General features: G+C 46.5%; 29 protein-coding genes. 10 read left to right on the top strand and 19 right to left on the bottom strand.

Annotated elements, in window-relative coordinates; genetic code table 11:
• Window positions 1-967 precede the first annotated feature (967 nt).
• The 4 genes from ACTQ53_RS11510 to ACTQ53_RS11495 all read left to right on the top strand — a co-directional run bounded on the left by ACTQ53_RS11510 (window position 968) and on the right by ACTQ53_RS11495 (window position 6709).
• Window positions 968-3121: a hypothetical protein gene (locus tag ACTQ53_RS11510; RefSeq protein WP_441933091.1), complete on the top strand. Its 2154-nt coding sequence runs from the start codon at window positions 968-970 to the stop codon at window positions 3119-3121.
• Window positions 3122-3164: 43 nt separating this feature from the next.
• On the top strand, window positions 3165-4301 hold the full coding sequence (locus tag ACTQ53_RS11505) for an OmpA family protein (RefSeq protein ID WP_441933090.1): 1137 nt from the start codon (window positions 3165-3167) through the stop codon (window positions 4299-4301).
• A gap of 107 nt (window positions 4302-4408) precedes the next feature.
• Entirely contained in the window at window positions 4409-5572 is a 1164-nt protein-coding gene (locus ACTQ53_RS11500) for a T9SS type A sorting domain-containing protein (RefSeq protein ID WP_441933089.1), read from the top strand.
• A gap of 81 nt (window positions 5573-5653) precedes the next feature.
• Window positions 5654-6709, top strand: a complete 1056-nt coding sequence (locus tag ACTQ53_RS11495; protein WP_441933088.1) for a hypothetical protein — start codon at window positions 5654-5656, stop codon at window positions 6707-6709.
• A 101-nt stretch (window positions 6710-6810) separates the two neighbouring features.
• Here ACTQ53_RS11495 and ACTQ53_RS11490 read toward each other — a convergent pair whose 3' ends face one another.
• The 4 genes from ACTQ53_RS11490 to asnB all read right to left on the bottom strand — a co-directional run bounded on the left by ACTQ53_RS11490 (window position 6811) and on the right by asnB (window position 16319).
• A complete protein-coding gene (locus ACTQ53_RS11490) occupies window positions 6811-7866 on the bottom strand; it encodes a glycoside hydrolase family 43 protein (protein ID WP_441933087.1) in 1056 nt (351 codons plus the stop codon).
• Between the two features lie 396 nt (window positions 7867-8262).
• Entirely contained in the window at window positions 8263-9606 is a 1344-nt protein-coding gene (locus ACTQ53_RS11485) for a glutamate synthase subunit beta (protein WP_441933086.1), read from the bottom strand.
• A gap of 195 nt (window positions 9607-9801) precedes the next feature.
• Window positions 9802-14325 carry a glutamate synthase large subunit gene (gene gltB / locus ACTQ53_RS11480; RefSeq protein ID WP_441933085.1) on the bottom strand — a complete coding sequence of 1508 codons (4524 nt, stop codon included), beginning with the start codon at window positions 14323-14325 and terminating at the stop codon, window positions 9802-9804.
• 203 nt (window positions 14326-14528) lie between these two features.
• The gene (gene asnB, locus ACTQ53_RS11475; RefSeq protein ID WP_441933084.1) at window positions 14529-16319 is read right to left on the bottom strand and encodes an asparagine synthase B; all 1791 of its coding nucleotides are present in this window, start codon (window positions 16317-16319) and stop codon (window positions 14529-14531) included.
• Window positions 16320-16789: 470 nt separating this feature from the next.
• On the opposite strand from asnB, the gene ACTQ53_RS11470 reads away from it, so the two are divergent.
• Both ACTQ53_RS11470 and ACTQ53_RS11465 read left to right on the top strand, forming a co-directional pair.
• Entirely contained in the window at window positions 16790-18967 is a 2178-nt protein-coding gene (locus tag ACTQ53_RS11470) for a GH92 family glycosyl hydrolase (protein ID WP_295345992.1), read from the top strand.
• Between the two features lie 28 nt (window positions 18968-18995).
• Window positions 18996-20480, top strand: a complete 1485-nt coding sequence (locus ACTQ53_RS11465) for a glycoside hydrolase family 125 protein (protein WP_441933083.1) — start codon at window positions 18996-18998, stop codon at window positions 20478-20480.
• Between the two features lie 647 nt (window positions 20481-21127).
• On the opposite strand, the gene ACTQ53_RS11460 is transcribed toward ACTQ53_RS11465, so the two are convergent.
• The 13 genes from ACTQ53_RS11460 to ACTQ53_RS11400 form a co-directional block, all read right to left on the bottom strand.
• On the bottom strand, window positions 21128-21844 hold the full coding sequence (locus ACTQ53_RS11460; RefSeq protein ID WP_294969481.1) for a hypothetical protein: 717 nt from the start codon (window positions 21842-21844) through the stop codon (window positions 21128-21130).
• Between the two features lie 121 nt (window positions 21845-21965).
• Window positions 21966-23228 carry an ammonium transporter gene (locus ACTQ53_RS11455; protein ID WP_441933082.1) on the bottom strand — a complete coding sequence of 421 codons (1263 nt, stop codon included), beginning with the start codon at window positions 23226-23228 and terminating at the stop codon, window positions 21966-21968.
• Window positions 23229-23372: 144 nt separating this feature from the next.
• On the bottom strand, window positions 23373-23729 hold the full coding sequence (locus ACTQ53_RS11450; protein WP_006848366.1) for a P-II family nitrogen regulator: 357 nt from the start codon (window positions 23727-23729) through the stop codon (window positions 23373-23375).
• 270 nt (window positions 23730-23999) lie between these two features.
• On the bottom strand, window positions 24000-25070 hold the full coding sequence (locus ACTQ53_RS11445) for a cyclically-permuted mutarotase family protein (RefSeq protein ID WP_441933081.1): 1071 nt from the start codon (window positions 25068-25070) through the stop codon (window positions 24000-24002).
• A gap of 97 nt (window positions 25071-25167) precedes the next feature.
• Entirely contained in the window at window positions 25168-27225 is a 2058-nt protein-coding gene (locus ACTQ53_RS11440; RefSeq protein WP_441933093.1) for a GDSL-type esterase/lipase family protein, read from the bottom strand.
• 73 nt (window positions 27226-27298) lie between these two features.
• Window positions 27299-29164, bottom strand: coding sequence for a family 20 glycosylhydrolase (locus tag ACTQ53_RS11435; protein WP_441933080.1), 1866 nt, complete (start codon window positions 29162-29164; stop codon window positions 27299-27301).
• Window positions 29165-29318: 154 nt separating this feature from the next.
• Window positions 29319-30881 (bottom strand): SusD family outer membrane lipoprotein NanU, encoded by a 1563-nt coding sequence (gene nanU, locus ACTQ53_RS11430; protein ID WP_441933079.1) that lies wholly within the window; start codon window positions 30879-30881, stop codon window positions 29319-29321.
• Between the two features lie 13 nt (window positions 30882-30894).
• On the bottom strand, window positions 30895-34194 hold the full coding sequence (locus ACTQ53_RS11425; protein WP_441933092.1) for a SusC/RagA family TonB-linked outer membrane protein: 3300 nt from the start codon (window positions 34192-34194) through the stop codon (window positions 30895-30897).
• A gap of 77 nt (window positions 34195-34271) precedes the next feature.
• On the bottom strand, window positions 34272-35552 hold the full coding sequence (locus ACTQ53_RS11420; protein ID WP_441933078.1) for a sialidase family protein: 1281 nt from the start codon (window positions 35550-35552) through the stop codon (window positions 34272-34274).
• 33 nt (window positions 35553-35585) lie between these two features.
• Window positions 35586-36353 (bottom strand): creatininase family protein, encoded by a 768-nt coding sequence (locus ACTQ53_RS11415; RefSeq protein ID WP_294969463.1) that lies wholly within the window; start codon window positions 36351-36353, stop codon window positions 35586-35588.
• A gap of 4 nt (window positions 36354-36357) precedes the next feature.
• Entirely contained in the window at window positions 36358-37542 is a 1185-nt protein-coding gene (locus ACTQ53_RS11410; RefSeq protein WP_441933077.1) for an AGE family epimerase/isomerase, read from the bottom strand.
• 29 nt (window positions 37543-37571) lie between these two features.
• On the bottom strand, window positions 37572-38489 hold the full coding sequence (locus ACTQ53_RS11405) for a dihydrodipicolinate synthase family protein (protein ID WP_294969457.1): 918 nt from the start codon (window positions 38487-38489) through the stop codon (window positions 37572-37574).
• Window positions 38490-38570: 81 nt separating this feature from the next.
• Window positions 38571-39806, bottom strand: coding sequence for an MFS transporter (locus ACTQ53_RS11400; RefSeq protein ID WP_441933076.1), 1236 nt, complete (start codon window positions 39804-39806; stop codon window positions 38571-38573).
• 358 nt (window positions 39807-40164) lie between these two features.
• Here ACTQ53_RS11400 and ACTQ53_RS11395 point away from each other — a divergent pair, with 358 nt between their 5' ends.
• From ACTQ53_RS11395 to ACTQ53_RS11380, 4 genes are all read left to right on the top strand, one after another.
• The gene (locus ACTQ53_RS11395) at window positions 40165-41367 is read left to right on the top strand and encodes an ROK family transcriptional regulator (protein ID WP_295345982.1); all 1203 of its coding nucleotides are present in this window, start codon (window positions 40165-40167) and stop codon (window positions 41365-41367) included.
• Window positions 41368-41419: 52 nt separating this feature from the next.
• The gene (locus ACTQ53_RS11390) at window positions 41420-42391 is read left to right on the top strand and encodes an ROK family protein (RefSeq protein ID WP_420377616.1); all 972 of its coding nucleotides are present in this window, start codon (window positions 41420-41422) and stop codon (window positions 42389-42391) included.
• A 41-nt stretch (window positions 42392-42432) separates the two neighbouring features.
• Window positions 42433-43224 (top strand): glucosamine-6-phosphate deaminase, encoded by a 792-nt coding sequence (nagB, locus tag ACTQ53_RS11385; RefSeq protein ID WP_153122475.1) that lies wholly within the window; start codon window positions 42433-42435, stop codon window positions 43222-43224.
• A 202-nt stretch (window positions 43225-43426) separates the two neighbouring features.
• Window positions 43427-44587: a dicarboxylate/amino acid:cation symporter gene (locus tag ACTQ53_RS11380; RefSeq protein WP_441933075.1), complete on the top strand. Its 1161-nt coding sequence runs from the start codon at window positions 43427-43429 to the stop codon at window positions 44585-44587.
• A 61-nt stretch (window positions 44588-44648) separates the two neighbouring features.
• Here ACTQ53_RS11380 and ACTQ53_RS11375 read toward each other — a convergent pair whose 3' ends face one another.
• Both ACTQ53_RS11375 and ACTQ53_RS11370 read right to left on the bottom strand, forming a co-directional pair.
• Window positions 44649-45788 carry a DUF418 domain-containing protein gene (locus tag ACTQ53_RS11375; protein WP_295345978.1) on the bottom strand — a complete coding sequence of 380 codons (1140 nt, stop codon included), beginning with the start codon at window positions 45786-45788 and terminating at the stop codon, window positions 44649-44651.
• Between the two features lie 222 nt (window positions 45789-46010).
• The gene (locus ACTQ53_RS11370) at window positions 46011-46622 is read right to left on the bottom strand and encodes an HAD family hydrolase (RefSeq protein ID WP_441933074.1); all 612 of its coding nucleotides are present in this window, start codon (window positions 46620-46622) and stop codon (window positions 46011-46013) included.
• Between the last annotated feature and the right edge of the window lie 260 nt (window positions 46623-46882).

Genomic DNA, 46882 nt, shown 5'->3' with positions numbered 1-46882 from the left:
GACGCCCATCAAAAGCAAGCTTTCGATGTCGTTTCCCCTCGACTTGCATGTGTTAAGCCTGTAGCTAGCGTTCATCCTGAGCCAGGATCAAACTCTCCATTGTAAAATATCTTTTTTACTTCTTGCCTCATTGCTGAAGCAATCGGTGTTTGTTGTCTGTACTTAGGACGAATATCCTTTTCGTTTATTGAAGCTTAGTAAACCTGACTTGTCAATTGCTTGACGGTTCGTTTCTTTTTACCCAGTCAACTTTCTTATTTCTAAGAAGTTAACCGCTTCTTGTACTACTTGTCTGTTTATGTAAAATCTTTCAAAGAACTCTTTCTTTATATTGCTTCGAGTAATGCTTGATTTCTCAAAAGCGAGTGCAAAAGTACTAACTATTTTCCATTCCACCAAATTCTTCGACAAAAAAGTTCGATAAACATATATGTTTTAACACTCGTAAACACTTAAAACATTCCTTATCCGTATTACACCTCTTTTTATATTACGCAAAACATGTGCTTGTACACACCGTATTTGAAAAGGGGAATGAAGCCACCAAGAATAACTTCATTATACACCTATACTTTAACACGTATATTTTTATAATAGGTATATAGACAAATTGATTTAAATGATGCCAGGATACGAATTGAACTAAATCAACTATTCTAAAACATAATTTTACCTAATTAACAGGCAACTCGCCATAAAATAGCAGACATGGGCGGCTTGAATGCTTAAAAAATATAAAAAATAGCACATTTTCCGCAATTAAGTGCTTGAAAATCTTTCCAATTGAAAAAAACTATAACTTTGCAGCGGTATATATACAATTTAATAAGAAAAAATAACGAGCTAAGAATGTAATGTCAAAGCGTGACCTAAAACAACAAAGCAACTAAATGCTATTGTATAAGAGGGTCATGAACGACATATTTAGAGTTAGACAACATAAGTTTAATTAAATTTTTAATAAAAAATGAAAAGACAATTAACTAGTATTTTGCTCTTCTCTGCCCTCTTGATGGGTGGAGCTAGCACTTTTGTGTCTTGTACAGACCACGAAAGCGACAATGCTTATAACGCTAGCATTTCTATTGCAGATGCAGTTGCAAAGCAGCTTGACGCTTTGAAGTTGGCAAACCAGCAGTTGCAGGCAAACATCGACGACCTGAAGAGCGATGTTGCAACCAACAAGGACAAGATTGATGCACTTGAAGCACAGGTTGCTGCAAATAAGGCTGCTATCGAGAACTTGAACGGAACTTGGACTGAGAAGTTCCAAAAACTCAACACACAACTTAATGAATCAATTGGTGCGCTTGGAGATAGAGCTACAGCATTGGAGGAAGCAGTTAACAAAATTAACGGTCAGCTTCCTACTGAACTTGCAAAGTTGAACCAGTCTATTCAGGATATCGCTGAGCTCAAGACTAAATCTAAAGAGGTTGATGAGTTGCAGAAAAAGCTTGATGAACTCAACGAAAAGCTCTATGGCAAATTGGCTGGTGAGGGCGACATCAACACTTTGAATGATGCCATAAAAATTATCAATGGTCAGTTGAAGACCATGAGTGAACAGCTTGATGCTATCTATGCTATCTTGAATAACAACGTTTCAGGCATCGTAATCCAGGCAACAGATTGCCCTGTTACAGGTTACGAGAATGCCGCATTCCTGGGTTCACAGGCTAATATCCTTTCTGCATACTGGGGCGTTCCAGCTTTAGGTGATGAGGATTTTGAGGTAAAAGGCGGCAAGCTTATCAAGTCTGACGCAGGCAACATCTACATCAATATCAACCCAGCAAACGTAGACCCATCTAATATCACATTCAGATTGGTTGACAGTCAGGGCAACGACGCTCCAGGCTTCAAGTTGGGCGCACCAGTTGTTACAGACAAGGTGCTGAAGTATGGTATCACCCGTGCTACATCTGCTAATGGCTTCTATGCAATCCCTGTTGAGTGCACAGATCCTCAGAACGACGGTTTGGATATGAACAAGGGTCAGTTGAAGGAAGCTGCAAAGAATGTACTTGCTAAGTTGCAGGATCCTAAGTCAACAAGCTTGAACCTCTCTGGTCTTGCTTCTGCTTTGTATAGCAACCTCAACAACCAGTTGACAGCATACGGTGTCCAGGCTTCTTGGAAGCAGAAGGATCAGAATGGCAATGAAGTAGAGAAGGTTGTTACATCTGAGATCAAACTGGCTGCATTTGCTGTTAAGCCATTGAGTTTAGATTTCTTGGCAAACAACAGCAAGCTCGACAACCTCAGCCTCGACCGTTTCATGTTGCCAACTAATTTGTCAGAGAAGCTGAAAGGTATCAGTGGTCTTGACTTCAATAACATTATCGACCCATCAACAGGTAAGACAATCGAGGTTGCTACAGTAGTAGCTGTACCTGGTGTAAAGATTGTTGCTAATGGCACAGATCTCGACATCATCCAGATTTCTGACGGCAAGAAGCTTAACACCATCAAGAACGCTTATATCGTAAGCTGGGAAAAAGTTAGCAAGGACATCTCAATTGAAGTTAACGGTGAGGCTGGTAGCGCATCTGGCAGCACAACTTTGGATACATACATCTATCAGATCAAGGTGAAGGATGATACCATGAAGGATCTTATCGCAGACCTCAACAAAAACTTGTCAACAACATTGGGTCCTGTGAAGACAGCTCTCGATTGGGCTAACACATTAGCAGGTAAGTATGACCAGAATGTTGCTACGGTAAACAACTTGATCAAGAAGGTAGAGGGTGTTATCAAGAACGTCAACAAGTACTTGCAGCCAGCCATCATGTTCAAGGCTGATAATGGTTCATGGAACTTCGTCAGCACAGGTAGTCACTTCGCAACAAGTTTCGTAGGTGTTGGTGCAACTCCATTGGTTGCTACTTCTTACACTGCTGAACTTTTGGCTCCTGCTTACAAGAAGCAGTTGTACGTTAAGGAGGCTGGTGCTGAGATTCTGGTAAACGGTAAGGCAACAAAGTCTGCTTTCAACGGTCAGATCCAGAAGGTAGTATTCAATGCTTCTAAGGCAGGTAACTATACCATCGTTTACAAGGCTATCGATTACTCTGGTAAGGTAGTAGAGAAGAACTTCTACGTTACAGTTAAGTAATAAAACATTCGATAATAGGCAATTAAATTAATAAGAAAAGATTATGAAAATCAAGAATATATTACTGTCAGGTGTAGTAGCTATGGGTTGCATCAGTGCATCAGCCCAGGAAGCTGATAAGACTGTAAATGTCTTCAATCCACACTGGTATGTACAGGCACAGGTTGGTGGTCAGTACACTTTGGGTGAGATTTCTTTCGATAAATTGTTGTCACCAAATGCTCAGCTTGGTTTAGGTTACAACTTCAACAAGGTTGTAGGTGCCCGTCTTTCTCTCAACACATGGCAGAGCAAGGCTGGTCAGAAGGTTCAGAACACTACCTACAAGTGGAAGTGGAACTATGTAGCTCCTATGGTTGACGCTACATTCAACCTTTCTAACCTCTTCTGTGGTTTCGACCCTAACCGAGTAATAGATTTCGGTGTATTCGGAGGTATCGGTGCCAACATCGCTTGGGGTAACGACGAGGCAGCAGACGCTCAGAAGGCTATCCTTGCTAACAAGACTGTCAGCTACGCTACATCAGTTGGCGTACATGCTCCATTGGAGTATCTCTGGGATGGTTCAAAAGCTCATTTCGCTGCACGTTTGGGTGCTAACGTAGATTTCCGCGTAAGCGAAAAAGTAAAGATTGGTGTTGAACTTTCAGCCAACACATTGAGCGACCGTTTCAACTCAAAGAAGGCTGGTAACCCAGACTGGTATTTCAACGCATTGGTAGGTGCTAAGATTGCTCTCGGCAAGACCTATACTACTAAGGTAGTTCCTGCTCCAAAGCCAGTAGAGAAGATTATCGAGCGCATCATCGAGAAGCCAGTTGTTGCTCCTGTTAAGGAAGAGGTTAAGGAGGTTGCAGAAGAGAACTTCCGTCGTGATATTTTCTTCACAATCGGCAACTCTACCATCGCAAAGTCTCAGAGAAACAAGATTTCTGAGATTGTTACTTACATGCAGGAGAACCCAGACGCAAAGATTACTTTGACAGGTTATGCAGACAAGGGAACAGGTAGCGCAGCAATCAACGATAAGATTGCTGCTCGCCGTGCTCAGACTGTTTACAACACACTTGCAGCTAAGGGTGTTGCTAAGAACCGCATGATCAAGAAGTCTATGGGTTCACGCGTTCAGCCATTCGAAAAGAATGCCATGAACCGTGTAACAATCTGTATTGCTAAGTAATTAGCCATCAGATAATCATTAATAAGCAATAATTATAACCGGTCTTCATACTTATCATGTAAGCAATGGAGATCGGTTATTTTCTAATTTCAAGAAAGCTAACAAGAATGAAAAAGAGAATATACATGTTTCTGCTTGCCAGTTCTGTAATGTTTAGCACCCAAGCTCAGATTACAGGTAGCGGTTTCTACAGAATAAAAAATGCAAGTTCAGCCAGATGGATGTCACTGAGTGATAATGATAGTAAAGGTATCGATTACCAAAGTACCAGCGCTGACTGCAGCGCTTTGCTTACCAACGCTCTTTGGGATGAGATTTCCTGCGACCCGGGAAGTATCTTCTATCTGGATTCTAAAGGAGGTGAAAGCTACAACATCGGAGCGCAAGGTACAAGCATCAAAGAATTGATAAACTACTACATCTATATCACCCCAAGAGGTAAATATTACACAGCCTGGCAAGAACTCAAGGGGCAAAAAGCATTGTTGGCTGATAAAGAAAGTTCTAAAGACAAAAGTTGGGTAGTTACCAATGGTAAACAGAGTAACTGGATTGTTACTCCGATCAACAACAGTGACAACTATCTGGGAGTAAAACCAACCGTAACTGTAGGCAACAAGCATTACGCAGCCCTCTTTACCGGTTTCGCCTACACCCTAAGTCAGGGAATGAAGGCTTATTACATCACAAAGTTTGATGAAGGTAAGGGCAATGCAGCCTATCAAGAGTTAACAGGAACTATTCCAGCCGAGACTCCTATAATCATCGAATGCACCTCTACCGATATCAGCAAGAATCAAATCACTCCTGTTGTCAGCTCGACTGCAACTCCTAAAGACAACAAGCTGAAAGGAGTATACTTCTGCGTAGGCAACCCATGGAGTAGCAAATTTAACTCTGTCAAGTTTGACGCAACAAAAATGCGCACCCTGAATATCAATTCAGAAGGCAAGTTGTCGTTAACAGCAGCTACCAATAAACTCCCTACCGTCATGCGGAAAGAAGAAGATGCCAATGGAGATAATCTCACCACATTGGCAATTCCAGCCAACAGCTGGTATCTTCCTGTATCAAACAGTGCCCCTAAGGAGTTTAACCTGCTGACTGAAGCAGAATATGCTACTGGAATCACTACCATCAGCACCACTCCTGGCAAGACGACATACACCGTTTATTCGTTGACAGGAGTACTGGTAAAGAAGAATGCAGAGTCCATCGATGACCTTCCAAAAGGAATATATATCGTCAATGGCAAGAAAATAGCCCTTTAAGAAACAAAAAAGCCCCAAATACTTGCCACTTTGGGGCTTGTTGCATAACTTTGCACCCTCATTTAATGTAATCAATAAGTTATGAAGAAATATTCGATAGCTTTGGCAGTAGGATTGCTGCCATCTCTCACGACAATGGCGCAGAACGCAGAGAACCTTGGCAAGGAGCAAACTGCAGAGAAATGGATCAAGAACATAGACGCCTCCATCACTACAGGTACAACAGGTATAGGTTTCGACGTGGCTGTACCTGTGAATGATATGGTCACCCTGCGTACCGGTTATTCCTGGATGCCCCGCACACATGTCACCATGAACTTTGGCGTACAAGTGGGTGATGAAAAGTTATCTCAGGAAGAAGAAACCGCAAAGTTCAACAACCTGGCGAATATGCTGGAAGAATATACAGGAACCAGAGTTGACAGCGATATCGACATGGTAGGAACACCCACCATGAACAACTTCAAACTGTTGGTGGACGTTCATCCTTTCCTTGACAGGAACTGGCACATTACAGCAGGTTTCTATTGGGGACCATCCAAAATAGCCAAGGCAGAGAATGCCATCTATGATGGTACCTCGCTAGTAGCAGTAAGCATGTACAACAACCTCTATGAGCGCGTGAAGTCATCCTACGAGAATTTCATTCCTTACATGAACATTGGTGACCAGTATCTCTATGCAGGTAAGGAATTGTACGACAAGTTTATGAGCTACGGAAGAATGGGTGTTCGCTTGGGAAATCGTACAGACGGCTCGATCTTCCGCCTGGAGCCAGATGCCAACAACAATGTTTCAGCTACCATCCGTGTAAACAGTTTCAAGCCCTATCTTGGCTTTGGTTACGGTGGACGACTCTTCAGGGACAATGACATCTACCACATCTCTTTTGATGCCGGTATTTTATTCTGGGGAGGCACACCAAGAATCACAACCAATGATATCCACAAGGTCACTTTCTCACCTAATGAGGACTATACGGAAGCTATCAAGAACGAAACGATTGAACCAGGAGTCAACCTTGCAAAGGATGTATACAATATTCCGGGCAAGGTAGGCGACTACGTGAAGTTCTTCAAAGGATTCAAGGTTTATCCTGTATTAGAATTGAGATTAAGCCGCAGAATCAGTTTTTAAAATAAAGAATCATATCAATAAAAGCATAAAAACGCTAGAGTTTCACAATCGTAAACTCTAGCGTTTTTTATTGATGATATGAAAAATATCTTAATATTCTTTTACTTCTGCTCTTTCAATTTCTTATCCCATTTCAGCAGATTCAGATATTCCTTCTTGGTAATTCGCATAAAACTACCATGCTGAGGACCTGTTACACCCTTGATATCCACAGGGTCAGAGAAATTGCGGAGATACTTATCAGCCTTACAGATGCGATAGTGCTTAGGGTTGTCGCTATACTGGATATAAGCCACTCGCCAGGTATCATCACCCATCAACTGGAAGGCAGAGCTGCCCTCGCATTTCTTGCGGCCCTCGAAGCTGACATAATCATTCTCTACAGGCTCACCCCAACCATGATTCAAATACTTGCTTGTAGCGGTATAAATACCCGGCTTTCCTCCCTCTTTCTTGATAAGCATGTGGAAGAGACCATCGCTCTTGAGATAGTTGATATCAGCATCGATGGTAGCATATCCCCAGTCGAAGAGCAACTTTGGAGTGGTAATCTTGGTGAAAGTCTTATCAGCATAGCTGTAGTACATGCGGTCGTACTTTTCCTCTGCACGGTTGAGCATAGAATAGTAAATCATGTATCCACCCTTCTCACCATTTTCCCAGCGATAATCAGAATCCCAAAAAATCTGAGGTGCCCAGACACGGTTGATAGTACTCCAGTCTTTATAAGGAGACTGAGCAGTGGCAGCATCGCAGAAGTTCTGCATACCCTTACGATAATCGAAGGTAACGCTGGTCCAATGAATCAGGTCCTTACTCTTCAGGAGGTCAATGCCATAATTGTCCCATTTGTGGCTCTTACGAACGCACATATCAGTAGTAACCATAATATAGCCTTTGCCGTCATGGGTACGGGTGATGTAAGCATCGCGGGTACCGCCTTCGATACGGGCATGCTCCTCTGGGTCGAAGATAGGTTTACCCTCGTTGATATCCTGATAGTTGTAGCCATCACGAGAAACAGCATAGGCTGTCCATTCACCCTTATCACTCATGTGACAGTAGAGATAGCCATAATCTCCCTTTACAAGATTCTGAGCGGTCATTGGCATGAAGGCAGCCAACGCCAAGAGAACGATTGATAATTTCTTCTTCATTTCTTGATCTTCTTAGTTTAATTATTATTAGTCGAATTATTGGGTGCAAAATTACACTTTTTATTTGAGACTACCAAATCAAGAAGGCTACAGAGCTATAGTTTTATCGGAAAATACTCCTTTTTGAACGATTTATGCTCGGGGGGACAGGCGATGGAATCTCCTGGAACGGGGGCGAAAGGGGGGAAAGGAGGACGAGGAAAGGAGGACGAAGAAAGGGAAACGAGGAAAAGGGAGGACGAGAAAAAGGGAGGCAAACCTCATCACAAGGTCCGTCTCCCCTACTTATAGTTATAAATAACCGATTTATTTGATTCATCTCAATGCAAGTACTTACGATGATCATTGCAAATACTTGCGTTTGCCAATGAAGCTTACTTCGTGAATATCCGGAAATTACTTGTTTAAGAACTTGTCAACCTGGGCAGCAATCTTTCTGCCGCTTGCCATGGCACGTACTACCAAAGAGGCACCGCTGGCTGCATCACCTGCCACGAAGACATTCTCAGCAAACTCTGGCTGCTGAGGTTTCAGGAAGCCCATTGCCAGGAATACAGCCTCTGCCTTGATAATCTCCGGCTCACCAGCCTCTACCATCAACGGACGACCACCCTCTGGGTTTGGCTTCCAGTCGATAGGCTGAACCTTCACACCTGTCAGCTTTCCGTTCTTTCCCTGGAACTCCAGAGAGTTGATGTTCCAGCGACGGGTACAGCCTTCCTCATGACTGGAGGTGGTCTTCAGGGTGCGAGGCCAGTTTGGCCAAGGATTCTTAGGATCCTCAGGACCCTCTACCGGCTTAGGCATAATCTCGATCTGGGTTACACTCTTGCAACCCTGGCGATGAGCGGTACCGATACAGTCGGAACCCGTATCACCACCACCGATTACCAATACATCCTTGCCCTTGCAGTTAACCAGCTCATCCTTAGAGAACTCCATACCAGCAAGGATACGGTTCTGTTGAGAAAGCAGTTCGAGGGCGAAATAAACACCCTTCAGCTCTCGTCCAGGAATCTTCAGGTCGCGGGCTGTCGGCGTACCGGTAGATACCACATAGGCATCGAAGCCTTCTGGCAACTTGGTAACATCAATCTGCTGGTTATACTTGAATTCAATTCCCTCCTCTTTGAGAAGACGGAGACGGCGGTCGATGATGCTTTTGTTGAGCTTGAAGTTAGGAATACCATAACGCAACAAGCCACCTGCGTTCTCACGTGCCTCAAATACAGTTACCTTATATCCCTTATGGTTCAACTGGTTGGCAGCTACCAGTCCCGCAGGACCGGCACCGATGACAGCCACCGTCTTGCCATTACGCTCAGGAATCTCAACATGCACATAATCCTCAGAGAAGGCGTGCTCCACGAGGGCGCACTCATCCTCACGGTTAGTGGTTGGCTCATGATCCATGAGATTCAGGATACAAGCCTTCTCACAGAGTGCAGGACAGATGCGTCCTGTGAACTCTGGGAAGTCGTTGGTGGAATTGAGGAGACGGTAAGCCAACTCCCAGTCGCCCTTGTAGAGGGCATCGTTCCACTCCGGTGCCTTGTTGCCCAGCGGACAAGCCCAGTGGCAGAAAGGCACGCCACAATCCATGCAACGGGAAGCCTGCTGTCGGCGGTCGTTGCTATTCAATGTCTGTTCTACCTCGCTGAAGTCGAGGATTCTATCGTGAATTGGTCTATAACCTGCTTCCTTGCGAGGTATAGTCAAAAATGCTTTTGGATTTCCCATCTTTTTAAAAGTAAAAGGGTAAAAAGGTAAAAAGGTAAAAAGAACATTCTTGCTTGCTGCTTGTTGCTATTTACTTAAACCTTATGTTACCTTTATTATTAATTTATTTGTTACTCGCATTTTACCGGACTTAAGGCAAAGGAAAGGGGATAAGGTTCTTTTTACCTTTTTACCCTTTTACCTTTTTACCTTTTATTAATAGTCTCGCTGCATATCCGCAATCTTCTGCTGCAACTTCTTTACCTGCTCCTCCTGGAGAACTCGCTTGTACTCGATTGGCACTACCTGGATGAAATCCTCTACGTAGTGGTTCCAGTCATCGAGCATGGTTCGGGCGAGCTTACTGCCGGTGTAGAGATAATGCTGACGGATCAGCTCGTGCAACTCCTTGCGATAGGTGCTATCCTCCACGAGGTTGATCTCCACCATATCCATGTTACAGAAGTAATCGAAGTTGTGGTTCTTATCCCATACGTAGGCAACACCACCACTCATACCAGCGGCGAAGTTACGGCCGGTTTCACCGAGAACTACTACTCTACCGCCCGTCATATACTCGCAGCAGTGGTCACCAGCACCCTCAATCACGGCGATGGCACCGGAGTTACGAACACCAAAGCGCTCGCCTACCTTACCATTGATATACAACTCACCACTTGTGGCACCATACAGACCGGTGTTACCGGCGATGATATTATCCTCGGCAGAGAAGTTGCTGCGGATAGGAGGAAGGATGGAAATACGACCTCCTGAAAGTCCCTTGGCAAAATAGTCATTGGTCTCACCCTCGAGTTTGAAATCCACTCCCTTGACCAGGAAGGCACCGAAGCTCTGACCTGCAGAACCCTTGAACTTCACGTTTACGGTCTTGTCAGGAAGACCAGCCTCACCATATTTCTCGGCAATCATACCGCTCAGCATCGCACCGGCAGCACGGTCAGTATTCTTGATGGCGAAGTCGAGGTTCACTTCTTCCTGGTTCTCGATGGCACGCTGTGCACCACGGATAATCTGCTGGTCGAGTACATTGTCGAGGTCATGAATCTGCTCAGTAGTATGATAGAGTGAGCAATGACTTGTCTCACGATGCAGCAAGCGAGAGAAATCGAGCAAGTCTGCCTTCTCCTCGATGCTCTTGGCCACCTCTGGCTCTACGGCATCAGCACCCTCGGTAGGAACAATCTCCTCATCCTTCTTGCGGACGATAAGCTCGGTATGACCGATGATATCGTTCAATGAGGTATAACCCATCTCAGCTAGATACTCACGAACCTCCTCGGCGAGGAAGCGGAAGTAGTTGATGAGGTACTTGTAGCTGCCACGGAAGTGCGCACGGAGCTTAGGATCCTGTGTAGCAACACCCATAGGACAGGTATTCAGATTACACTTACGCATCATGACACAACCCAAAACGATGAGGGCTGCCGTACCGAAACTGAATTCCTCAGCACCGAGCAAAGCCATCAGGATGATGTCACGACCGCTCTTCAACTGACCATCTACCTGCAGACGAACCTGACCACGAAGACCATTCTTCACAAGAGTCTGCTGGGTTTCAGAAAGTCCAATTTCAGGAGAGATACCTGCGAAACGCATACTAGATGCAGGGCTGGCACCTGTACCACCCTCAGCACCAGAGATAACGATGAGGTCAGCCTTCGCCTTAGCCACACCGGCAGCGATGGTACCCACACCACTCTCAGCTACCAACTTCACGGAGATAGCCGCCTTAGGGTTCACATTCTTGAGGTCGAAGATGAGCTGAGCCAAATCCTCGATACTGTAGATATCGTGATGAGGTGGAGGAGAAATCAGGCTGATGCCAGGGATAGAGTGACGGGTCTTGGCGATGACCTCGTTGACCTTGAAGCCAGGCAACTGACCACCCTCACCCGGTTTAGCACCCTGTGCCACCTTGATCTGGATTTCCTCTGCATTTACCAAATATTCTGTTGTCACACCAAATCGACCGGAAGCCACCTGCTTGGTCTTGCTGGAGAGGCTGATGCCATCCTGTGTAGAATGGAATCGCTCGTTATCCTCACCACCTTCACCGGTATTGCTTCGAGCGCCCAGGGCGTTCATGGCGAGTGCCATTGCCTCGTGAGCCTCCTTAGAGAGGGCACCGAAACTCATCGCACCGGTAACGAAGTGCTTCACGATTTCCTCTACTGGCTCCACCTTATCTATAGAGATAGGATTCTTGCGGAAGCTGAAGAAGTCGCGGATGAAGATAGGCTCCTGCTTATCGTCAACGAGATGTGTATATTTCTTGAAGAGATCGTAATCGCCCTTGCGTGTTGCGAGCTGCAGGGTGGCGATAGTCTCTGGGTTCCAAGCGTGCTTGATACCGTCCTTGCGATAGTGGAACTGTCCCATACTTGGCAGGAAGTCGAGCTTCTTGGTCTCGAATGCCTTGTCGTGCAGGCGGATGGCATCACGGGCGATGGTCTCGAGTCCGATACCGCCGATGGTGCTCACTTCTGTTCCGAAGTAGCTCTTCAGCAGACTCTCGCTCAAGCCGATGCTCTCGAAGATTTTGGCACCACGATAGCTTCGGATGGTAGAGATACCCATCTTAGCCATAATCTTGAACAAGCCCTTCTTCACAGCCTTGATGTAGTTCTGCTCGGCTGTATGGTAATCCTCCTGAATCTTTCCCTTCTTTACCAGGTCGTCGAGGATGGCGTATGTCAGGTATGGACAGAGGGCTGATGCACCGTAACCCAACAACAGGGCTGCATGCATTACCTCACGAATCTCACCGCTCTCAACGATGAGGGCAGTCTGCACACGCTTGCCGGCATCAATCAGATAATGATGTACGGCACTCACGGCGAGCAGAGATGGAATGGCGGCATGGGTCTCATCCACGCCACGGTCGCTCAAGATGATGTAGTTGTAACCATCATCCACGCTCTGGGCAGCCTGCTTGCAGAGCTCATCCAGAGCCTCATGCAGTCCTTCTTCGCCCTTGGCGGTTTCGAAGAGCATGTGGAGTTTTACCGTATTGAATCCCTTGTAGCGGATATTCTGAAGGATATCCAGCTGGGTATTGGTCAAGATAGGATGTGGCAGACGAACCATCTTGCAGTTGCTCTCGTCTGGGTTCAGAATGCCGGAACCTACTCTACCGATATACTCGGTAAGACTCATCACGAGGTTCTCACGGATAGAGTCGATAGCAGGGTTGGTAACCTGAGCAAACTGCTGACGGAAGTAGTTGAAGAAAATCTGTGGCTGGTCTGAAAGCACGGCAAGCGGAGTATCATTACCCATGGATGCAGTAGGCTCCTGACCCTTAGTAGCCATCGGGATGATGGTACCATCGATGTCTTCCTCGCCAAAGCCAAACTCCAATTCCTTGCGAGTAAGGTTTTCCACACCATTTTCCACCTTACGTCCGCTGCGCAGCTTTTCCAGTTCAATACGGTTGGTATTCAGCCACTGGCGGTAAGGATGCTGCTCAGCCAGGCGCTCCTTGATTTCGCCATCATAGTAAATCTTGCCTTCCTGGGTATCAATCAGGAGAATCTTACCAGGCTGCAGACGGCCCTTCTCGGCAATCTCGGTTGGGTCGAAATCCATCACGCCCACCTCAGAAGCCACAACCATCATATCGTTCTTGGTGATGGTATAGCGTGCAGGGCGCAGACCATTTCTATCGAGCATACCACCGGCATAACGGCCATCGCTGAAGAGCAGGGCGGCAGGACCATCCCATGGCTCCATCAGGATAGAGTGGTACTCATAGAATGCCTTCAGATCCTCAGAGATAGGGTTCTTGTCGTTGAAACTCTCTGGCACCATCACAGCCATGGCATGAGGCAATGACAGACCGCTCATTACGAAGAACTCGAATACATTGTCGAGACTTGCCGAATCACTCATATCAGGCTGAACGATAGGAGAAATCTCACGGATATCGCCCAAAGCCTCACTGCCCAACACACTCTCACGAGCCTTCATCCAGGCACGGTTACCACGGATGGTGTTGATCTCACCATTGTGTGCAAGGAGACGGAATGGCTGAGCCAGACTCCATGTTGGGAAGGTGTTGGTAGAGAAGCGGGAGTGAACCAATGCCAAACCGCTTGTAAAATAATTATTGGTCAAGTCAGGATAGTACTGACGCAGCTGGAGGCTGCTCAACATACCCTTATATACGATGTTCGAATTAGACAACGAACAGATATAGAAATCAGGATCGCTGATTCGTTTCTCGATACGCTTACGGATGAGATAGAGGGTGCGCTCGAAGACAGGCACCTTATCATCGGTAACACCCGTGATGAACACCTGTTTGATGGCAGGTTCGTTGCTCAATGCAGCCTCACCCAGACAGTCTGGGTTGGTAGGCACATTGCGCAGGTGCATCAGCTGCAATCCCTCGCGCTCAATTTCCTCGATCATGATAGAGAGGATATCCTGCTGTTTCTTCTCGTCCTTAGGCAAGAAGACGAGACCCGTTCCGTATTTTCCCTTCTCAGGCACAGGGATACCCTGAAGAAGAATAAACTCATGTGGAATCTGGAGCATGATACCGGCACCGTCACCCGTCTTGTTATCGGCACCCTCGGCACCACGATGGCGCATGTTTTCGAGTACCTTCAAGGCATTATCGACCAGCTCATGACTCTTGTTACCGTGGATATTCACCACCATACCTACGCCACACGCATCGTGCTCATAGGCAGAACTGTACAATCCTTTTTCCATTTCTTGTTCGTTTTATATCGGTTATTTCTATAACTTAATACTCATTTTATCAAGACTATTCTTTTTATCAAGAATTAGAGAATTTTCATTCTTGCTTCTCATGATGATAACAATGAGAATTTCAAGACTGAGAAAAAATTCTCTAATTCTCTAATTCTTGACTTTAAAAAATAATCTCGAATAAATCTTCCTGATAATTCACTTTACTTCTTATAAGCTTCTTGATGGACTCCCACAACGGCTCTGCCGCTAGGGTCGTTCTGATTCTTGAAAGAGGCATCCCAGGCAAGGGCTTCGGCTGTAGAACATGCCACGCTAGGAACGCTAGGCACGCTCTTGGCAGCACTGTCGCTTGGGAAATGCTCGGCGAATATAGAGCGATAATAATACTCCTCCTTGTTCTGTGGAGGATTGATAGGGAATCGCTCGGCAGCATGCGCCATCTGCTCATCGCTTACGGCAGAAGCGGTAATCTGCTTCAGGGTGTCAATCCATGAATAGCCCACTCCATCGGAGAACTGCTCCTTCTGTCGCCATGCCACTTCTTCAGGAAGCAGATCGGCGAATGCCTCACGAACCACCTTCTTCTCGATGGTCTTGTTCGGACACATCTTCAATACCGGGTTCATGCCCATCGCTACATCCAGGAACTCCTTGTCGAGGAAAGGCACACGGCCCTCGATGCCCCATGCAGCCAGACTCTTGTTGGCTCTCAGGCAATCGTAGAGATAGAGTTTGCTGAGCTTGCGTACGGTTTCCTCATGGAAAGCCTTGGCATCCGGTGCCTTGTGGAAGTAGAGATAGCCTCCGAACACCTCGTCGGCACCCTCGCCCGAAAGCACCATCTTGATACCCATGCTGCGGATGACTCTCGCCAGCAGATACATCGGGGTAGAGGCACGCACGGTGGTTACATCGTAGGTCTCGATGAAGTAGATGACATCACGGATGGCATCCAATCCTTCTTGGATGGTGTAGTTGATTTCGTGATGCACGGTTCCGATGTGCTCGGCTACCAGTCGTGCCTTTGCCAAATCAGGCGCACCCTTCAAACCTACGGCGAAGGAGTGCAGACGTGGCCAGTAGGCCTTGGTCTCGCCACCGTTCTCTACACGGGTAGAAGAGAATTTCTCGGCTACGGCAGAGATGACTGAAGAATCAAGACCACCACTGAGAAGTACACCGTATGGTACATCGCTCATCAACTGGCGCTTGACAGAAGCTTCGAGTGCATCGTGGATTTCCTTTACCGCAGCTTTCTCCTGAGGTTCAGCACCCTTCAACTGCTCTTCAGCTTTCTTGGCATCATCAATCTGATATTTTTTCTGCATGGCAGCATACTCAAACCACTCGCGGGTATAGTAACGCTTCATGCCAGGATTCTTGCTATAATAATAATGACCTGGGAGGAATGGCTCATAGTGGTCGCACTGACCTTCCAATGCCTTCAACTCACTTGCCACCAGCACCTTTCCATCTTTATCATAACCGATATAAAGAGGAATCACACCGATTGGGTCTCGGGCGATGAGGAACTCATCACGCTCTGCATCGTAAAGAGCGAAGGCAAAGATACCGTTCAGCTCTTCAAGCATCTTGGAGATACGGGCGTGGAGCGCATCCTCACCTTTATATATTAAGGTATCAAAGTCGGAATCTGCTCGCATCTCACGATAGAGAGAAAGAATCACCTCGCAGTCGGAACCGGTCTGATACTGGTATTTGCCAGCAAAACGGGCACGGATATTCTGATGATTATAAATCTCACCGTTTACGGCAAGCACCTGTTTTTTGTCTGGTGCAAACAAAGGTTGGCGACCACTTTCCGGGTCAACAATGCTCAGACGCTCATGTGCCAGGATAGCAGAACCACCACAATAGATGCCGCTCCAGTCTGGTCCGCGATGACGGATCTTCTGGCTCATACGAAGCGCTTGCTGTCGCAATTCAGGAGTTTGCTCCTGAATATTGAAGATAGATACGATTCCACACATAATATCTTTTCCTTTCTTTTACGGTTATTTATAACTCTAATTCTTATCAGAAACTCGCTTTCAATATCATTTTGCTAAGTTTCGGGTGCAAAATTACTACTTTTTGACAATATACAAAAGATTTTCGTTACCTTTTGTCTTAAGAAAAGAAACTCAATTACATTTTTACACATAACTACCTATTTAATCTTTTATTTTGAAAGCGTAAATCACGCCAATCATTACAGAATAACACAAAGAGAGAAAAATAAGATAAAAGCATTAATTCAACAGAAATCCCTACGCTCTGAAAGGGCAGGGCGTAGGGACAAACATCATACTGCAATCCATATCAATACGATGAAAGTTTAGTTAAAAAATATATAGGATTGTGCCGTTTTTCCCATTTTTTTCGTATCTTTGCAGTATTATTAGTTTTATTACAAATAACCTAATTTATTCAATTATTCCGTAGATGTTACTATAACAATATGAGAAAGAAACTTATAAACCTATTCATGATGACTTGCGTGATAGCTGGTGGCTTCACACAGGCATCCTTTGCTCAACAGGCAAAATCAAGCAATCTCACACAGTTTGTCAACCCTAGAATCGGAACGGGTGGTCACGGTCACGTATTCCTCGGAGCTAACGTTCCGTTCGGATATGTACAGCTGGGTCCTACCGAACCATCCCGTGGCTGGGACTGGTGTTCCGGTTATCATCACTCAGACTCCGTACTCATCGGTTTCGGTCACCAACACCTCAGCGGTACCGGTATCGGTGACCTGGGCGACGTGGCATTCCTGCCTGTAACCGATGCCAACCAGAAGGAAATCCTCTTCAGTCATGCCAACGAGAATGTGCGCCCGGGCTATTATGCCGTAAAACTGCAGCAGCCTAACGTATGGGTAGAGCTCACTGCCACCCAACGTGCCGGATTCCAGCGCTACACCTTCGGTGCAGATGCACAGCAGGCACAGCTGGTGCTCGACCTGAAGCAGGGCATCGGATGGGATGCGGCAAAGGAGTACAACGTAGACAAGATTACATCTACCACTATGGCAGGTCATCGCTTCTCCAAGGGTTGGGCAAACGACCAGAAGGCATTCTTCTTCGCTGAATTCTCACAGCCTGTCACCGTGAAGCCATTGGGAACCGGAAGATGGTTGATTACTGCAGCAGATGTTACCAAACCATTGCTGGTCAAGACGGGCATGTCGGCTGTAAGCGCCGAGAACGCCAAACAGAATTTGCAGAAGGAGATTCCAGGCTGGGATTTCCGACAGGTGGTGGCTGACGCTGACGAAGCATGGAACAAGGAATTGGCTAAGGTGAACATCGAGACCAACGACTCCGTATCCCGCCGCATCTTCTACACTGCGATGTATCACAGCATGACCGCTCCATCCGTGTTCTCAGATATCAACGGACAGTATCGTGGTGCCGACGGCAAGGTGCATGACGGCAACTTTACCAACTACACCACCCTCTCACTCTGGGATACCTATCGTGCGGCTCATCCGCTGATGACGATGATTCACACCGATATGCTGCCAGATATGGCAAGCACCTTCATCAACATCTATCGCCAGCAGGGCCAGTTGCCAGTATGGCATCTGATGGGTAACGAAACCAACTGCATGGTGGGCAACCCAGGCATTCCTGTGCTTGCCGACATGGTATTGAAGGGCTATGTAAAGGATAAGGAAGGCGCTTACGAGGCACTGAAGCAATCGGCTCTGCGCGAAGACCGTGGTCTGGGTCTGCTCAAGAAATACGGTTATCTGCCTTACGACAAGGAAAAGACCAAGGAAACCGTGGCAAAGGGTCTGGAATATGCTCTGGCTGATGCCTGCGTGGCAAAGGTGGCTCGCATGTTAGGCAAGAAGGAAGATGCCAAATATTTCGAGAAGAGATCTAAATCTTACAGCAAATACTTCGACAAGGAAACCGGATTCATGCGCGGCATCGGTTCCGACGGCAAGTTCCGTACTCCATTCGACCCATTCTCTGCCGAACATCGTGACGATGACTACACCGAAGGAAATGCATGGCAATACACCTGGCTGGTGCCACATGATGTTCACGGACTCGTAAAGCTCTTCGGCAACGAGCAGAAGTTTGTAACCAAGCTCGATTCGCTCTTCATCGTCACCGGAAACATGGGCGATAATGCATCTCCTGACATCTCAGGTCTCATCGGTCAGTATGCTCACGGCAATGAGCCTAGCCACCAGGTGCTCTACATGTATAACTATGTGGGCCAGCCTTGGAAGGGAGCCCGCCTGCTGCGCCAGACCATGGACGAGATGTATAAGGATGATTTCGACGGATTGAGCGGCAATGAAGACGTGGGTCAGATGTCGGCATGGTACATTCTTTCTTCCTTAGGTCTCTATCAGGTAGAGCCAGCCGGCGGCAAGTATATCATCGGCAGTCCTATCTTCGACAAGGCATCGCTGAACATAGGCAAGGGCAAGACCTTCAGCATCATCTGCAAGGACAACAGCAAGGAGAACATGTATATCCAGCATGCCAAGCTGAACGGCAAGCCATACACCAAGTCGTACATCATGTATAACGACATCATGAAGGGTGGCACCCTGGAACTCCAGATGGGCAGCCAGCCATCCAAGTGGGGAACACGTCCTGCCGACCGACCATAATATGAACTAACTAACAAAAGATAAGAAAATGAGAAAGACTATTTTAGCAATGGCTCTTCTTGCCTCCATGACAGCGATGGCTCAGGAGAACGCCAAGGTGGATGTCCACACACGCTATACCAAGGTGGTGACACCGGTGGATGGCAAGTACGAATCTAAGCGTCCGCCAGTAGAGGACCGCCTCTTCACCTCCACCGCCGTGGAGAAGAAGATCAAGGAAGTACAGAAACTGCTGAAGAAGAACCCAAAGTTGGCTTGGATGTTTGCCAACTGCTATCCTAACACCCTGGAGAGCACCGTCCATTACCGTGTGCTAGAAAACGGTGACGATGATACATTTGTATATACAGGCGACATCCCAGCTATGTGGCTCCGCGACTCGGGAGCACAGGTTTGGCCTTACGTAGCCCTCGCCAACAAGGACGAGAAGTTGAAGAAGATGCTGAAGGGCGTGATTCTGCGCCAGCTGAAATGCATCAACATCGACCGCTATGCCAATGCCTTCAACGATGGTCCTACGGGTGCCGGATGGGTGAAAGACCGCACCAAGATGCAGCCGGATGTATTCGAGCGCAAGTATGAGATAGACTCCTTCTGCTACCCTATTCGCCTGGCTTATGAGTACTGGAAGGTGACAGGCGATGACTCCATCTTTGGCGAAGTATGGATGCAGGCAGTAGAGAACATTCTGAAGACTTTCCATGAGCAGCAGCGCAAGGTAACCGCCAAGGCATATCACTTTACCCGTGTTTCCGACCGTGCCTTCGATACCATCGGCTGGGACGGTTTCGGTGCTCCGGTGAAACCAGTGGGATTGATTGCCTCCATGTTCCGTCCATCGGATGATGCCACGATTCTTCCATTCCTGATTCCTTCCAATTTCATGGCAGTATCATCTATGAACAAGGCTGCCGAAATTCTGAAGCATGTGGCAGAGAAGGATGCGGCAAAGAAGGAAGCGGCTCTGAAGATTGCCAAGGATTGCAGCAGTCTTGCCGATGAGGTTCAGGGAGCCTTGCAGAAGTATGCCATCTACAACCATCCTAAATACGGCAAGATTTATGCCTACGAGGTAGATGGTTTCGGCAATCAGCTTCTGATGGATGATTCCAATGTGCCATCCCTGTTGGGTATGGGCTATATGGGTGATGTGCCGATGAACGACCCTATCTATCAGAACACCCGCCGTTTTGTATGGAGCGAGGACAATCCTTGCTTCTTCCGTGGCAAGGCTGGCGAGGGCATCGGTGGTCCTCACATCGGATACGACATGCCATGGCCTATGTCTATCATGATGAAGTGTTTCACGGCACAGAGCGACGACGAGATTCGTTTCTGCATGAAGATGTTGCTGAACACGGATGCGGGCATGGGCTTCATCCACGAGTCATTCCACAAGGATGATGCATCAAAGTTTACCCGTCCTTGGTTTGCATGGCAGAACACGCTGTTTGGAGAATTAGTGATTAAGCTGATCAACGATGGCAAGGCAGACTTGCTGAACAACTTATAATACACCTTATTATATATAGAGAGAGGAGGATGTGTCATGAGTCCATGGCACATCCTCTTTTTCGTTTCATTAATCGTCCCACAGTTTTCACAGACAACGCAGATTTAGGATTTTTGAATTTGTAAAGAATTACAAGTAAAGGATACCCTCTGAAAAACTGAAGGTTGTGAAGGAAGGGTCACAAAAAAAACTGAAATCTGAAATTAAAAAATCATTTTTATATGCAGCGTAGAGTAAAAAAGGTATAATTATTTGATTACTAGGTAATTGCAATATATTTAGCCAAGTGTTAAAATGCAGTTTTTGACATGAAATTATTATTTTAAAAAAGTGCTTCAGTCCTTCAGCCAACATTTTTGTCCATTCTTCTTACTTTCTAGCCCTATTTTAACACTCCAAAAAACTTTGCCTTCAGTTCCTTCAGTTTTCATGTCTTATTTTTTTATTTTTCCTCTTTTTCCAAAGAATCAAGATTTTTCAATACGCTATTATTTTATCTCTCAGAGATATAGTTTTATCTCTCAGAGATATTTTCCCAACAGAAGTTTCGCATGTAATTCAAGTACGGACAGAAGAGACAAATGAGGGTGTGTCATGAACTTATGACACACCCTCTTTTGTTATTTATAAAACTAAAAAACTATATATTATGGTTGCAAGGTGAAACCTACTACCAGGTAGGCTTTCTCGGTGCTAGGGTTAGCAGCCACCTGAGCGAAGACTGGAACAGAGAAAGAATCTGTAATCTTCAAATCCTTGGTTGCTTTCACACCTACATGAGTAACAGCGAAACCATTGGCTTCACCATAGAAGGATGTAGCAAACGGAACAGCACCTACACTTGCCTCCCAATCACAGCCACCTAACTTGAATGGAGCTGTAGCCTCAACGTATGAAGAATAGGCACGGTCGCCATCCTTGTTGACTCCATCATTGCCTGCAAAGTTGGTATACCAGTTCAAGGCAAGCGGACCGAAATCATAACCTACATTTGCCTCGAATACATGAGAAGTCTCATGAGCAGAATAAGCAAAATACTTCTCATTAGGAGAATTGAACCAGTAATCAGTTACACCGATATGGAAACCTCCAGTCTCGTATGCCATGGTAAGATCGAACTCTTTGGTATCTTCTGGCTGAGAAATACCAACACTTCCCCATGCTGTAAGAGACAAGCCTTTATATCCAATGCCAAGAGTAGGCTGCAAAGAAATTGCTCCCAAATCCTGACCACGCCAGTAGTACTGGCTCACGATATCAGCACCCATAGATGTTTCCACCTTGTCCTGTGCCATAGCAGCAGGAGCAAATGCCATCAAACCGAGTGCCAACGCACCTATCTTCTTCATATCTAAATGCTTCATATTCTCTCTTTTTATGTGATACATTTTTCTTTTAAAAGTTTCGGCTGCAAAATTAATAATAATAATTTTGCTCACCAAAACTTTTGTCTATTATCTCTCTTACGTCTATATGAAAGTACCATTAGTTGTAGCAGCTCTCACCATGCTCGTAGATATCCAGACCTTCTTCCTCGATTCTCTTATCAACACGGAGGCCAGCAATCTTCTTGATACCCCAGAAGAGGATGATACCTGTAGCAGCTGCCCAAAGGTCGATGCAGAGGATACCGAAGCACTGTGCGCCGAAGAAACCAAAACCGCCACCATAGAAGGCACCACCATCAAGGGCGAAGAGACCTGTCATCACGGTACCGAAGATACCACATACACCATGAACTGAACTTGCACCTACAGGGTCATCAACATGAAGCTTGGTATCGATGAACTCAATAGAGAATACCAGAATGATACCAGCCAAGAGACCGATAATGGCAGAACCCAATGGACTAACCAAGTCGCAACCAGCAGTAATGGCTACCAAACCAGCCAGAATACCGTTCAATGTCAATGAGAATGAAGGTTTGCCATACTTGATCCAAGAGGTGAACATAGTTCCGAGACCACCACAAACTGCAGCCAGGTTGGTTGTCAGGAATACGTGGCTGATAGCAACACGGTTAACCTCACCAGAAGCAGCAAGCTGAGAACCAGGGTTGAATCCGAACCATCCGAACCAGAGGATAAATACACCCAGGGCAGCAGCCATCAGGTTGTGACCAGGGATAGCAGTACTCTTGCCATTGCGATACTTACCCAAACGAGGGCCTAAGCAGATAGCACCCACCAAAGCAAGTACACCACCAACACTATGTACGATAGCAGAACCTGCGAAATCATGGAAGGCAGCACCGAATGTCTCCATCATGAATGAACCAGCATCAGCGTTGCAAAGCCAACCGCCACCCCATGTCCAGTGACCCTCTACTGGGTAGATGATCAATGAGATGAAGAAAGAATAGATGCAATACATGGAGAACTTGGTACGTTCTGCCATAGCACCAGAAACGATGGTAGCACTAGTAGCGCAGAAAACTGTCTCAAACATCAGGAAGCCTTCTGTAGGAAGACCGGCTGCATTCGTATAGAAAGACAAATCGCCGAAGTTAGGCATGCCGATGAATCCGGCGCCATCGCTACCAAACATAAATCCAAAACCAACGAACCAGAAAAGAACGGAACCGACCATGAAATCGACAAAGTTCTTAAACAAGATGTTCGCGGTGTTTTTACTACGGGTAAAGCCCGCCTCGCAGAGGGCAAATCCCGGCTGCATGAAAAAGACCAACATGGCTGCCAAGAGCATCCATACGGTATCTACTGAAATTCCTAAATCCTGTACACTCATAATCTCTTTACTTTAAACTTTAAACTTTGAACTTTTTTTCCGTTGAACTTTGAACTTTGAGCTTTGAACTTTATGATTAGTATCAAGACAAGACCTAAAAGGCATATCATAAAGTTCAATGTTCCATGTTCCAAGTTCAAAGTATCACTTCTCCTGCTCCGCATTATAAAGTGCGATGTCGCCTCTTTCACCTGTACGGATTCTCACGGTATCCTCTACAGGAATTACAAAAATTCGACCATCACCAATCTCGCCGGTACGGGCTGCCTCCTGGATGGCATTTATCGTTTTCTCTACGTTCTTGTCGCGCACGACAACATTCAGCAACACTCGCTCAATACTACTGGTATCATACATGACACCACGATAGATACGAGCCTGTCTCATCTTGCCCTCTCCTCTTACATCGTAGTAAGAGAACCACTCGATGTCGGCGGCAAGCAATGCTTCCTTTACATCCTCAAACTTAGTCTTACGGATGATAGCTTCGATCTTTTTCATATTAATCTCTCCTATTCTTTAAATTACATTTTGTTTGTTTACGAGTGCAAAGGTACGACATTTTGCTTAAATAAACTTCATATTACTTACTTTTTGTTTTATTCATTTTCATTTGCTTACTATTTGATAAAACAAATTAAAAATTAAAACACAAAATGAAAGCAAATCACACATCTTCACTTTCATTTTGCCATCACAAACACAAAACAAAAAAGACCTGTATGGTCAGAAGCCTCAACAGGCACTGAAAACATACAGGTCGAATCTTTATTAACGTAAATCTACCTTCACAATACCAGGTGAACGAAGTCCAGGCTTCAATTCACCACCTATATAATATAAGGTATGTCCTCGCAAAGCAACTTGGGCACCCGCTCTAGCCAAAAGAGCGTTTTCAGGGGATGGGATTTCCCATTGTTCTGTCTTCAAGTTATAAATCAAGAGACTATTATTGAACTTATACCATGAAATATCCTTTTTCAGATAATCCGTCTTGGCTACCATCGAATAGGTACCGCTGATAGCATCCCAGAAGATTTCTCTGTTCACACCACCGGCACAGACAATCTGAGCATTTCCTTTGGCTGAAACCTCTAGTATGGCTGTGGCTCCAGTAAGTGTGAGTTCCTTACCCTGCAAGTTGACAGGTGCAGGAAGCGAAGTCCAGCTCTTACTCATCAGCTGATAGCGTAATCCGGATGTAGCCACAATACTGGATTTGCCATTCTCATAGAATCCGCCCCAAACAAAGAGTTCGCCGTTGTAGGCTGCACATACCGGCTGAACTCGAGGTTCTCCAATCAACTCTGTTTCCGGGGTCCACTTCTCATCCTTTCCGATTTCCATTGTCAGGACGGAAGCAGATGGTCGCCCGTCCTGATTACCACCCACCACGAAGAGACGAGTATCCAGGAGGCATACTCCCATATTATCCACCGTACAAGGCAGGTCTGGCAAAGACTTCAATATAGGTTTGCCGTTTTCCTGGTCCAGATGGATGCTCAAAACGGTTCGCAAACTATGCTCCGTATTACATCCACCTACCAGAATCAAGCTATCACCAGAGGCAACCACACCACCATAGGCAGCAGGCTCAGGCAGATTGCCTATCATCTCCCACTGCAAAGTTTCCTCATTACCAGTAACCTTTGCAGCATAGATGCTGGAATAATACTTTTTCTTTCCTGGCTCCGGGAAATTACATCCACCAGCCACTACCAGGTAGTCGCCGATGAAACCTGCATAACAAGCAGAAACACCGAGTTCATATCCAGCCTCCCCAGAAGGGAAGCCAGACATTGAACTGATATTTGTAAATTGTGTCTTTAAATTTGATTTCATTGTACTACAACTATTTATTATAATAATGATAGATAATGCTAAAAGCGAATTAATACATTTCATATTCTGATGCTATTAACAGTGATTATTGAGTTGGCTATTTGACCTCTCCTCTGAATGTAGATGCCGGTAATCCTTCCTTATTGACCAAATTGGCACGGGTGAAAGGTTGCCATGCATATCTTACATATCTTGGAGCCTTGACCTCCGGAGAACTCAATCTTACCTTGCTGCCTTCTATCTTTACCAGGGCAGGATAGAACAAACCATCCTCCTCAGCAATCTCGAAGCAGGAAGGAGACTTGCCGTCCGATGTGCGGAGGCCATCGCCATAAGTAAAGGACACTACCAGATGATTCCCCTCTTTTACCACATTATTATATATAGGCCCCGAAGGAGTAACTGCATGTCCGTAAGTCTGGTTCAATGCCCAGCGGCCCAGACGTTCGCCAACAGGCTGCTTATGGGTAGGATGCACATCAAGAGAATCACCCTGATCAGAAGAAACAGCCATTCCGGTATTTGGGATAGACTTCATCAATCTGAGCTGACTGTCTCGGAACCAGGTCCATGAAGGACGGTTCAGACTCGACAACTGCACAAAATAGAATGGCATTTCAGGGTTCTTCCAGTTGCTACGCCAACTATCTACCAAGAGACGGAAGAGTTGTTCATGAGCATACATATTATGTGCATTCGATTCACCCTGATACCAGATAACACCCTTGATAGGATATTGCTGCAAAGGCAAGATACCACTTTCATAAAGATAACATGGCTCATAAGGATGACGGCCCAGACGGGTGGCATCATTGGTCAGATTCCGGGCTGCTCTACCTCTTACCCAATCCTGGATAAAGTCGTTCTGCAACCAGTTGCGCAGAATTGCCGGAAACTGGGTCTCCAGAGTGTTTCTATCTACCCAAGCCTCAGTAGGAGCACCTCCGATGGCATTGCAAATCAATCCCACAGGCACCTTCAGACTGTCGCGCAGCATCTTGCCGTAGTAATAGGCCACGGCAGAAAACTGGGCTACAGTTTCTGGGGTAGCACCCTTCCAGGTGGTATTCCTGTAATACTGCAGATGGTTCAGCGAATCCAGGCAGGATGCCGGCCATGCCACATCGTAAGTTTCCCATCTTCCCTTCATGTCGAAGAGTCGCAGGTCGGGGTCATTAGCCTGGGCGATATCACGCTTGCCAGTGGCAGCCTGGTTGAGCCGGAACGCCATGTTCGACTGACCTGAGCACAGCCACACCTCGCCTACAGCCACATGACGGAACTCCTTTTTCTGCTTGTCCGCCTGGATGGTGAGCGTATAATCCGTACCTACCGCCAATGGCTGCAAGGTGACATTCCATTCGCCACGGTTATTGGCAATGGCAGAAACCTTCTGACCGGCAATGCTCACCACTACCTGTTCACCGGTATTAGCTGTTCCATGAATATCAAGCGGTGTGTTGCGCTGCAACACCATATAATCTGTATAGAGATCAGACAGTTTCAAGCCGCCATAGTTTCCGGTGATTCCACCATAAACGGTCTTAGCCAGGATACCTGCACCTTCTGCATTCGGATGAATGGCATCCGGCAACAGGTTAGGATATGGATAGAGAGGCGCATGGAAATCGATGAGTTCTGCCCCACTCACCCGAGCCACCACCTTGATGGCTTCCTGTATTTCATCATGCCATTGTTTGGTGCCCGAAATGAATCGGGGATGACGATGAGCTATCGGCGTCATGCAAGCCAGGATAAATCTTACCTTTGGATTGGCAGAACGCAGAGAGTCCATCAACGAAAGATAATCTTTCACGAACTCGTCACGATAGTTAGGCCAGTTTCTCGGGTCGGTATCGTTGATGCCCAGGTGGATGACGGCGATGTCGCCCTTGAATGCCATTGCCTGCCTGTACTCCTCCTGCTGCATATAAGGACGGTGCCCGTGGTTCAGCAGGGTGGCGCCCGGCTTTCCGAAGTTACCTACCAAGTATTTGTCACCCAGCATCTTCTGCAGTTGTACGGGATAGGAGAAATGCTCTCTATCCTGGATACCCGTACCATAGGTGATGCTGTTGCCTATGCAAGCCACCTTGATTTTCTGTACAGGTTTCTTTCGGGCTGCCGTTACTGAGAGGAAGCCCATTGAGAGCATCGACAGCAAAATGACTGTTAATGTTCTTTTTGGAAAAATTAATTTATCATACAACATAACCTTTCTTTCTTTTTTATTCATCTACAAGTGCTACCGTAAACATCCACTTCACGAGGCGGGTCTCCTTAGAAGAGAACTTGCCCACAGGAAGCTTCAGCATCAGCTTGTTCCAACCCTTCTTCAGGGTGATATCTATCGCCGGACGAGACATGTAGTTCTCATTCTTCAGCGTAATCTCGTTAGAGCGTTCGGTATTCGTATTCTCCCAAACAGGAGGCATAATTTCCTTTCCATTGAGCCAGGCACGACTGCACTTGTAATCCCAGGTACCCTGACGGGGAGCCAAATCGCTTTCCGAACGACTGTAGTTCTGGAATTCCAGCATCAGCTGGGTCTTTCTTTCCTTTGGAGAATAAATCCACCGGGTAGCGTAAGCGGTATGGTTTTCCTGCGGATTGGCATAGAAACCAGGAACCAATGTACCCCAGACATGACGGAGATAGATACCGTTGCCGATAATCTTGCGGCTGTGATAGGTGTTACCCTCATACTGATATACGGAATCTTCCTGTTGCTCAGGTGGGAACACCTTGTTCAAATCACCTCCGTTAGGGAAGGCATCAGTAATCAGCCACTCGCTCTGGGTCTGACGGACGTATGGGAATGGAACCTCCTTCAGCCAGGTATTCTTCTGCCACAACAGGCGGTCTTCGAATTCCTTGAAAGCAGCCAACTGCTCCGGCTCGTCCTCCCACAGCAGGGTACCCTTGCCATCAAAATAGCTGTTGCCGCCTCCACGCCAGGCACGTTCTGCCAGGGTGAGCATATAAGGATAGAAATTATTCTCAGCCAGCAGCTGAGGTGTATTGTCTATGAAGCGGTCGTTCCAAAAGGCTACGATACTGCCAGCCAAATCGTCGCTTCCCTCAGGCTGGTTGTAGATGCGGCTGTTGAACATCGCCACCAGGTCGGCGTAGGTATCGAAATGGTTGGCATAGTGGTAGCGGCAGTCGATGGCAGGGATGCCCTTCTGTGCCTTTCCACGATAGCTCCAGAGCTGCACCATGTCGATTTCGCCCGGTTTATAGTTCCAGCCAGGGTTATAGGAGATAACCTTCTTGCCCTTGTCTCGGATGTATCTCACCATCATCGGAACGAAATCTGGATTGGTGAACTGAACCTCGTCGGTGCCTATATGGAGATAAGGTACGTCGAAAGTAGCACATACCTCATCGATGATGTCTTTCAGAATCTGAGTGCCCTTCTCGCTCTGCATATCGGTCTTGAAGGTACGCTCAAAGGCAGCACTGTGTCCCGGCATATCGATTTCCGGAATCAGGAGCACCTGGTGCTGCTTGCAGAATTCCACGAGTTGTCGGGCCTCTTCTAATGTATAATACTTTCCTTTCTCACGCTCCATATTCTCTGGAGCATTGAGCTGCGGATATTTCTTGCATTCCAGGCGCCAAGCCTGATTTTCAGTAAGATGCCAATGGAAAACGTTGATTTTGTATCTACTCAACAGACTGATTTCGCGCTTCAGTTCCTCTACTGGGATAAAGCTTCTGCCCACATCGTGCATGAAGCCACGGATACGGAAGGCAGGCCAGTCGGTGATTTCACACTGTGGCAAATATATCTTTTTATTCTTAGTGGTTTTCAATTGTTCCAGCGTCTGTCGTCCCCAATACATACCCTTTGGGGTGGTAGCCTCCAGAAGGATGCCTTTCTTGGTAATCAATAGATGGTAAGCCTCTTCCTGGAATTTAGCTCCTTCAATCTGGCTCACATATTTTTCCTCCACTGTCAACTCGCCGCTGGATTTCTTGCCGTTGAACTGATACTTCTGAGGCAGAGGCAACAATGAAGAAGGATGATTGGCAGAGATGCCAGCCATGCACCAAAATATAGATAGCACAAAAAGCAAGAGTCGATTCATATTTTATTTAGGTTGATTTTGTTGATGATATATGATGATTTACAAAGTTGATTCAAGAGAGAAAAAATTGTAAAGAAGAGAGGGAACGAATCCCTCTCTTCTCACTTTTATAATCAAACAAGATGATGTGTCTTATCGACACTTCCATATACCCTTATTGTTCGTAACCAGGAGTCTGGTGCAACTGGCTGTTCAAGCCAAGAGTATTCTCGTCAATAGGCCACAACAATTTGCTTGCCTGAGCAGAAGTATATTTGGTAACATACTCTGTACCCATCAGACGGAGGTCGTACCAACGCTTACCCTCGAAGAGGAACTCGCGGCATCTTTCCTTCAATACAGCCTCAATGACATTGGCATCGCTGCCTACGAAAGAGTTGTTGGCATAGAATGAAGCGTCTGTATCATTAGGATAAGCCACTTCAGCCTGGTGAGCATTGAAGTACTCCTCGCCGTAAGCACGCTTTCTTACCTCGTTGATCTCAGCAGCAGGATCCTCGCCCAGCAAAGCCTTAGCCTCAGCCAAGCCCAAGAGACAGTCAGCATAGCGATAGATTGGGTAATCATCGAGCCACTGGCGCTGGTTGTAACCCTCTGGCAAGGTACCCTGGAACTTATACTGGATGTTGCCAACATACTTGAGCGACCCATCCTCGTTCTTGGCATAGATATCCTTCAAGCTACCAGCCTTACGGGTATCACCGTCACGATAAAGCTCCTTCCACATATCCTTGTTGAGAGATATACGCATTACACCGTCCATATTACCCATGGCAGACTCAGCCAGAGAAGTACCATCAGCCTCATAGTAGTTCTTGAAGAACATAGAACCCATCACCAAAGTCAAGCGGAAGCTATCATTCCACATCGTCTTCTCATCCTTGCCGTAATAAACAGCGTAGATAATCTCCTTGTTCTTCTTGTTGTTAAAGGCAAATACCTGGGTGAAGTCGTTCTGCAAAGCAACGTCAGCCTTCTTCACATCCTCATAAGCAGCCTTGGCAATCAGATAATCAGCGTTACCGCCGCCCATCTGCTTACCGCTCCAGAGATAAGCCTCACCCTTGAGCATCTTGGTAGCAGCCAGAGACCAGTAGTTTCTGCCGCTGGCAAACTTGTAATTTTCGCCATAAGCCTTCTCAGAAGCCTCGATGTCCTTCTTGATCTGAGCCATTACCTCTGCTGCAGGAGAAGCAGCCTTACCCATGTTACCGATGCTGATATCACTACCCTTGGTATAGTCGGTCACTACGATGACATCGCCATAGGTTCTCAACAGCTGGAAGTATATGTATGCACGCATACCGTATGCAGAACCCAGATAGTTACTCTTGGCTGCCTCCTTGATAATATCGGTATTCTCAGCCTTGGCAATCATCAGGTTGAGCTGGTTGATAAGTCCGTAGCAGCCGCCATAATTGCTGATGGCTGGACTTGCCTGGCTCAAGAGGTTGTTCCACATGAACTCATATCCACTACTTGCCTCACCAGAGAAAGGACTGCCACCATAGAGATTGGTACGCATCTCACCCCAAAGGTAAAGGTTGAAAGTGCGGTCGCGGAACATTGCCTGGAGACCGGTATTGGCAGAACTGAACTGGCCTTCTTCCTTCCAGTAGCCAGCATCAGTAATCTCACTTTGTGGTTCTACATCAAGACAGCTAGTCATTGAGAAGACCATGCAGCCTGCTGCAAAATATTTCAAAAACTTTTTCATTTTTCGTCGAATTTTAGAATGTTACTGATAAACCGAAGAGTAATGTGCGTGGTGTAGGGTAACGACCGTTGTCAATACCTGCACCATAGCCATTATACGCTGCTGGCTCTGGAGAAGCTCCATCATAACCAGTGATGTAGAACAGGTTCTGACCTGTTACATAGAGGGAAGCATTCTGCATGCCTACTCTGCTGATCCATGTCTTTGGCAAGTTCCAGTTGAGAGTAATCTCGCGCAATGCCAGGTAGTCGCCCTTCTCGTAGAAACGGGAGCTGTTACCGTTGACTGCGGTGTAACCATTGTTTTCACGGGTGATGTTCATCTTGTTCAACTGGTCAGCGTATGTGAAGACTGGAAGGTCTGCATCGCGGTTGGTCTCAGACCATGTATCCTTTACCTTGTCGATGAGGTTGAACGAGCCCTGATACTGTCCCAAAGAACGAGCCTTGAGGTCGTTGTAGATGGTGTGACCCAATGAGTAGTCGAAACGTGCATAGAGAGATACGTTCTTGTAACCGAATGTTGTGGTGAAACCACCAGTCACATTAGGGAAGATATTACCTACTACCACGCGGTCGAGCTGACTGATATGGCCATCGCCATTCACGTCTTCCCAGCATACATCTCCTGGCTCGATAGGCTTCCAGCCATTAGACTCCTTATAAGTCTTACCGGTTGCAGGATTAATCTTGTCTGCAAGACCTGGACCATAAAGATGTGCGATGTCGTCAACACGCTCGTTGGCATTTGCCTTTACATCGTCCCAATCTCTGAAGATATGCTGCTGCTGGTAACCTACCAGGTCGCCCAACTTGCCACCTTCACGGTATCCACCAATCCACTTGGTTGGGGTCTTGCCGTTGGCATCTACCTTGCCTGCTGCTACCTCGTAACCATCAATCTGGTTGTTTGGTTTGTCGCTGCTTGGCAACTGGAGAACCTTGTTGGCTACAGAAGTGAGGTTGGCTGTAACATCCCACTTGAAGTCCTTGCTGTTGATGATGTTGGCACGTACCTCCATCTCGAAACCTGAGTTACGAAGCTTACCCAAATTAGTCTTCATGCTAGAGAAACCGGTGTAACCTGGCAAACTGATATCAGTAAGCAAGTTATCTGTTGTACGGTTATAGTAGTCGAGGATAAAGCCCAGACGGTTGTTGAAGAAACCGATATCGAGACCTGCCTCGAACGACTTACTCTGCTCCCACTTCAACGCAGTGTTGGTAAGGGTTGAGTTATAGTAACCAGTCTGACCGCCATAGTTGCCATACTTCTTGTAAAGACCATAGATATCGAAGTTACCTATACCGTTTACGTTACCATTGATACCGTAACTTACACGTGGCTTCAAGTTGCTGATGACGCTGGAAATCTTAGAGTTCTTCCAGAAGTCCTCCTCCATGATGTTCCAACCTGCAGATACACCTGGGAAGAAACCCCAACGGTTGTCCTTCAACTTAGAGATACCGTCGTAACGATAGGTGAAAGAGAAGAGATACTTCTGCTTGAAGTCGTAGTTCACACGACCGAAGAGAGACTCGATACGGTAACCGGTCTTGCTGCTGCTTGTAGCAGTGCGGTCGGCACCTACATTCAATGTATGGATGCTATCGAATGGAGAGTTCCTGGTTTTGGCATTGAAATTGAAGTACTGGTAGTCGAAGTACTCACCACCCACCATCACATCTACATTGTGATTCTCGAAGAAGGTATCGTGATAGTTCAGGGTACCGCTCAACTGAATCTGGGTGAAGCGTGTGATGTTGGCATAAGCTTCGCGGGTTGTATTAGGAGAACCCTGGTTCTGCTGCTGGTAAGACTTGTTGAAGCTCTCGTACTGGTAATCGTAGTGATACTGAGAAGAGTTTGCTGTGAATACCAATTTCTTAGGGATGATGTTCAAATCGAAGCCCAAGTTGTAGGTCTGCTTACGTGTACCATCAGTACTGGTCAAGCGAGAACGGTAATACTCTGGGTTACCGTCACCTGTACCCCAACCAGAAGCAGGAGTACCATCCTCCAGATAGGGATTCCATGTAGGACGCTGTGAACGGGAACGATAGAAGAACTCGTATGTACCGATCCACAGAGAAGGCTGCTTAGCCCAGCTATAGGTAGTACCAGCCTTTACATTCAGGAAAGGAAGTACCCAGTAAGAACCGTTGATAGCACCATTGAAACGCTTGTAACCTGTACCCTTGACAGCACCATCCTCGTTGTAGTAGCCGAGACTTGCAGAGAAGGTACCCTTGTCGTTACCGCCAGAAAGGCTCAGGTAGTGATCCTGTGTAAGCGCTACATCGTGGAAGGTTGCATCTTCCATCTGACCGCTGTAATCCTTATAGAGTATCTGCTTGCCCTCGTAGTATGGGTCGTCCATTAACTGCCAGCCCTCGCTCTGGAGATGCTTGGTATCATCATTGAGATAACGGATATCGAACAACTTGTTACCTATACCATAACCCATCTGGTTATCTACAGAAGCGGCACTTGGAGCATTATTGGTATAACGCTTGTAACCCAAGCGGTTGTAGTAGATGTAATCATGTGCATTGAGGAAATCGTAACCCTGACGGGAGAAGTTCATACCGAGCTTAGCCTTGTAGTTAACTGTGGTCTTACCAGCCTGACCGTTCTTGGTCTGAACCAGAATAACACCACCGTTAGCACGGGCACCGTAGATAGCGGTAGAAGCTGCGTCCTTCAAAACCTGGATTGACTCGATGTCTGAAGGGTTGATGTCGCTCAAGCTCTCGCGGATGATACCATCCACAACAATCAAGGCGCCATTGTGTCCACCCGTGATAGAAGCACCACCACGGAGAGTGATGTTAGGGCTTGCACCTGGCTGACCAGACTCGCTGATTACGCGGAGACCTGTCACTGTACCCTGCAATGCATTACCCACGTTGCTGACAGCAGCCTTCTCCAATACCTTATTATCCATCTTTGAGATAGCAGTGGTCAATGTGGCACGCTTCTGCTGACCACCGTAACCTGTAACCACTACCTCGGCAAGCACCTGCTTGTTTTCGCTCATTGTTACGTTGAGAGGCTGACCCTCGAACTTGATCTCCTGAGTATCGAATCCGATATAAGAGATGACGATGATGTCGCCCTTCTTCACGTTGCTCAAAGAGAACTTACCGTCCAAGTCGGTAACAACACCATTGGATGTACCCTTCACGAGTACTGAAGCACCGATTACGGTCTCTCCAAAGTCATCAACTACCACACCTGTACAGGTAGAGGTCTGCTGCGTGGCACTCATTGCCAAGCTACTAGTACCTGCGAATGCTGGCGAAGCGCCCATGCATCCCAAAGATACGGCCATGACTAATTGCTTCAAATCTGAGTTCATGTTTATAAGTTGATAATTAGTTAATATTATTATTTGTATCTATTGTTCGTTATTTGGCCAACGTTCAATTTCATAAATCGAATGTCGTAATAGTCATCAGGTTGGGTTTTAGGATCTTTTCTGAAAGCATTCTCCTCCAGGAGGAAGAAGATGCTGCCATCCTTGCCCTGAACCATGGTAGAATAGGCTGAAGTGGTATAGCTCAGCTGATAGCAGCCTTCCCAGTTCTTGGCAATCGCCTCTGGGGTAGCGTAATCAGCAGGAGTCTCCAATGCCTTGTAGTAGATACCTACGTTGTTACGGCCTGGACCTACCGGAACACTCTGAAGCAACAGCTTTACCTTCTTGCCATTCTTCTTGGCATCCACTATGAGAACCTCGCCATTGCAAGAGTTCTTATGGGCAGCAACACCCATATTCTTGGCATCAGAAGCTATTACCTTGCCCCAAGAGCCTGTGGCAGTCTTCTTATCCTCATAAGTATAGATGTTGATGTGGCGTCCGCCCATCGCACGACTGCTGAGCAATACATTGCCGTTTGGCAATTCCTCGATCTTAGCCTCATCTCCGTGAGGAGCAGCCTCAGCTACATTCTTGCCCAAAACACTCCAAGTCTGACCGAAGTCATCGCTATAGAGAATGCGGTTACCGCTGCGGGTACACAACACGGTATAGACACGATAATACTTGCCTACCTTGATCTGCTTACTCTGACAGATTCTACCACTGGTAAAGAAGGCTGATTCCACTTCTGGGATGAGGTCGTAAATCTGCTTGGTCACTTCCTCGCCATACCATGTCTTACCCTCGTCGTCGCTGTAGTATCTACCCATCATCAGGAGATTGCCACGCTTTGACTCCCAATAGCCGATGCCGCCCGATGCACACATCAGGAGGATTCTGCCGCTCTTCTTATCTACTACGACAGCCGCATCGCCATGGGCGCAGTCGAAACTGGTAGCAATACCGTTTCCACCCTTTGCCACCATCTGCTCTGGAGAGCTCCAGGTAGCGCCCTTGTCCATACTGGTCTTCATCACGATGTCGAGATGACGGCCGCCTCCAATATCCTTATTATGATAACGATGATCGGTAAACGCAATCAACTTACCCGACTTGCACTCCACGATGGCAGGAATACGATACTGTGCATCCTTGTTAGAGAAGACGGTGATGCCACCCTGAGCGTTCACAGCCTGTGTCTCAACAGCCATAGCAGGGGTTGCAGCAGCAACCTGTGCAGGCATCATCAGGGAAATACCCATGGTAGCAAGACACAATGCCTTGCTTATATTTGCTGAAAAAATCATATTTTTACTATTTAGATTTTCTATTACTTATATTTAATACAAATCAGATACTGTTTCTGCCAGAGAGAACTGATAGAGGAATTCAACATATTCACGAACAACGGCTTCTGCAAACATCTTGCCCTTTTCGGCTGTAGCCAAAGCTGGATTTCCGATACCGGTATCCGTTGATACCATCGACCAGTTGCGAGGAATCCAGACCTTTCCACTATTCAATGCAGGAATTCTGAATCCCCTGGCTGCACCTTCGCCAGCTTCTTTCAAGTTCACCAACTCAGGATGATAATGCATCATCACAGAAGTCTCCACTTCATCAGCATGATCACCTGGCTGTTCGAAGAAATCTTTTGGATTGCTCATCTTGAACCACTCACTGGAAGCAATGATGAAATCAGGAAAATCCACAGCCAGATCACGAATCATATTCTTGAAGGTGTTTCCTCCATGACCATTCACGATGAGGAGTTTCTTGATTCCCTGATGCTGCAACGCTTCTACGATATCCTGCAGAATTGCCTTCTGAGTCTCATATCGGTAATGGATACAGAAAGCCACATCACGCTGTCCGGGATTCTGGGCACCCATAGCCACAGGAGGAAGCACCATGCAATTCACGCCTTTGTCGGCAGCAAGCTGTACGGCAGCATCCACTGCGATGCTATGTGATAAGATACAATCAGTAAGATATGGCAGATGCAGGTTATGAGGCTCTGTTGCTCCCCATGGCAGGATCGCCATCTGATACTGATTGTTTCTTACGGTGCCCAGATTCGATATACACAAATCTAAGTTCTTGTTCATATTTTTATTCTTTGTTCAAAATCTCCTGGCACAGAGAGTATGCCTTGATCATCATTCTCGGAATGTGGAACGGTCCCTTGAAGAGATTACCCTTGGCAGGCTGTGCCACGGTTCCGTCTCTGTGCAGATAACCATACCACTCGCCGAACTCGGCATCTGGGAAGTGGGCGTAGGTCCACTCGCTGATGCGCTGATGCTTGTATATATACTCATCATCACCTGTTGCCAGATAAGCATAGAGAGAAGCGATGATGGTTTCGGTCTGTGGCCACCAGAACTTCATATCCTGTGAATAATCCTGCGAAGGAAGATTCCTGCAGTCTCTGAAGTTGATGATGCCGCCATACTGCTTGTCCCATCCCCAGTCCCAAGACCAGTCGAAGATCTGCAGCGCCATATCGGTTATCTCCTTGTCCCAGCCTCTCTGCTTTGCCTCTTCCATGATGAACCATGAAGTCTCGATGCAATGACCCGGGTTGATGGTGCGGCCCATACAGGTATCCACAAATTCACCGTTCATGCCCACCGTCTCCAGAAGACACTTGAACTCCGGGTGGATAAAGTACTTCTTCAATTTGGCGATTGACTCATCAATCTGCTCGGTGAGCTTAGGGTCGTTGATAACCTTGCGGATGCATGAACCCACGTTGATGAGAATCATGATGATGCTGTGGCTCTGCAACTGCACTGATTCCTCGAACTTTGGAGCCAGGATGCCTGGTGTGGTGAGGAAGCGCTGGGTGTCCTTGAAAATCTGCAGGGCACGCCCGGCATACTTCTGGTCGCCTGTAGCCAGGGCATACTCTGACATCGCAATGGCTGCGAAGGTTTCAGAGAATACGTAGCGGCGCATACGCAATGGCTTGCCCTCAGCTGTAACAGAGAAGTACATTCTTCCATTCTCGTCGAAACAATGCTTCTCGATGAAGTCGAGGGTGCTCTTCGCAGCCTCCAGCCACATCGGGTTCTTTTCTACATTATTATATGCATAGGAGCATATAAAGGCGAATCGACCCTGGAACCATACCGACTTGGTGGAGTCTATCAGACTTCCGTCTCTATCCACACAAGTATAGACACCACCGTTCACCTTATCCCATCCATGCTCCATCCAGAAAGGCATGATATTCTGAGTTAAGTCGTTCTTGTAGGATTCAGCCCACTGCTTGATATATTCTTTAATATTCATTCTTATTGATTTAGTGGAGATGATTGAAATTAAAACTTATTGCAACGCTCGAAGAAGTTGATAGCTTCCAACTCTTTCTTCATTGCCTGCTCTTCCTCATCGGTCATGTTGCGGAATGGAGTACGGTTTGGCCCCAAATCGAAGCCCATCAGCTTCATGATACGCTTACCGCCCACGATGTTACCACGGTAGTGGCAGATCACGTTGATAACCTCCTGAGCGAAGTTCTGCTTCTCGCGTGCAGTCTCGATGTCGCCGTTCTTCCAAGCATCGATGATACCAACCAGTTCCTTACCATTGTAGTTGGTTGTTCCGCCGATGCCACCCTGTGCACCGCCCTGAGCCAAGCTAGGGAGGATGGTCTCATCCTGACCGTGGAGCATATCGTACTTGCCATCCTTGTAGAGGCGGCACTGGTTATACTCGTAGAGACTCTCGAAGGTATATTTGATACCAGCGAAGTTAGGAATGCGTCCATCTACAGCCTTCAGCAAGTCGAGCATTGGCAGGTAAGCGCCATTGAATGCAGGAATGTGGTAGTAGTAGAAAGGAAGCTCTGGTGCTGCAGAAGCAATCTCCTCGCAATACTTCACCAGTTCCTCGATGCGACCGATATGTGGAAATGGAGGAGCCATTGAACCGATACCCCAAACACCCAACTTCTGAGCATGCTCTGCAAGGCGACGACTCTCACGGAGGCAGCAGCTGCCCACATGAACGATAATCTTGAAGTCCTTTGGAGCCACCGCTACCCATCTCTCGGCGAGAAGCATTCTCTCCTCGGTGGTCAGCATGTAACCCTCACCAGAAGAGCCGTTGATGAACACGCCCTTCAGACCATTTTTCTGAAGCATCTTGGCATAAGCCTCGATAGGTTCCAAGTTCACATCACCGTTGGCATAAAAAGGAGTGAACGGTGCATCAATGAGTCCAATGATTTTTTCCATAATCAAAAATATTTTATACGTTAATTATATGATTCTTAATTCTTTATTCTAAATGATCTGCCGTTGGCAGATGCTTTCGATTTATTCCAGATTATCTGTCTTTGGTTTCAGGCAGACAAGCTGGAGTGTCAGTGCAGCTATCACCACGATGCCGAGTACGGCGAAGGCAAAGCCCAGGTTGCCGCCATCAGAGCACTTACCCATCACCTGTGTAACCATGGCTCCGGCAAATACGCCCACCATATTCATGATACCGTATGCTGTGGCTCTGTACTTTGCCGAGATAATCTGGCAGAGGATTGGCATATTGTTGGCATCAAACATACCGAAACCGATACCGAAGAGCAAGCCTGCTCCTACGATGGCTACCAGACTGTGACCGAAGCCGAGGAGGAAGAGCGCAGGAATGGTCATACCCAAACCGATGGCACTGGTATAGACACGGCCACGGATGTTCTTCTGTACCCACTTGTCTGAAAGCACACCTCCGAAAAGTACACCATGCAATGAAGATACGGCGATGGTGATGGTTGACATCGGACCCGCCTGCGACATTGGGATGCCCAAATTCTCAGCAAACAAGGTAGGGAGCCAGTTCTTGGTTGCCCAACCTGGGAGAGAAGGTACTGCAAAATAGAAGAGGATAACCCAGAATGCCCAGGTAGAAAGTACTACCGACAAACCCAGGAACAGTCCACCCTTGGCAGGTTTTGCCTGTTGCACAGGAGCTACATTCACCGCATCCTTATCCTTATCATGCAACAAAAGGAGCAACACTACAGAATAAGCGATTCCGAGAATTCCGAACCAGTGGAAAGTAGTGTGCCAAGAGAAGGCAGCAGCCACTGTAGCACCAAATCCTCCGATAGCCTGACCCACATACAAACCTGTCATGTGAACTCCAATGGCTAGAGATCTTGATTTGCCCTCATGCCAATCGGCAATCAGCGACAAAGCAGAAGGAATGTAGAGGGCTTCACTGATACCCATCAAAGCTCTGAGCATGTAGAGCTGGTTGAAACTGGAAGCATAACCCATCAGGTAAGTCACAAGAGACCAGACGAAGAGGCTGCCTACTACTAATTTTTTACGGCTGATTCTATCTGCTACGATTCCGGCGAATGGACTCACGATACCATACACCCAAAGAAAAACTGCCATCAAAGCTCCAAAAGCTTCAGCTTGCTGCAACTCCACGATGTCTGCCTTCATTTCCGCCTGCATGGTGGAAAGCATCTGGCGGTCCATATAGTTGAGGAGAGCCACTACCCAAAGGAGAGCTACAACCAACCAAGGATAAAACTTTTTATTTTTCATTACTCGACTGTTAGTTTTGTTATTCGGGTGCAAATATACAACAAAATTAATTATCTGCCAAATTTCAATAAACTTATTTTCATTATTATCATTAAATAAATTAGTTTAATTATTTATTATATCCTTTTTCTACATAATACCTTATTATATATATAAAAAGAGAGCTTGTATGGTTCAAAAACTATTAAAAGACAGGAAATCAATCCAAAGTAGCTCGGAAGCAAGGTAAAAACAGCAAGAAAAAGACTAAAATATCATTTTCTTTTAAATATTTAGATTAATTAACTTAGAAATATTAATAAAACGAATTTATTTATTTAACTTTGCAGCATAAAATAATTAATTAAGAGATCTCTATATGTTAAAAGACATCATCAATCATAAAAAATGGTCTGCGTCAAAGTCTGCCCTCCTCAACCAATTCATTGAACACGGTGGGCAAACTATTGCTGAGCTCTCCAAGAATTTGGGGGTCAGCGTTCCATATACCACCAAGACACTGAACGAACTCATCGAAATCGGATTGGTGCAAACGACAGGCAAAAGAGACAACTATTCTAAGAGAGCGCCTAAGATATACGACCTTATCGCTACCTCTGGATATTTTCTCGGAATAGATACCGGAAAAGATAATCTCACCTTCGGCATCTGCGACTTCTGCGGCAATATGATTGCAGACCCGGTAAAGATTGACATTGACTATAAAGACAACTTGGAATGCTTCGAAACCTTCATTAAATCCATCAACAGCTTTGTTGAAAAATCGGGCATTGACAAAAGCCAGATCAAGAATGCCTGCATGAGCATTGGAGGACGAGTGAATCCGGAAATAGGCTGTGCCTATAATTACTTCTCCTGCCTAGGAAAACCTTTGGCTGAGACAATGTCTGAAAAACTCGGACTTCCTTTCTGTATTGACAACGACACCCGATGCATGACATACGGAGAAAGTCTCAAGGGAGTTTGCAAGGGAATCAAGAACGTAGTCTTCGTCAATGTGAGCTGGGGCATCGGCATCGGAATCATCATCGACGGCAAACTGTACCAGGGCAAGTCGGGCTTCTCGGGAGAAATCGGTCACATGCACATATATAATAATGACATCATCTGCCACTGCGGAAAAACAGGATGCATGGAAACTGAAACATCAGGCTCTGCACTGCTCCGAAAGATGAACCAGAAGCTGCAGGAAGGAGGAACCTCCGTGCTCACCGACAAGGTGATGAAACAGCACCAGGAACTCACCCTCCAGGACATACTGGATGCCATCCAGAAGGAAGACGTGCTCAGCATCGAATCACTGCAGAGAATGGCTGTGGAGCTGGGAACAAATCTCGCAGGAATCATCAACACCTTCAATCCGGAAATGCTCGTCATCGGAGGCGACCTCTCAGTTACCGGTGACTATCTTACCCAGCCTATCTGCATGGGTATCAAGAAATTCTCACTCAATATGGTTAGTGAAGACTCACAAATCGTAACATCTGCCTTAAAAGACCATGCAGGACTGATAGGAGCCTGCCTCATGGCAAGAAGCAAAATATTACAAGGACATTCTTAAGAAAGAAAGAAATAAATAACTATTCAACTATTCATTACACAATTTAAACATGATGAAACAAAACGAGAAACCGTTTGTTATCGCCCTCGACCTGGGTGGAACGAATTCAGTGTTCGGCATCGTTGACAGTAGCGGAGAAATCAAAGCATCTACCTCTATCAAGACACAAGCCTATACAACAGTAGAAGAGTATGTCGCTGCTTCATGCCAGGCAGTGATGACTATCGTAGAAGAAACAGGTGGCATGGAGAACATCAAGGCAATGGGAATAGGAGCTCCTAGCGCCAACTACTATCGAGGAACGATAGAGAATGCAGCCAACCTGGTTTGGGGCAAGGGAATCGTACCTCTGGCAAAGCTCTTCGAGGATAAGCTCGGTGTTCCAGTAGCTCTCACCAACGATGCCAACGCTGCTGCGCTCGGCGAGAAATGGTATGGTGTGGCACAGGGCATGAACAACTTCGTAGAAATCACCCTGGGTACAGGTGTAGGCTCCGGCATTGTTGTCAACGGTCAGTTGCTCTACGGATGCGATGGCTTCGCAGGAGAATTGGGTCACATGATTGTGACACCGGTAAACGGACGTCCTTGCGGATGTGGAAGAAGTGGATGTCTGGAGACATACTGCTCTGCAACAGGAGTGGTAAGAACAGCCAAGGAAATGCTTGCCAACAATCCTGACACAACTTCCAGCCTTAAGAACATTCCTCTTGACAAGCTTACCTCTCTGGATATCTACAATGAGGCTATGAAGCAGGACGAGCTCGCTCTGCAGATTTTCAAACAGACCGGTGAAATGATCGGTGAGGCATGTGCCAATGTTGCTACCGTACTCAGCCCTGAAGCATTCATCTTCTTCGGAGGTCTGGCTAATGCAGGCGACCTGCTGATGAATCCTATCAAGGAAGCATACGAAAAGCACGTACTAAGTCTGTATCAGGGTAAGGCTAAGTTCCTTATCAGCGGACTGAAGGGTGCATCGGCTGCCGTCTTGGGAGCATCAGCCATGGCTTGGGAAATATAATCAACATTTAAATAAAAACAACCAAAAAACATTTTGCAATTATGCGCGTAATTATCGAAAAGAATTACGATGAGTTGTCACGTTGGGCAGCTCGTCACGTTGTGGAGACTATCAAGGCTTTCCACCCAACAGCAGAGAAACCATTCGTATTGGGTTTGCCTACTGGTTCTTCACCAATGGGTATGTATGCTGAAATCGTCAAGGCTGTCAAGGCTGGCGAAGTTTCTTTCAAGCATGTACTCACCTTCAACATGGACGAATACGTAGGTCTTCCTGAGTCTCACCCAGAGAGCTACCATTCATTTATGGCTCGCAACCTCTTCGATCACATCGACTGCCCTAAGGAGAACATCCATATCCTGAACGGCAACGCTGAGAACCTGGAGGAAGAGTGTGCACACTATGAGCAGATGATTGCTGAGGCTGGCGGCATCGACCTTTTCATCGGAGGTATCGGTCCTGATGGCCACATCGCTTTCAACGAGCCTTTCTCTTCACTCAACTCTCTTACCCGTGTGAAGACTTTGACAACTGATACCCGTATCGCTAACTCCCGTTTCTTCGACGGCGATATGAACAAGGTTCCTAGCACAGCGCTCACCGTAGGTGTTGGCACTGTTATGGCTGCAAAGGAAGTGATGATTCTCTGCAACGGCCACAGCAAGGCACGTGCTCTCCAGGCTGCTATCGAGGGTCCTGTTACCCAGGCTTGGACTATCAGTGCTTTGCAGACTCACAAGCACGGCATCATCGTTTGCGATGAGAGCGCTACCGACGAATTGAAGGTTAGTACTTACAAGTACTTCAAGGATATCGAGAAAGACAATCTGTAAAAAACAGATAGTATCTGAATTCATACATTGTACAAGAAAAAAAGGTTGGCGTCCTTCTGCTGAGAGGCAGGAGGGCGTTTTTTGTTGAGAAGAGCTTTTTCTTTGAGATGTTTTTTATTGAGATAGGCTTTTTATTGAGCAAAAGCTTGGAAAATAGTAAGAAAAGCCGTACCTTTGCAAACAAAAAAGCAAAACTACGGATATGAAAAGAATCAAAATGCCACTATTGGCAAGAATCATAATTGCCATCCTGCTGGGCGTAGTCTTCGGCAATTTCTTCAATGAAGCAGCCGTCAGAGCGTTTCTCACCTTCAACGGAATCTTCAGCCAGTTTCTTGGCTTCATGATACCGCTCATTATCATCGGTCTCGTAACACCAGCCATTGCCGATATCGGACATGGAGCCGGCAAACTCCTCCTTGCCACCGTGGGCATCGCCTTTGCCGATACCATCCTGGCAGGTCTACTAGCCTATGGCACAGGCTCTGCTCTCTTTCCACACATGATTGCCAACTCGGCCCATGTGGCAGTAGACAAAGTGGAAGAACTCAAACCCTTCTTCGAAATCAAGATACCTGCCATGGTAGATGTGATGAGTGCCCTCGTGTTCTCGTTCATCGCCGGACTGGGCATTGCCCATAAAGGCAGCCGCACCATGCAAAAGATATTCCAGGAATTCAAGGAAATCGTTTCCGGTGTCATCGCCAAAGTCATCATCCCCCTCCTCCCCCTTTACATCTTCGGCATTTTCCTGGGCATGACTTTCTCGGGCGAAGCATACCATATTCTGCTCGTCTTCGCTCAGATTATCCTCGTGATTCTCGTGCTCCATATCGTGATATTACTTTACGAATACCTGTTGGCAGGCGGCTTGACCCATAAGAATCCGTTCAAGCTGCTGCTCAATATGTTACCAGCCTACTTCACTGCACTGGGCACCTCCTCATCGGCAGCCACTATCCCGGTAACATTGAAGCAGACCTTGAAAAACGGTGTCACCGATGGCATTGCCGGATTCACCATTCCGCTCTGTGCCACCATCCATCTCTCGGGTTCAATGATGAAGATTACCTGCTGTGCGTTAACCATCTGTCTCATCAATGGTATGCCGTGCAATCTCCCTCTCTTTCTCAATTTCATCTTCGTGCTCGCCATCTGCATGGTAGCTGCTCCGGGAGTTCCGGGAGGAGCCGTGATGGCAGCGCTCGGTCCGCTAGCCTCTGTTTTGGGTTTCAATGCTGATATGCAGGCGCTTATGATAGCCCTCTATATTGCGATGGACAGTTTCGGCACCGCCTGCAATGTAACCGGCGATGGTGCCATTGCCGTAGTTGTGGATCAGATATTCAGAAAGGATCAATAAAAAATAAAAAGGTGTGTCATTAGTCCATGACACACCTTTTTTATTTTATCATCTTGAAAACTTAGAATTTAATCCAGGTCAGCTTCTTCCATATTCCCTCGAAAGGACCGTGGGAGTGATACTTGAGCCAGAGGTTAGAGAACAGACATTGTACTACCACCATGGCGATGCCCACAAAGAAGGCGTAGGTGATGCCGAGCTTCGTCTGAAGATTGAAACCATAATAGGCAAACAGTCCGCAACCGATGATAGACTGGAGGAAGTAGTTGGTCAGACTCATCTTACCAAACTGGCGCAGGAACGACAATCCCTTTCTGAACCATTCCTTACCGTACCACAGCAATACGAAACCTGAAACTACAAACGAGAGGATGAAGAAGTTGTAGATAGGATAAAGCCAACTGTTCCATGTTTCCATATGGCGCACATCAGCGATGCCTCCCACAATCAATACCAGGATGGAAACCGCCAGCACCTTTTTCCACAAAGCCAGGTTGTTGTTCTCATTGTAGAACCAACGCTTTCTTCCCACCAGCATTCCGAGTATGAAGAGGCAGATGGTCTGCGTATGTCTTCCCTTCATCATGCACCAGTAATAGGTAGCCACCTGTCCGTATCGCAGGTTTCCATAGGCATTCTCCAGGAAACTGCCGTGCTGATGACCATGATACATATTTCCATACACCTCTCCCAATGCCGATGCATCTACCTGCCATCCGGTAATGAGGGAATAGATTTCTATCGGTTGGATAAAGAGGAAGGCAACCACCCACCAGAGCCATTTGGTAGGAAGATAGCTCAATGGGATGAGAACCAGACCATAGATGGCATAAGAGAAGAGAATGTCGCCATCGAAAAAGGCGGTGTTCACAATACCGAGCATTGCCAGGAGGAACATTCGCCAGGCGAATCTACCCGAAAAGCAATTTCCTCGCTGCTGCTGGTTATCGTTCATGATGAAGAAACTCAATCCGAAAAGCAGGGCAAAAATGCCATACATCTTTCCCGACAGCAGCAATGCCAGCACATCTGCCATCCAATCATCACACCCCAACGTATAAGCATGCGCTATACTTCCGTCATACATATTGAAATGCTCCACGGAGTGATAGAGAATAATACCAGCCACTGCCAATCCTCGCAAGGCATCAGCCACGTCAATACGGCTGTTTTTCAATCCTAATGTCTTGTAAAAATTCATTTCGATTTTGTAAGTTAGTTATTATTAGCCCACAAAGGTATAACATTTTGTTGGAAAAAGCGAATAAATCAGCCTTTTCCTAAGTTATTCGTCAGAAAAAGTGTGGGAATTTGTTGATTATTCGTTAGAAAAAGTGTGGAGTTCTTGCGATTATTCATCAGAAAAAATGCAAATTAACACAAAATTATTTAACGAATAAAAGCTTCGATTCTGACATATCCGTCAGAACCGAAGTGCAAGCCAATCATCAAACTTCACGTTCTGGAAGGTATGGATGCCCAGCTTCTCGGCAGCCTCGCAGTTTTCCTTCAGATCATCGATGAAAAGGGTTTCGTCGGGATGGATGTTCGCCTGCCTGATTACCTCCTCATAGATGTGGGCATCAGGTTTTGCAAGATGCATTCTCTGAGAGAGGAAACACTGCTCGAAATAATCCTCTACCCCATGGTTCTGATAAGGGAAGAGATGCTCCACGCAATAATCCCAATGCATATCGATGGTATTACTCAGGAGGAAGAGACGATAGCCAGCCTTCTTCAACTGCAGGAGTCGCTCCTTTTTCTCATCCGGAATCTCCACCAGCATCTTGTTGGCAGCATCGATGATTTCTTCATTCGTCACATCAGTCCCAGTCAACTCGCGGGCTGCATCGCAGAACGCTTCGGTGGTAATCATTCCCACACCCAGTTTGCTCATCAGCTTCATGCCTTCACTCTGAGGATTTGAATCAACTAATTTCCCCATTCCTATCGCCTTGAAAGCCCCGATGCATCCTTCCGGATTGAGTTTCACCAAGACATTACCTAAATCGAATATGATATTCTTGTATTGCATAATCTATACCTTATTTTAAATCGCACTTTTAATCCTCAATCAGATACTTACTGCAAAAGTACAGTAAATTTGGGAGAGAACAAATGATTTAGGGAAGGAATTTCAGGAATATAACATTTATTAGTAAAAGAGGATCTTCCCCATCATCCCGCGAATTCAACAAGCAAGTGCAAAATTACGAAATGTTTTTGTAAAAGCACTCCTTTGGTGTTGAGAAATTCAATTTCTTTCTTGGTCTCTCATTAATTTTTGCCGTAAAC

Origin of the sequence: Prevotella sp. Sow4_E9_plate, from assembly GCF_052116205.1 — a bacterium.
GTDB lineage: Bacteria > Bacteroidota > Bacteroidia > Bacteroidales > Bacteroidaceae > Prevotella.
The sequence above is the reverse complement of the archived record's forward strand: the minus strand, read 5'-3'. Positions and strand labels throughout refer to the sequence as shown.

Coding starts and splice junctions, on each gene's coding strand:
- ACTQ53_RS11435 (WP_441933080.1), bottom strand. CDS start 29,164: ATGAATCGACTCTTGCTTTTTGTGCTATCTATATTTTGGTGCATGGCT.
- ACTQ53_RS11380 (WP_441933075.1), top strand. CDS start 43,427: ATGAAAAGAATCAAAATGCCACTATTGGCAAGAATCATAATTGCCATC.
- ACTQ53_RS11405 (WP_294969457.1), bottom strand. CDS start 38,489: ATGGAAAAAATCATTGGACTCATTGATGCACCGTTCACTCCTTTTTAT.
- ACTQ53_RS11495 (WP_441933088.1), top strand. CDS start 5,654: ATGAAGAAATATTCGATAGCTTTGGCAGTAGGATTGCTGCCATCTCTC.
- gltB (WP_441933085.1), bottom strand. CDS start 14,325: ATGGAAAAAGGATTGTACAGTTCTGCCTATGAGCACGATGCGTGTGGC.
- ACTQ53_RS11465 (WP_441933083.1), top strand. CDS start 18,996: ATGAGAAAGACTATTTTAGCAATGGCTCTTCTTGCCTCCATGACAGCG.
- nagB (WP_153122475.1), top strand. CDS start 42,433: ATGCGCGTAATTATCGAAAAGAATTACGATGAGTTGTCACGTTGGGCA.
- ACTQ53_RS11390 (WP_420377616.1), top strand. CDS start 41,420: ATGAAACAAAACGAGAAACCGTTTGTTATCGCCCTCGACCTGGGTGGA.
- ACTQ53_RS11510 (WP_441933091.1), top strand. CDS start 968: ATGAAAAGACAATTAACTAGTATTTTGCTCTTCTCTGCCCTCTTGATG.
- ACTQ53_RS11375 (WP_295345978.1), bottom strand. CDS start 45,788: ATGAATTTTTACAAGACATTAGGATTGAAAAACAGCCGTATTGACGTG.
- asnB (WP_441933084.1), bottom strand. CDS start 16,319: ATGTGTGGAATCGTATCTATCTTCAATATTCAGGAGCAAACTCCTGAA.
- ACTQ53_RS11485 (WP_441933086.1), bottom strand. CDS start 9,606: ATGGGAAATCCAAAAGCATTTTTGACTATACCTCGCAAGGAAGCAGGT.
- nanU (WP_441933079.1), bottom strand. CDS start 30,881: ATGAAAAAGTTTTTGAAATATTTTGCAGCAGGCTGCATGGTCTTCTCA.
- ACTQ53_RS11440 (WP_441933093.1), bottom strand. CDS start 27,225: ATGCTCTCAATGGGCTTCCTCTCAGTAACGGCAGCCCGAAAGAAACCT.
- ACTQ53_RS11505 (WP_441933090.1), top strand. CDS start 3,165: ATGAAAATCAAGAATATATTACTGTCAGGTGTAGTAGCTATGGGTTGC.
- ACTQ53_RS11500 (WP_441933089.1), top strand. CDS start 4,409: ATGAAAAAGAGAATATACATGTTTCTGCTTGCCAGTTCTGTAATGTTT.
- ACTQ53_RS11460 (WP_294969481.1), bottom strand. CDS start 21,844: ATGAAGCATTTAGATATGAAGAAGATAGGTGCGTTGGCACTCGGTTTG.
- ACTQ53_RS11400 (WP_441933076.1), bottom strand. CDS start 39,806: ATGAAAAATAAAAAGTTTTATCCTTGGTTGGTTGTAGCTCTCCTTTGG.
- ACTQ53_RS11445 (WP_441933081.1), bottom strand. CDS start 25,070: ATGAAATCAAATTTAAAGACACAATTTACAAATATCAGTTCAATGTCT.
- ACTQ53_RS11410 (WP_441933077.1), bottom strand. CDS start 37,542: ATGAATATTAAAGAATATATCAAGCAGTGGGCTGAATCCTACAAGAAC.
- ACTQ53_RS11490 (WP_441933087.1), bottom strand. CDS start 7,866: ATGAAGAAGAAATTATCAATCGTTCTCTTGGCGTTGGCTGCCTTCATG.
- ACTQ53_RS11370 (WP_441933074.1), bottom strand. CDS start 46,622: ATGCAATACAAGAATATCATATTCGATTTAGGTAATGTCTTGGTGAAA.
- ACTQ53_RS11455 (WP_441933082.1), bottom strand. CDS start 23,228: ATGAGTGTACAGGATTTAGGAATTTCAGTAGATACCGTATGGATGCTC.
- ACTQ53_RS11420 (WP_441933078.1), bottom strand. CDS start 35,552: ATGATTTTTTCAGCAAATATAAGCAAGGCATTGTGTCTTGCTACCATG.
- ACTQ53_RS11470 (WP_295345992.1), top strand. CDS start 16,790: ATGAGAAAGAAACTTATAAACCTATTCATGATGACTTGCGTGATAGCT.
- ACTQ53_RS11415 (WP_294969463.1), bottom strand. CDS start 36,353: ATGAACAAGAACTTAGATTTGTGTATATCGAATCTGGGCACCGTAAGA.
- ACTQ53_RS11395 (WP_295345982.1), top strand. CDS start 40,165: ATGTTAAAAGACATCATCAATCATAAAAAATGGTCTGCGTCAAAGTCT.
- ACTQ53_RS11425 (WP_441933092.1), bottom strand. CDS start 34,194: ATGGGCGCTTCGCCAGCATTCGCAGGTACTAGTAGCTTGGCAATGAGT.
- ACTQ53_RS11450 (WP_006848366.1), bottom strand. CDS start 23,729: ATGAAAAAGATCGAAGCTATCATCCGTAAGACTAAGTTTGAGGATGTA.